Genomic DNA, 57,671 nt, shown 5'->3' on the forward strand with positions numbered 1-57,671 from the left:
CGTTTTTTTTCAACAAAGCGCGGTAAAAAGCGGCATGAATTGCTGATTTCGCTGTTTTTACCACCACTGACATATATCGAATGGCATACTAACAGGTGATAACGAGAAAAAAGGAAGTGAGAAAATGTCTTTAAACGCACAACAACTTGCCGCACAGAAAAACATCTCATGGGTACTGGCAGAGAAACTGGCGCGACAAATCCTGAAAGGCAAATATGCGCCGGGCGTTATTCTGCCCGGTGAGATGGAGCTGGGTGAGCAGTTTGGCGTAAGCCGCACCGCCATCAGGGAAGCGGTAAAGACATTAACAGCAAAAGGAATGGTTCTGCCCCGTCCGCGTATCGGCACCCGCGTCATGCCACGCGGTAACTGGAACTTTCTGGATAAGGAATTATTGTCCTGGTGGATGAGCGAGGAGAACGTTGAAACCGTTATCCAACACTTTCTGGTGATGCGCAGCAGCCTGGAACCTCAGGCGTGCCTGTTGGCGGCAACACTGGGCAGCGCGGAACAAAAAGCACATCTCAATACATTAATGGAAGAGATGGTGATTCTGAAAAAGAACTTTAACCGCGAACACTGGATAGACGTGGATATGGCCTGGCATGAACATATTTACGCCATGAGTGAAAACCCCTTCCTTATATCGTTCTCCTCGCTCTTTCACTCTATTTACCACACCTACTTTACCTCTATAACGCAAAACGAAGTGGTCAAACTCGACCTTCATCAGGCGATTGTAAATGCCATTCAGGAAAGCGACGGTGAAAGCGCATTCCGGGCATGCCAGATATTGCTGACCACGCCTTATGCCCCCACGGCGAAATAACGGGATATTGCATGACAGAGAAGAAAGCACGCAGTATGGCAGGCTTGCCGTGGATTGCGGCAATGGCTTTTTTTATGCAGGCGCTGGATGCCACCATTCTCAACACCGCTTTACCGGCCATCGCGCACAGCCTTGATCGTTCCCCTTTAGCCATGCAGTCCGCCATTATCAGTTACACACTGACCGTGGCGATGCTCATCCCGATGAGCGGCTGGCTGGCGGACCGCTTCGGTACGCGGCGGATATTTATGCTGGCCGTGAGTCTGTTCACGCTTGGCTCTCTGGCCTGCGCGCTCTCCAACTCATTATCCATGCTGGTTATCTTTCGTGTGATTCAGGGCATCGGCGGAGCAATGATGATGCCAGTGGCCCGTCTGGCTCTGTTGCGCGCCTATCCGCGCAGTGAATTATTGCCGGTGCTTAACTTTGTCACGATGCCAGGCCTGGTCGGGCCGATCCTGGGCCCGGTGATGGGTGGCATTCTGGTGACGTGGGCAAGCTGGCATTGGATCTTCCTGATTAATATCCCCATTGGCCTTGCCGGACTGTTTTACGCCCGCAAATATATGCCCAACTTCACCACCCCGCGACGTAGCTTCGACATGGGCGGTTTTTTCCTGTTTGGCTTAAGCCTGGTGCTCTTTTCCAGCGGGATGGAGCTGTTTGGCGAAAAGCTGGTTGCCACCTGGATTGCGCTCGCCATCATCCTGAGCGGTATTTTGTTACTGCTGGCCTACATCCGCCACGCCAAACGCCACCCCACGCCGCTGATTTCACTGAATCTGTTTACGACACGCACTTTTTCCGTCGGCATTGCGGGCAATATTGCATCACGCCTGGGAACCGGCTGCGTTCCTTTTCTCATGCCGTTGATGTTGCAAGTTGGTTTTGGTTATCCGGCGCTGATCGCCGGTTGTATGATGGCACCTACTGCTCTGGGGTCGATTCTGGCGAAATCCATCGTCACGCAAATACTGCGCAGCCTGGGTTATCGCAAAACACTGGTTGGCATCACGCTTTTTATCGGTTTGATGATTGCACAGTTCTCGCTCCAGTCGCCATCAATGGCAGTATGGCTGCTGATTTTGCCGCTGTTCGTGCTGGGAATGGCGATGTCCACGCAGTTCACGGCCATGAACACCATTACGCTGGCGGATTTAACAGATGACAACGCCAGCAGCGGCAATAGTGTGCTAGCGGTAACACAGCAACTGTCGATAAGCCTGGGTGTGGCGGTCAGTGCGGCGGTACTGCGTTTTTATGAAGGATTCGACAGCACCAATACGGTGGAGCAGTTTCACTATACGTTTATAACGATGGGAGCGATTACGCTGGTCTCCGCGTTGGTGTTTATGCTGCTGAAAACGAAAGATGGCCGCAACCTGATAAAAGAGCGCAACAGGAAATCAGGCGGAACCGCGCGTCATTAATATCGGCGTCAGTTGCAACCGTTGCTGTTGCAGATCAGGTTCTGCCATTCGATGGATCAGCACATCAATCGCCAGCTCACCCAGTTCATCTTTTGGCTGATGAATGGTGGTGAGCGGCGGTGTCATATAGCGCGCCAGCTCAATGTCATCATAACCCACGATAGCCATATCCTCCGGGATCTTCAGACCCGCCTGATACAGTGCCTGGTAAGCCCCTACGGCCATCGCATCATTACCGATAAATACCGCCTGCGGACGCGCGTTCATCGCCAGTAACGACTGCATCGCCTCAAACCCGCCGCCGAACTCAAAATCACTTTCAATTTCATCGCCTTCGCGAATGGTCAGCCCGGCGCGAATCATCGCTTCGCGATACCCTTCGAGACGCAAACGCGCCGGTGTTTTATCCAGCGGCCCGGTAATGCAGGCAATACGCGTATAGCCTTTATCAATCAGATACTGCGTCGCCATATCGCCGCCAAACAAAGAGTTATCCTGAATCAGATCGCTGTCACCATCAAACGGCGCCCAGTCCATCATAACGGTAGGTATAGAAGGATAACGGTGCATGATCTCTTGTGAAGGCTGATGCGTTTCGGTACACAGCAAAAGTAACCCATCAACGCGCTTTTGCATTAGCGTCTCCAGGTTGCGATTCATCCGCTGTTCATCGCCTTCGGTGTTACACAGCACCAGGCTATAGCCGCGCTCAAAACAGCTACGCTCAACGCCGCGCACCAGTTCTGAATAAAAAGGATTCGTACTGGCGGTAATCAGCATGCCAATCGTACGGGTCTGATTGATCTTCAGGCTGCGCGCAAGGGCGGAGGGCGCGTAGTTCAGCGTTTTAATCGCCGCGTCCACCTTTTCACGAATCGCATCACTGACAAAGCGATCGTTATTGATAACGTGGGAAACCGTAGAGGTGGAAACGCCCGCCAGGCGGGCAACATCCTTCATCGTGGCCACGCGTTACCCCTGCTGATGTAGAAAATCATCAATCTCGTTGCGCCAGGGCACGGACGGTTGCGCACCTTTACGCGTAACGGCAATAGCTGCCGCTGCGTGAGCAAAGCGAATCGCCGCATCCAGCGGTTTATCTTCCAGCAATGCGGTTAACAGCGCGCCATTAAACGTATCGCCCGCGGCAATGGTATCCACGGCTTTCACTTTGAAACCGGGTACGCGCTTGCCTTCGCCCTTCACACTGGCCCACACGCCGCGGCTACCCAGAGTAATAATGACGGTATGAATACCTTTACCGTGCAGTACCTGCGCGGCGCGGGCGGCATCGTCATCGCTGGAGACGTTAATACCGGTGAGTTTTTCCGCTTCGGTTTCATTCGGTGTAATGATGTCCACCAGCGCCAGCAGCTCATCAGAGAGCTCACGCGCCGGCGCCGGGTTCAGTGCGACGAGAGTATCATGCTGATGAGCAATACGGGCCGCAGCCAGCACGCTCTCTACCGGGGATTCCAACTGCATCAGTAACGCGGAAGCACCCGCGATAAGCGCGTGTTGCGCATCGACTCTTTCTACGGAGAGCGCCGCATTCGCTCCCGCATGAATACCGATAACATTCTCACCTTCGCCATTGACGAAAATCAGCGCCACGCCGGTAGACTCATCGGCAACAACGCTCACTGGCGCAACATCAATATTGTCGCTTTCCAGCTGCTTGCGCACCCGCGCGCCGGTGTCGTCATCGCCGGTACAGGCAATAAACGCAATATCCGCACCGCTGCGTCCGGCGGCGACCGCCTGGTTTGCGCCTTTGCCACCGAAAGCGACCTGATAGTGGCTACCGGTTACGGTTTCGCCTGGCGTGGGGAAGGATTCAAGGTTAAGAATGTGATCGGCATTGATACTACCAAGGACGACGAGTTTGCCTGCGGTTTTCATGATGAGCTTGTCCGTAAAGTGCGCCACCGGTGAAGGTGGCGCGTGCCATGCTTTTCTTTTTTTTACGTTGTCCCACAAGCCGCAGCGTGTTGCTGCGGCCAGAACGCCATATTACTGCTTGATGACCAGTTTCAGGTCAACCGGGTTTTTCGCGTAAACTTTTTCGCCTTTCAGAACTTTATCAGCAGTATCAACGCCTTTCGCGCCAATCTGTTCCGGCAACTGGGCGATAGTCGCTGACAGTTTGCCATCATTTACCGCTTTCACACCGTCTGGCGTACCGTCAAAACCCACGACCATAACGTCAGATTTACCGGCTGTTTGCAGCGCACGCAGTGCACCCAGCGCCATTTCATCGTTCTGTGCGAACACTGCCTGCACGTCCGGATGCGCGGTCAGCAGGTTCTGCATGACGTTCAGACCTTTAGTACGATCAAAGTCTGCCGGTTGGCTGGCCAGCACGTTGAATTTATGCGCAGCAACTGCCTGCTGGAAACCTTCGCCACGCTCACGCGCTGCAGAGGTACCTGCAATGCCTGCCAGTTCGATAACTTTTGCACCTTCGCCAGCTTTCTTGGCGATATAGTCACCGGCGATTTTGCCGCCCAGTACGTTATCGGAAGCGATATGGCTGACCACTTCACCGCTGGATGCCACACGGTCAAGGGTGATCACCGGGATTTTCGCCTGGTTAGCCATCTTCACGGCGTTACCCACCGCGTCGGAATCTGTTGGGTTGATCAGCAGCAGTTTGGTGCCACGTACGGTCAAATCCTGAACGTTAGCCAGCTCTTTAGCCGGGTTGTTCTGCGAGTCCAGAACCACCAGGTCATAACCCAGTTTGTCCGCTTCTTTCTGCGCACCCTCCTTCAGCGAAACGAAGAACGGGTTGTTCAGCGTAGAAATAACCAGAGCAATAGAGTCTTTTGCCATCGCATTCGCACTTACGGTGGCGCTCAGTGCAACAGCAGAAACCAGAGTGGCCAGTTTTTTCATGTTCATTTTCATGAGTCCTGTTGTGTAGGTAATTACTGCTTTTTGTTGTCTACCAGCACCGCGAGCAGAATCACCACTGCTTTAACGATCATCTGGTAATAGGAGGAAACACTCAGCAAATTCAATCCATTATTGAGGAAGCCAAGGATCAGTGCGCCGATTAACGTCCCGACGATACGACCCTTACCGCCTGCAAGACTGGTCCCACCCAAAACAACCGCGGCGATAGCATCCAGCTCATAACCTGCTCCCGCAGTAGGTTGCGCCGAGGAAAGACGCGCCACTTCAATAATGCCCGCCAGAGAGGCCAACAGGCCGCACAGCGAGTAAACGATAACTTTGACTTTATCTACGCTGATACCGGACAAGCGCGTAGCGGCTTCGTTACCGCCTAAAGCATAGATATAACGACCCAGACGGGTGTGATGCAACAGATACCATGCGGCAATAAAGACAATCGCCATGAGCCAGACCGGCGTTGGGATGCCGAAAGGACGGCCAATCCCGAACCAGCCAAACACATCGGCATTATCCGTAAAGCCGGTATTGATCGGGCTGCCGTTGGTGTAAACCAGCGTCACGCCGCGCAGCAGCAGCATCATCACCAGCGTGGCGATAAAAGCCTGAACACGACCTTTGGCGACAATGGTGCCGGTTAGCGCGCCTACGGCAGCGCCAAGTGCCAGCGCACCAGCAACAGCCACCAGCGCATTGACTTCCATGCCCACCAGCGAAGCCGCGACAGCGCCGGTTAGCGCCAACAGAGAACCCACGGACAGGTCGATCCCCGATGTCAGGATCACCAGCGTCATCCCCACAGCCATAATGGCGTTAACCGACGTCTGCTGCAGGATATTCAATAGGTTATTGACGGTAAAAAAGTTCGGGCTCATGGTCGAAACGATCGCAATCAGCACCAGCAGGGCAATTAACGATTTTTGTTCCATCAGCCATGCTTTGGTGAAATAACGGCGACCAGAAACAGCCTGGGTAGTCATCTTTTTTACTCCTGATTCACACGATTAAGCTTGCCCACAGCGGCAGCCATCAATACTTCCTGAGTGGCCTGCTCGCGCGTGAATTCACCGCCGAGACGCCCTTCATGCATCACCATAATGCGATCGCTCATTCCCAGAACTTCCGGCATCTCCGAAGAGACAAGAATGATGCTCAGGCCATCGGCCTTAAACTGGTTAATTAACTGATAAATCTCTTTCTTCGCCCCGACGTCCACACCACGGGTCGGTTCGTCGAGGATCAGCACTTTCGGGCGGGTCATCAGACCGCGGGCAATCGCCACTTTTTGCTGATTCCCCCCGGAGAGCAGCCCAATGGCTTGCTCCATTGAGGGCGTTTTCACATTAAACAGACGAATAAAATCACTCACCGCCTGCTGTTCATCTTTATGCTTCAGCGTACCGCCTGTGCGGCTGAAGTAGCGCAACGCGGTCAGCGACATGTTCTCTTTAACCGACATGCCAAGCACCAGCCCGTCACGCTTACGATCTTCAGAGATATACACAATGCCGTTTGCCAGCCCATCCTGCGGGCTGCGGGTGATCACTTCGTGACCATCGAGTGTCACATAGCCGCTGGTGCGCGGCAGTGCGCCATACAGCACTTTCATCAGCTCGGTGCGACCGGCCCCCATCAGCCCGGCCACCCCAAGAATTTCGCCTTTACGCAGGGTGAAGCTGACGTTTTCCACACCCGAGCCACACAAATTATCGACGGTGAGACGCACTTCACCCGGCGCTTTATCCAGACGCGGGTACTGATCTTCCAGCTTACGGCCGACCATCATTTCGATCAGCGTATCTTCGGTCAGCGTCGCAACTTCGCGCTCGGCAATAAATTGCCCGTCGCGGAAAACCGTCACGTCATCGCAAATCTCGAAGATCTCTTTCATTCGGTGGGAGATATAAACAATGCCGCGCCCTTGCGCTTTCAGTTCGCGGATCACGCGAAACAGCGATTCGGTTTCGGTGTCGGTCAGGGCATCGGTCGGTTCATCCATAATGATGACCTGCGATTCGTAGCTCATCACTTTGGCGATTTCGACCATTTGCTGATCGCCGATGGATAACTCGCCAACCAGGCGGTCGCTTTTAAAACGCAGATTCAGCTTCGCCAGCAGTTTGTCGGCGTCGGCAAACATCTTTTTCCAGTCGATTTTGCCAAAGCGGTTCACAAACTCACGGCCAAGGAAGATGTTCTCGGCAATGGTCAACTGCGGAATCAGGTTCAGTTCCTGGTGAATGATGCCAATGCCCGCTTCCTGGGATGATTTAGGACCAGTGAACGTGGTCTCTTTCCCCAGCCAAAGCAACGAACCCGCATCTCGCGTGTAGATACCGGTCAGCACTTTCATCATTGTGGATTTACCGGCGCCGTTTTCCCCGACCAGTGCCATCACGCGGCCGGGGTAAACATTCAGCGCCGCGCCGGAGAGGGCTTTTACGCCGGGGAATGCTTTATCGATTCCCTTGAGTTGCAATAACGCGTCCATGAGGGCCTCAGAATGTGACGCCAGCACAGAGAATGATATTCGCAAACGGGGAACACTCCCCGCTGCGAATAACCGCATGACTGTCCGCGGTGTGTTTTTTGAACTGCTCGTGCGTAACGTACTGCACGGCTATGGTATTTCCCTGGTGTTGTTGCAGTTGCTCAATATGGTTGAGCAACGTTTCGTGGAGCTGCGGATTATGTTGTTTAATTTCCGACGCTAAGATAGCGGCCTCAACCTGCATTTCCGTTGTCACCACTTCCAGCACTTGCATAAAGGAAGGAACGCCCTGTGTTAACGCCATATCCACACGTTGTGTGCTACGCGGCACCGGCAACCCGGCATCACACACCACCAGCGTATCAGTATGACCAAGACGAGAGATGACCGACGAAATGTCAGCGTTCAGTACACGACCTTTTTTCATATTTTATGCTCCACTAGCGAAACGTTTCGCTGAACGCAGTTTAGTACTAAGAATGCTCAGAAAACCATCCCGGCATTACAGAAGTGTGATCGATATCGAAACGTTTCGCTTGTGGGAATGATGAAAAAAACAGCTTTTCTTGCTTAAGCAAAATTTACAGCAATTAATAACAAAAACCCCTCATTGCGAGGGGCTTAATAAGAACTAAATTTCGACCTGGGTTCCCAGTTCTATCACCCTGTTAGGCGGGATCTCAAACTGATCGGGAGCGCGCAGCGCATTTCGCTGCAACACCAGGTAAAGTTTGCCGCGTAACCGCAGATACCACGGACGTTTGCCGACGATCAGCGATTCATGCGACATAAAGAAGGAGGTTTCCATCATGCGGCAATTCAGGCCTTCAAGCCCGCAACGGTGGAACACTTCCTCCACGTTCGGCGTTTCGCGCCAGCCATAGCTGGCCACAACACGCCAGAAGGTCGGCGAGAGCTGCTCTATCTGCACGCGACGAACGTTATGCACATAAGGCGCATCTTCAGTACGCAGCGTCAGCAGGATGACACGCTCATGCAGCACCTTGTTATGCTTCAGGTTATGCAGCATAGCGAACGGAATAACATTCAGCGCACGGGACATATACACCGCGGTGCCAGGCACGCGAACCGGCGGCGATTTTTCCAGCGATGCAATCATCGCTTCCAGAGAGTTGCCGTGTTCATGCATACGACGCAGCAAACGGAAACGTTCGCTCTTCCAGGTGGTCATCACCAGGAACATCACCAGACCCAGGCTTAACGGCAACCAACCGCCGGAAACAATCTTATCGAGGTTCGCCGAGAACAGCGGCACATCAATACACAGGAACAAGGTCAGGATCAGCGCAACAAATAGCTTATTCCAGTGCCAGTTATTACGCGCCACCGTGGTGGAAAGGATCGATGTCAGCACCATAGTCCCGGTTACGGCAATACCATACGCCGCCGCCAGGTTGCTGGAGTGCTCAAAGCTGACGATCACCAGCACCACCGCAAAGTAGAGCAGCCAGTTAATGAACGGGATATAGATCTGCCCGGACTCCATTTCCGAGGTATGGATAATGCGCATCGGGGCCAGATAGCCCAAACGCACGGCCTGACGGGTCAGCGAGAAAACACCTGAAATCACGGCTTGCGAGGCAATGACCGTCGCCAGGGTGGCGATGATCAGCATGGGAATAAGCGCCCATTCCGGTGCCAGTAAAAAGAACGGGTTTTTGATCGCTTCCGGCGTTTTCAGCAGCAATGCGCCCTGGCCAAAGTAGTTCAGCACCAGAGAGGGCAGCACCACAATAAACCATGCCACGCGAATCGGCAGTTTGCCAAAGTGCCCCATATCCGCATACAGCGCTTCAACCCCGGTAATGGAAAGCACCACCGCACCCAGCGCAACAAACGAGATCGCTTTGTACTGAACGAAGAAATTGACCGCCCATATGGGGTTCAGCGCCTGCAACACTTCCGGATTAGACAAAATCCCACGCGCGCCCAGCACCGCCAGAATCAAAAACCACGCCAGCATGATAGGTGCAAACAGCTTCCCCACAAGCCCGGTGCCGTGTTTTTGGATAGCAAACAGTAAGGTTAAGACGACGATAGAGAGCGGAACAATCCATGTGTCGAGCGATGGCGCGACAATTTCCAGCCCTTCAATAGCCGACATAACAGAGATAGCGGGGGTGATGACCACTTCACCATAGAAAAAGCTGCCGCCAATGAGCCCCATAATCACCAGCACGGAGGTCATTCTGGCGGACGTATTGCGCCCCGCGAGCGACATCAGCGTCAGGATCCCGCCCTCACCGGCGTTATCCGCCCGCATGACGAACGTCAGATATTTAATGGAGACGACAAAAACCAGTAGCCAGAAAATCAGCGACAAAAAACCAAAGACTGCATCACGCTCAACGCCGAAACCGAACTGACCAGACAAACATTCACGAAGCGTATAAAGCGGGCTGGTGCCAATATCACCGTAGACAACCCCAATAGCCGCGAGTGTTACCGCGGGTAACGATTGCTTATTATCAGTGCTCATAGACTAATCTTTTGTTGAAATGACAAATGTGTGCTTAGTCCCTTGGCCCACAAAAAGCGCACAGTATGCACGATTATTTGCGAAATCGTACCCCTAAATGCGGCCACGTTAATCTGGAGCAAAGAAAATAAAGCCGTTCTTCAGTCTATTACAAGCCCCTATAGGAACGTCTATACTCGCTTTTGGAAGCCGGATAACACGGCGAAAGGACGCAAATCTATTATGGCTCACTCGCATTTATTAGCTGAAAGAATTTCCCGCTTAAGCAGCGCGCTGGAAAAAGGTCTCTTTGAGCGTAGCCACGCCATTCGGCTATGCCTGCTGGCAGCTCTGAGCGGAGAGAGCGTGTTTCTGCTGGGCCCGCCAGGCATCGCCAAGAGTCTGATCGCCCGTCGTCTGAAATTCGCCTTTAAACATGCCCGCGCCTTCGAATATCTGATGACCCGCTTCTCTACGCCAGAGGAAGTGTTTGGCCCGCTCTCAATCCAGGCACTAAAAGATGAAGGGCGCTATGAGCGCTTAACCAGCGGCTATCTGCCAGAAGCTGAAATTGTTTTTCTGGATGAGATATGGAAAGCGGGTCCGGCCATTCTCAACACCCTGCTGACCGCCATTAATGAACGGCGTTTTCGCAACGGCGCCAGCGAAGAGAAAATCCCTATGCGCCTGCTGGTGGCGGCCTCTAACGAACTGCCGGAAGCAGACAGCAGCCTCGAAGCGCTGTATGACCGAATGCTGATTCGCCTGTGGCTGGACAAGGTTCAGGAAAAGGGTAACTTCCGCTCGATGCTGGTCAGTCAGCAAGATGAAAATGACAATCCGGTGGCGAAAGAGCTACAGATAACCGATGAAGAGTACCTCAGCTGGCAGCACGAGATCGGTCAGGTCAAACTGCCGGACAATGTCTTTGAGCTGATTTATACGCTGCGCCAGCAGCTTGATGCTTTACCAAACGCACCTTATGTTTCCGATCGTCGCTGGAAAAAGGCCATCCGCCTGTTGCAATCCAGCGCCTTTTTCAGCGGTCGCGACGCCGTTGCCCCGATAGATTTGATCCTGCTGAAAGACTGCCTGTGGCACGATGCGCAGAGTATGAATCTGCTGCAACAACAGTTAGATGTTTTGATGACCGGCCACGCATGGCAGCAGCAATCGATGCTGGCGCAACTGAGCAGCATTGCTCAGCAGAATATGCGGCTTCAGCAACAGCAAAGCGATAAAACAGCGCTCAAAGTCAGCCGTCAGGGCGGCATGTTCAGCCGCCGACCGCATTATGACTTGCCGGAAGATCTGGACGACCCGGTACTGACCTTGTTACTGCAAAAACCGCTGAAACTGCACGATATGCAGGTTATTCATGTCACCATTGAACGCAATGCGCTGGCGCAATGGCTGACAAAAGGCGGTGAGATCCGCGGTAAGCTCAATGGCATTGGTTTTGCGCAACCGCTGGATCTGGAAGTGGACTCCAGTCTGCATCTGCAGATCCGCGACGTCAGCCTGCAGGGATCGCGCCTCGCGCTGCCGGGCGCCACGCCGGAAAACGTTCCGGAAGAGATCAAACAACAGCTTGAAGTGCTGGATAACGCCTGGCACCAGCAACACACCCGTTTTAGCGAACAGCAGAAATGCCTGTTTATCGCCGGCGACTGGTTAGGTCGCATTGAAGCCAGCTTGCAGGATGTCAGAGCGCAGATCCAACAGGCGCGTCAATGCTAACGCTGGATACACTCAATGTCATGATGACCGTCAGCGAGGAGGCGATGATTGAAGAACTCATCGTCGCCCTGCTGGCTTCTCCGCAACTGGCGTTGTTTTTTGAAAAGTTTCCCCGACTGAAACAGGCCATTACTGACGATGTTCCCCGCTGGCGCGAAGCGCTGAGAAAACACCTTAAAGAGACTGAGGTTCCGGCAGAGCTGGCGGAAGAGGTACTGAGTTACCAACAAAACCAGCTCCTGTCGACACCGCAGTTCATTGTTCAGTTGCCGCAAATCCTCACGTTACTGGATAAGCTTCATTCGCCGTATGCCGCCCAGGCCAGGCAGATAGTAGCGGATAACGCCATCTTTACACCCGCGCTGCATACGCTGTTTTTACAGCGCTGGCGCCTGAGTCTTGTGGTGCAGACCACCACCTTTAATCAGCAACTGCTGGATGAGGAGCGCGATCGGCTGCTCAGTGAAGTCCAGGAACGCATGACCCTGAGCGGTCAGTTGGAGCCTGTGCTGATTGAAAACGAAAATGCGGCAGGCCGGTTATGGGATATGAGTGCAGGGCAGCTTAAACGCGGCGATTATCAGTTAATCATTAAATATGGTGAGTTTCTCAATCAGCAGCCGGAACTTCAGCATCTGGCCGAACAGCTTGGTCGCTCGCGTGAGGCAAAATCCGTCCCCCGTAAAGATGCGCCAATGGAGACATTCCGTACGCTGGTGCGTGAACCGGCAACGGTACCGGAGCAAGTCGACGGGTTGCATCAGAGCGATGATATTTTGCGGCTGTTGCCGCCCGAACTGGCCACGCTGGGGATCACTGAGCTGGAATATGAGTTTTATCGTCGGCTGGTGGAAAAACAGTTACTCACCTACCGGCTGCACGGCGATGCATGGCGGGAAAAAGTGACCGAACGGCCGGTTATTCATCAGGAATTCGATGAACAACCGCGCGGACCCTTTATCGTCTGTGTCGATACCTCAGGGTCAATGGGCGGGTTTAACGAACAGTGTGCAAAGGCATTTTGCCTGGCGTTAATGCGTGTCGCGCTGGCGGATAAGCGCCGCTGCTACATTATGCTTTTCTCTAGTGAAGTGGTGCGCTACGAACTGACGAGCGCGGAAGGCCTGGAGCAGGCGATCCGTTTTCTCAGTCAGCGTTTTCGCGGCGGAACCGATCTGGCGAGCTGTTTTCGCGCCATCGTTGAACGCATGCAGGGCGGCGAATGGTATGACGCCGATGCAGTGGTGATTTCTGACTTTATCGCCCAGCGTTTGCCGGACGATGTAGTGAATAAAGTGAAGGAACTGCAACACGTTCATCAGCATCGCTTTCATGCGGTGGCGATGTCCGTGCATGGCAAACCCGGCATCATGCGCATCTTCGATCATATCTGGCGCTTTGATACCGGGATGCGTAGCCGCCTGCTACGGCGCTGGCGGCGTTAAAGCAGACCGGAAACCTGCTCGCGGACTTGTGCGGGCCACACACCGCACTGAACCTGGCCAATGTGCGGCAACTGCAGCAACAGCATGGTCAGGCGCGATTGACCAATGCCGCCGCCAATGGTTTGCGGCATCTCTCCGCGCAACAGCGCCTGGTGCCACTCCAGCTGTAGCCGGTCTTCATCACCCGTCAGTTTCAGCTGACGTGTTAACGCAGCCGCATCAACGCGAATCCCCATTGACGAGAGCTCCAGCGCATCTTCCAGTACCGGGTTCCAGACCAGAATATCGCCGTTCAGGCCACTGAAACCCTCGTCTGCCGCGGTACTCCAGTCATCATAATCCGGCGCGCGAACGTCGTGGCGTTTACCGTCGCTCAGCTTACCGCCGATGCCCATCAGGAATACCGCGCCCAGCTCTTTGGCGATGGCTCTTTCACGACCTTTGGCGTCCAGATCCGGGAAGCGGCTGAGCAGTGTTTCACTGTGCACAAAATGGATCTGTTCAGGCAGGAATGGCACCAGACCAAATCGTTTGCTTACTTCTGCTTCCGTGGCTTTGATCCCGGCCCAGATCGCCCCGACAGTCTCTTTTAAGGTCGCGGTATGACGCTCACCGTCGCCCAGCACGCGCTCCCAGTCCCACTGATCCACATAAACAGAGTGGATTGGAGAAAGGCGGTCTTCATCCGGACGCAGGGCTTTCATATGCGTGTATAGCCCCTCTCCGGCGCTGAAGTCGTGCTGGCCCAGCGTCTGGCGTTTCCATTTCGCCAGAGAGTGCACCACTTCAAAGCGGGCCTCCGGCAATGTCTTCACATTGACCTGCACCGCTTTCTCGCTACCGGACAGATTATCCTGGGTGCCATCCCCAACGCGGCTGAGGATCGGCGCCTGTACTTCAATCAGGCCCAGTTTTTCTTCAAGCTGGCGGGAAAAAAAGGATTTCACGAAGGCGATCTGGCGTTGTTTAGCGATGTAAGCGGTTTTCATTATTTAACTCCTGTGTCCTGTTGCTTTTAATTAAGCAACAAAACGACATCGCAACTCAATAATCATCAATTAAAAAGCCACCAGTGCTTTTGAATCGATAAAATCACAGGTTAAAATGGAAAGAATCACTATTCTTCATAAGAAAATCCTATGGAAAATTATCAGATCGACAATCTGGACCGCGGCATCCTCGACGCCTTAATGGCAAATGCGCGTACTGCTTACGCCGAACTGGCTAAACAATTTGGCGTCAGCCCCGGCACCATTCATGTTCGCGTAGAGAAGATGAAGCAGGCCGGGATCATCACCGGTGCGCGCATTGACGTTAGCCCGAAGCAACTGGGTTACGATGTGTGCTGCTTTATTGGCATCATTCTGAAGAGCGCAAAAGATTACCCTTCCGCACTGGCGAAACTCGAAAGCCTGGAAGAAGTGACCGAGGCGTATTACACCACCGGTCACTACAGTATCTTTATTAAGGTAATGTGCCGATCCATCGATGCCCTCCAGCAAGTACTTATCAACAAGATCCAAACAATCGATGAAATTCAGTCCACTGAAACGTTGATTTCCCTGCAAAACCCGATCATGCGTACCATCCGCCCTTAACCGGGCGTTTTCATCCCTGAGTAATACCCGTATTGTCCACAGGTAGATCCCAGCCCGTTCACAGCGTACAATGCACCTCTATTTGTCGCCGGATGGCGAATAAAACGGAGCGGGGCTTCATGGCAGACATCACGCTTATTAGCGGCAGCACGCTTGGCGGTGCGGAATACGTTGCGGAACATCTGGCGGAAAAGCTGGAAGACGCAGGTTTTAGCACTGAGACGTTACATGGCCCGCTATTAGAGGATCTTGCGCCGCAGGGTATCTGGCTGGTGGTCAGTTCAACCCACGGTGCGGGCGATCTTCCTGAAAACCTGCAGCCGTTTTTGGATGATTTGAACGAACAGAAACCGGATCTCTCCGGGGTTCGCTTTGGCGCGATCGGTATTGGCAGCCGTGAATATGACACCTTCTGTCAGGCGATCGAAAAACTGGAAGCATCTTTAAAGGCAAACGGCGCCAGACAGATCGGCGAAACGCTGAAGATCAACATTCTTGATCACGATATTCCGGAAGATCCCGCAGAAGAATGGCTGGGATCCTGGAAAAATTTACTCAATAACGATTAAAGATCGTGCGATCAGATGTGGATAACTCTGCTTAAAAGGTCTTATTAACCGGTAGTTATCCAAAGAATAACGTGAGTTCACTTTTTGAGTTGTGTATAACATCGCATTCTGATCCCAGCTTATACGGTCCAGGATCACCGATCATTCACAGCTAATGATCCAGCCTAATGAATTGATCTTAAAGTGATGATCCGGCTTATCCACAAGCGACCGCGATCCTAATAAGAGATCACAATAGAACAGATCTCTCTACATAAAAGATCTTCTTTTTAATACCCGGGATCCGGATCTTTCTCACTGGACTAAAGTTGAGTAGAATCCACGACCCGGGCTTCAATCCAATTTCTAACCGCTCAGGCGAGGCATACCACCATGTTTTATCCGGATCCTTTTGACGTCATTATCATTGGCGGGGGTCATGCAGGCACTGAGGCCGCAATGGCAGCAGCGCGTATGGGTCAACAGACCCTGCTTTTGACACACAATATCGACACGCTGGGGCAGATGAGCTGCAATCCGGCGATCGGCGGTATTGGGAAAGGACACCTGGTTAAAGAAGTGGATGCCCTGGGCGGACTGATGGCGAAAGCGATCGATCAGGCAGGTATCCAGTTTAGGATACTAAACGCCAGCAAAGGCCCGGCTGTCCGCGCAACCCGCGCACAAGCGGATCGCGTGCTTTACCGCCAGGCTGTGCGTACCGCGTTAGAAAACCAGCCGAACCTGATGATCTTCCAGCAGGCGGTCGAGGATCTGATCGTTGAAAACGATCGTGTAGTGGGCGCCGTCACCCAGATGGGGCTGAAATTCCGCGCCAAAGCAGTTGTGCTGACCGTAGGGACATTCCTTGACGGTAAGATCCATATTGGTCTGGATAACTACAGCGGTGGCCGTGCAGGCGATCCGCCGTCCATTCCTCTGTCACGCCGTTTGCGTGAACTGCCGTTACGCGTAAGCCGCCTGAAAACCGGTACGCCGCCGCGTATCGATGCGCGCACTATCGATTTCAGCGTACTGGCGCAGCAGCATGGCGATAACCCGATGCCGGTCTTCTCGTTTATGGGGAATGCTGCTCAGCATCCGCGTCAGGTGCCGTGTTACGTTACGCACACCAATGAAAAAACCCACGACGTGATCCGCAATAACCTCGATCGCAGCCCCATGTATGCCGGCGTGATCGAAGGGATCGGTCCTCGTTACTGCCCGTCGATCGAAGACAAAGTGATGCGCTTTGCCGATCGCAACCAGCATCAGATCTTCCTTGAACCGGAAGGACTGACATCTAACGAAATTTATCCGAACGGCATCTCCACCAGCTTGCCGTTCGATGTGCAAATGCAGATTGTCCGTTCAATGCAAGGGATGGAAAACGCCAAAATCGTCCGTCCTGGCTACGCCATTGAGTACGATTTCTTCGATCCGCGCGACCTGAAACCGACCCTGGAAAGCAAATTCATTCACGGTCTGTTCTTTGCTGGCCAAATCAACGGCACGACCGGTTACGAAGAAGCCGCGGCGCAGGGGCTGTTGGCAGGTCTGAACGCCGCGCGTGCCTCTGCTGACAAAGAGGGCTGGGCGCCACGCCGCGATCAGGCTTATCTCGGCGTACTGGTGGATGATCTCTGCACGCTGGGTACCAAAGAGCCGTACCGTATGTTTACCTCTCGTGCGGAATACCGCCTGATGCTGCGTGAAGACAACGCGGATTTACGTTTGACGGAAGCCGGTCGTGAACTTGGCCTGGTGGACGATGAGCGTTGGGCGCGCTTCAATGAGAAACTGGAAAGCATTGAACGTGAGCGTCAACGCCTGAAATCACAATGGGTATCGCCAGCTTCTGAACATGCGCCGGCGGTCAATACGCTGCTGACTGCGCCATTGTCTCGCGAAGCCAGCGGTGAAGATCTGCTGCGTCGCCCTGAAATGACCTACCAGCAACTGGTGCAACTGACGCCATTTGCGCCGGGTCTGGACGATCCGCAAGCCGCTGAGCAGGTGGAAATCCAGGTGAAATACGAGGGATACATCGCGCGTCAGCAGGATGAAATCGAGAAACAGCAGCGCAATGAGAACACCTTACTGCCTGCCTCGCTGGATTATCGTCAGGTAAACGGGCTGTCTAACGAAGTGATCGCCAAACTCAACGATCATAAACCGTCTTCCATCGGTCAGGCGTCACGCATCTCCGGGATCACCCCCGCAGCCATCTCCATTCTGCTGGTATGGCTGAAAAAACAAGGTATGCTGCGCCGCAGCGCATAATCTTAGTCGTATGCCCGGTTTACCGGGCATAGCAATCCCAGGGTATCAACCGTGCTTAACAAACTCTCTCGTCTGCTGGATGAAGCGGGCATTTCGTTGTCCGATCACCAGCAGCAACAACTGGTGGGTTACGTCAACCTGCTGCACAAATGGAACAAAGCCTACAACCTGACGTCGGTGCGCGATCCGAATGAGATGCTGATCCGCCATATCCTCGACAGTATCGTGGTGGCGCCTTATCTGCAGGGCACGCGTTTTATCGATGTTGGCACCGGCCCTGGTTTACCCGGTATTCCTCTCTCCATCGTCCGTCCTGAATCGCATTTCACCCTGCTTGATAGCCTGGGCAAGCGCGTGCGCTTTTTGCGTCAGGTCCAGCATGAACTGCATCTTGAGAATATCGCGCCGGTACAGAGTCGTGTGGAAGACTTCCCGGCGGAACCGCCGTTTGATGGGGTGATCAGCCGGGCTTTTGCTTCGCTGAATGACATGGTGAGCTGGTGTCGGCATTTGCCCGGCGAGCAGGGTCGTTTTTACGCGCTGAAAGGCCTGGTGCCAGAAGACGAGATTACTCTGTTGCCTGCTGAATTTACGGTGGAAAGTATTGAGAAACTGCATGTTCCGCACCTTGAAGGCGAACGCCATCTGGTGGTTGTTAAGGCAAATAAAGTTTAATTTTTATCAAAAAATGTAGAATTCGTGCTGTTCTGTGGATGTTAAAAATCGGCATAAAAAGCGGAGATACGTTCAGTTACATTTAACCTGGCATTTACCAGGATTTATCCGACTTTTAACGTCAGTTTTATTATTCACAGGGATAATAGTCAACTGCGAAAATATCAGCGCGCTAAAAGTCGGCGCAGATAATCAAAAACAGATGTTAAATAATTATTATAAATGTCAATGAAACGTTTTTGTTATATTTGCGGCTGTTTTAAAAAGAGTTGTGATAATTCATCTTAAATATCAGAAAGATGAAAAGTGGCAATTTACCGGCATGATTAATATGGCAGGCGCATAAATGTTTGTTTTGTGACCGAGTGCACGCTTTGGTAGCAGGTTTTTCGCGTTATTTGCAGTTTTGCCCGAAGGTTCACAGTTTCGCCAAAAGTTGAAAAATAGCCGTCGGGAAAATTATTTAAACATTTATTCACCTTTTCGCTACTTATTGTTTGAAATCACGAGGCCGAACCGTATAATTTGACCGCTTTTTGCTGCTTGACTCCGGGCCTTAAAGAACGTTTTATACGACACGCGGCATACCTCAAAGGGAGCAGGAGTGAAGAAACGTGATGTCTGTGTCGCTCTTTAGTCAAAACATTGCACGCAAGCTTCTGCTTATTCAGTTTCTGGCAGTAATGGCAAGTGGATTGCTGTTTAGCCTCAAAGACCCCTTCTGGGGCATTTCCGCCGTGTGCGGAGGTATGGCAGTCTTATTGCCAAATATGTTGTTTATGATTTTTGCCTGGCGTCATCAGGCGCTTACACCTGCTAAAGGCCGAGTGGCCTGGACCTTCGCCCTCGGCGAAGCAATCAAGGTGTTGGTGACATTCGTGTTGCTGGTGGTGGCGCTGGCGGTATTCAGGGTGGCGTTTTTGCCGCTGATAGTCACGTGGGTTTCGGTGCTAGTAGTTCAGATACTGGCACCCGCTGTAATTAACAACAAAGGGTAAGAGGCATCATGTCTGCAGGAGAAATCTCAACACCGCAGGAGTACATAGGTCACCATCTGAATAACCTTCAGATCGATCTGCGTACGTTCTCGCTGGTGGATCCGCATAACCCCCCGGCCACCTTCTGGACGCTCAATATCGACTCCATGTTTTTCTCGGTGGTACTGGGTCTGTTGTTCCTGATGATGTTCCGTAGCGTAGCGAAAAAAGCCACCAGCGGCGTCCCGGGAAAATTCCAGACTGCAATTGAGCTGGTGATTGGTTTTGTCCATGGTAGCGTCAAAGACATGTACCACGGCAAAAGCAAACTTATCGCTCCGTTGGCCCTGACGATTTTCGTCTGGGTATTCCTGATGAACCTGATGGATTTGCTGCCTATCGATTTTCTCCCGCTTATCGGTGAGAAAGTTCTGGGGCTGCCTGCGCTGCGTGTGGTGCCGTCTGCAGACGTCAACATCACGCTGTCTATGGCGCTGGGCGTATTTATCCTGATTCTGTTCTACAGCATCAAAATGAAGGGTATTGGCGGTTTCGCTAAAGAGCTGACTCTCCAGCCGTTCAACCATCCGGTATTTATTCCGGTAAACCTTATCCTTGAGGGCGTGAGCCTGCTGTCCAAACCGGTTTCTCTCGGTCTGCGACTGTTCGGCAACATGTACGCGGGTGAGTTGATTTTCATTCTGATCGCGGGTCTTCTGCCGTGGTGGTCACAGTGGATTCTGAATGTGCCGTGGGCCATTTTCCACATCCTGATCATTACGCTGCAAGCCTTTATTTTCATGGTTCTGACGATTGTCTATCTGTCGATGGCATCTGAAGAGCATTGATTTTTAACAACACTACTACGTTTTAACTGAAACAAACTGGAGACTGTCATGGAAAACCTGAATATGGATCTGCTGTACATGGCTGCCGCTGTGATGATGGGTCTGGCGGCAATCGGTGCTGCGATCGGTATCGGCATCCTCGGGGGCAAATTCCTGGAAGGCGCAGCGCGTCAACCTGATCTGATTCCTCTGCTGCGTACTCAGTTCTTTATCGTTATGGGTCTGGTGGATGCTATCCCAATGATCGCTGTGGGTCTGGGTCTGTACGTGATGTTTGCTGTCGCGTAGTAAGAGTTGCTTTCCAAGCAATTGTTTAGAACGTTAACCAGATAAGAGGCATTGTGCTGTGAATCTAAACGCAACAATCCTCGGCCAGGCCATCGCGTTTGTCCTGTTCGTTCTGTTCTGCATGAAGTATGTATGGCCGCCGTTAATGGCTGCCATCGAAAAACGTCAGAAAGAAATTGCTGACGGTCTCGCTTCCGCAGAACGAGCTAAAAAGGACCTTGACCTTGCACAGGCCAATGCGACCGACCAGCTGAAAAAAGCGAAAGCAGAAGCTCAGGTAATCATCGAACAGGCGAACAAACGCCGTTCTCAGATCCTGGACGAAGCGAAAGCAGAAGCCGAGCAGGAACGTACCAAAATCGTGGCGCAGGCGCAGGCGGAAATTGACGCCGAGCGTAAACGTGCTCGCGAAGAGCTGCGTAAACAAGTGGCTCTGCTGGCTGTTGCCGGCGCCGAGAAAATCATTGAGCGTTCCGTGGATGAAGCTGCTAACAGCGACATCGTGAATAAACTGGTCGCTGAACTGTAAGGAGGAGGGGCTGATGTCTGAATTTGTAACGGTAGCTCGCCCCTACGCCAAAGCAGCTTTTGACTTTGCCGTTGAAAACCAGAGTGTTGATCGCTGGCAGGATATGCTGGCGTTTGCCGCCGAGGTAACTAAAAACGAGCAAATGGCCGAGCTCCTCTCCGGTGCGTTAGCACCGGAAACGCTCGCTGAGTCGTTTATCGCCATCTGTGGGGAGCAACTGGACGCCAAAGGTCAGAACCTGATTCGGGTAATGGCTGAAAATGGACGTCTGAAAGTGCTCCCTGATGTTCTTGAGCAGTTTGTTCATTTGCGTGCAGCCAGCGAGGCTACAGCAGACGTTGAAGTCACGTCCGCAACCGCATTGAGCGAAGAGCAGCTCACGAAAATCAGCGCAGCGATGGAAAAACGACTGTCACGTAAAGTGAAGCTGAATTGCAAAATCGATAAGTCTGTTATGGCAGGCGTTATCATCCGAGCGGGTGATACTGTGATTGATGGCAGCGTTCGCGGCCGTCTTGAACGCCTTGCAGACGTCTTGCAGTCTTAAGGGGACTGGAGCATGCAACTGAATTCCACCGAAATCAGCGAACTGATCAAGCAGCGCATTGCTCAGTTCAGTGTTGTGAGTGAAGCTCACAACGAAGGTACTATTGTTTCTGTAAGCGACGGTGTTATCCGCATTCACGGCCTTGCCGATTGTATGCAGGGCGAGATGATTTCTCTGCCGGGTAACCGTTACGCTATCGCACTGAACCTGGAGCGCGACTCCGTGGGTGCAGTGGTGATGGGTCCGTACGCTGACCTTGCCGAAGGCATGAAGGTTAAATGTACTGGCCGTATCCTCGAAGTTCCGGTTGGCCGTGGCCTGTTGGGCCGTGTGGTGAACACCCTGGGTGCGCCAATCGACGGTAAAGGTCCGGTTGATAACGATGGCTTCTCGCCAATCGAAGTTATCGCACCGGGCGTTATCGATCGTCAGTCCGTCGATCAGCCGGTTCAAACGGGTTATAAATCCGTTGATGCCATGATCCCAATCGGTCGTGGTCAGCGTGAATTGATCATCGGTGACCGTCAGACCGGTAAAACCGCGATGGCAATCGATGCGATCATCAACCAGCGCGATTCTGGCATCAAATGCGTATACGTTGCTATCGGCCAGAAAGCGTCCACCATTTCCAACGTGGTGCGTAAACTGGAAGAGCACGGCGCGCTGTCCAACACCATCGTTGTGGTTGCAACCGCTTCTGAATCTGCCGCACTGCAATACCTGGCACCGTATGCCGGTTGCGCAATGGGCGAATACTTCCGTGACCGCGGTGAAGATGCGCTGATCGTTTACGATGACCTGTCTAAACAGGCAGTCGCTTATCGTCAGGTGTCCCTGCTGCTCCGTCGTCCGCCAGGACGTGAAGCATTCCCGGGCGACGTATTCTATCTCCACTCTCGTCTGCTGGAGCGCGCATCCCGCGTTAACGCTGAATACGTTGAAGCCTTCACCAAAGGTGAAGTGAAAGGTAAAACCGGTTCCCTGACCGCGCTGCCGATCATTGAAACCCAGGCGGGTGACGTTTCTGCGTTCGTTCCGACCAACGTAATTTCTATTACCGATGGTCAGATCTTCCTGGAAACCAACCTGTTTAACTCCGGTATTCGTCCGGCGGTTAACCCGGGTATTTCTGTATCTCGTGTGGGCGGTGCTGCTCAGACCAAGATCATCAAGAAACTGTCTGGTGGTATCCGTACCGCGCTGGCGCAGTATCGTGAACTGGCAGCGTTCTCTCAGTTCGCTTCCGATCTGGATGAAGCAACCCGTAAACAACTGAGCCACGGTCAGAAAGTGACCGAGCTGCTGAAGCAAAAACAGTACGCTCCAATGTCTGTTGCTCAGCAGGGTCTGGTGCTGTTCGCGGCTGAACGCGGTTACCTCGAAGATGTGGAACTGGCGAAAATCGGTAGCTTCGAAGCCGCTCTGCTGGCTTACGCTGACCGTGATCACGCTCCGCTGATGCAAGAGATCAACCAGTCCGGTGGCTATAACGACGAAATCGAAGGCAAGCTGAAAGGCATCCTCGATTCCTTCAAAGCAACCCAGTCCTGGTAACGTCTGGCGGCTTGTCTTAGGGCAGGCCGCAAGGCATTGAGGAGAAGCTCATGGCCGGCGCAAAAGAGATACGTAGTAAGATCGCAAGCGTCCAGAACACGCAAAAGATCACTAAAGCGATGGAGATGGTCGCCGCTTCCAAAATGCGTAAATCGCAGGATCGCATGGCGTCCAGCCGTCCTTATGCAGATACCATGCGCAAAGTGATTGGTCACCTTGCGAACGGTAATCTGGAATATAAGCACCCTTACCTGGAAGAACGCGACGTTAAACGCGTGGGCTACCTGGTGGTGTCGACCGACCGTGGTCTGTGCGGTGGTTTGAACATTAACCTGTTCAAAAAACTGCTGGCGGATATGAAAGCATGGTCCGATAAAGGCGTTCAAAGTGAACTCGCGATGATCGGCTCTAAAGGCGTGTCTTTCTTTAATTCCGTAGGTGGCAACGTTGTCGCTCAGGTAACCGGCATGGGAGATAACCCTTCCCTGTCCGAACTGATCGGCCCGGTAAAAGTCATGTTGCAAGCCTACGACGAAGGTCGTCTCGACAAGCTTTATATTGTTAGCAACAAATTTATCAACACCATGTCTCAGGCTCCGACCATCACTCAGCTGCTGCCGTTACCGGCTGCAGAAGATGAAGAGTTGAAGCGTAAATCCTGGGATTATCTGTACGAACCCGATCCGAAAGCGCTGCTGGATACGCTCCTGCGTCGTTACGTTGAATCTCAGGTTTATCAGGGTGTTGTGGAAAACCTGGCCAGCGAGCAGGCCGCACGTATGGTGGCGATGAAAGCCGCGACCGACAATGGCGGCAGCCTGATTAAAGAGCTGCAGTTGGTATACAACAAAGCTCGTCAGGCCAGCATTACTCAGGAACTCACCGAAATCGTCGGTGGTGCATCCGCGGTATAACCAGGTTAATTCGTAGAGGATTCAAGATGGCTACTGGAAAAATTGTCCAGGTAATCGGCGCCGTAGTTGACGTCGAATTCCCTCAGGATGCCGTACCGCGCGTGTACGATGCTCTTGAGGTTAAGAATGGTAACGAGACGCTGGTGCTGGAAGTTCAGCAGCAGCTGGGCGGCGGTATCGTACGTACCATCGCCATGGGTTCTTCTGACGGTCTGCGTCGCGGTCTGGAAGTTACCGACCTTGCGCACCCGATCGAAGTCCCGGTAGGTAAAGCTACACTGGGTCGTATCATGAACGTGCTCGGTCAGCCGATCGACATGAAAGGCGACATCGGTGAAGAAGAGCGTTGGGCTATCCACCGCGCAGCGCCGTCCTATGAAGAGCTGTCCAGCTCTCAGGAACTGCTGGAAACCGGCATCAAAGTTATCGACCTGATGTGTCCGTTCGCGAAGGGCGGTAAAGTCGGTCTGTTCGGTGGTGCGGGCGTGGGTAAAACCGTAAACATGATGGAGCTGATTCGTAACATCGCGATTGAGCACTCCGGTTACTCTGTGTTTGCGGGCGTGGGTGAACGTACTCGTGAGGGTAACGACTTCTACCACGAAATGACGGACTCCAACGTTCTGGATAAAGTATCCCTGGTTTACGGACAGATGAACGAGCCGCCGGGAAACCGTCTGCGCGTTGCGCTGACCGGCCTGACCATGGCTGAGAAGTTCCGTGACGAAGGTCGTGACGTTCTGCTGTTCGTCGACAACATCTACCGTTATACCCTCGCCGGTACTGAAGTATCCGCACTGCTGGGCCGTATGCCTTCAGCGGTAGGTTACCAGCCGACGCTGGCGGAAGAGATGGGTGTTCTGCAGGAACGTATCACTTCCACCAAAACCGGTTCTATCACCTCCGTGCAGGCGGTATACGTACCTGCGGATGACCTGACTGACCCGTCGCCAGCCACCACCTTTGCGCACCTTGACGCAACCGTGGTACTGAGCCGTCAGATCGCGTCTCTGGGTATCTACCCGGCCGTTGACCCGCTGGACTCCACCAGCCGTCAGTTGGATCCGCTGGTTGTGGGTCAGGAACACTACGACACCGCGCGTGGCGTACAGTCTCTGCTGCAACGTTATCAGGAACTGAAAGACATCATCGCCATCCTCGGTATGGATGAGCTGTCTGAAGAAGACAAACTGGTGGTAGCACGCGCACGTAAGATCCAGCGCTTCCTGTCCCAGCCGTTCTTCGTAGCGGAAGTGTTCACCGGTTCTCCGGGTAAATACGTTTCCCTGAAAGACACCATCCGTGGCTTTAAAGGCATTATGGAAGGCGAATACGATCACCTGCCGGAGCAGGCGTTCTACATGGTTGGTTCCATCGAAGAAGCAGTGGAAAAAGCCAAAAAACTTTAACGCCTTAATCGGAGGGTGATATGGCAATGACTTACCACCTGGACGTCGTCAGCGCAGAGAAACAGATGTTCTCTGGTCTGGTCGAGAAAATCCAGGTAACGGGCAGTGAAGGTGAACTGGGGATTTTCCCGGGGCACGCACCGCTGCTCACCGCCATTAAGCCTGGTATGATCCGCATCGTTAAACAGTTCGGTCATGAAGAGTTTATCTATCTGTCCGGCGGCATTCTTGAAGTGCAACCGAGCAGCGTGACCGTTCTGGCTGATACCGCTATTCGTGGCCAGGATCTCGACGAAGCGCGAGCCCTGGAATCGAAGCGTAAAGCAGAAGAGCACATTAAGAGCTCTCACGGTGACGTGGATTACGCTCAGGCGTCTGCGGAGCTGGCGAAAGCCATCGCGAAACTGCGTGTTATCGAGTTGACTAAAAAAGCGATGTAACACCGGCTTGAACGTTAAAAAGCCAGTCTGGTTTCCAGGCTGGCTTTTTTTATGGTTACGTTTCAGAAAAAATGGAACTGAAAACGCGTTTTATTATTTTGTGACATATATCACAAAAATGTTGATCGGTTAAAAAATGAGGCGTAGACTTCTTTTCTGTGAGGTTCATCACAAAAATCAACTCTGACAAAATCAGGAAGCCATCATGAAACTGATCAACAAAATCATCGCTCTCTTCAGCAACATGAACATCTCTTTCGGGACGTTCAACCACTAATCTGCTGACCTGCTGAGTGGCGCCGCGCTTACCGTAGTGTGATAAGCGAGCGCCATCTGGCTACATCTTCAGTTCCGCCAGTACCGCTTTACTGTCCACTTCTTGCTGTAATGTATTCACGCTTTTGCCGTTGACGATAAAGTAGTTCGTCGCGTCAATATTCCCCACCACCGCATCATCATACTGCCCGACGTTACTGCGTACGGAAATGTTGCCCTTAAACACGCCTTGCGTGGAGGCATCACCGTAAGGACTGGGGCGGAAGATAAAGTTAAAGCGTTGGTTATCCGCAGCAATATTGTTTTCCACCACCAGCTTGCCAGGGTTAAAGTTATCGGTGAAACCGTCCAGATGGTTGCCGGTTGCTTTGCTGTTGCGAACCTGATGAGCGACGGGCTGCCCTTCTCCTCCCAGTTTAAAACCGTTGCTGGTGTTATTGCTGGCAATTGAATTCTCGATCACCACAACACCGTTGCCGCCATCTTCAATCTTGTTGAACAGATCAAAACCGTCGTCAATGTTGTCGTGGGAGTAGCATCTTTCCAGTTTATTCCCCTCACCTACGCGCATTTTTACGGCAAAACCGTCGGCGTTTATTTTCCCCGGATCTTCATTACCCCAGGACTCGGAATCGATCACGCGGTTGTTGCTCGCCCATAATGGACGACCAATATTTTCCGGCGAAGAAATTTGGATACCGGTATCGTCATTACGCCAGGCGACCACCTTTTCGATCAGGTTGTGACTGCCCTGCACGCGCAGGCTCTTGTCTGTGATTTCAATTCCCTTGATATGCCAGTAGCTGGCATCCAGCAGTAACCCATGAATAACCACTTTACCGTCGGCTTGCAGCGTCTTCAGTTTCCCCTGCAATCCGCTGGCGGTAAGCGGGATTTCTGTTCGCGCATAATCCCCCGCTTTCAGTGCCAGGGTGCCGCCTGGCGGCAGCAAATTGATGGCGGTGGCTAAATCCAGCGGTGAGGCAGCCGTACCTTCACCATCCGTTTTTCCGTCGGCTGCGACATGGATTGTTGCAGCGGTTGTTGCGGTTGCTCTCTCTACGTTTATTGTCTGTGTAACCGGGGTTTTGTCATCGCCGCTGGTGGGGGTAAAGGTCAACACAAACGCTGATGTGTCACCTGAAAGCGTGGTGGGGAGCGTGTACATTTCACCCGCTTTTACGGGTTTATCATTACCGATCACCACTTCGTTTTGCCGCACAGTAAACAGACCATCATAGTTGGCGCGTGCCTGAACGGTGTATTTTTCGCTGATACTTTGCGCAGGCGAGGCTATCTGCACAACAACAGGTAATGGTTTGGCCTGCCAGGGTTTGGATGCCACGGTCCGGGCTTTGCTGGTGGTCAGAGAGGCGTCGGAGACAGTGATTTTGGCGTTACGTGAGGCAAAGAAACCAACGTAATACTGCTCGCTGTTCTGTACCGAAATCAAATCGGCATGAGGGATTGTCTGGCTTACCCACTTATCGCTTCCCTGGGGCGCCCATGCGCTAATAAACCCGTCATTGGTACGCTCGAGTTTTAAGCGGAAGGTGGGCGTCTGGCGAAGATCCACCTCTTCCTGGTAACTTTTTTTAGTGATTGCTGCACCCGCGTCACCCCATGGGTGGCTGATCCCTTCGCGGGCGATCGCCTGCATTTTCACGCGGAAATGATCTTTCTTATCCTGCGTCATGATGGCGTTCATCACCATATTGGATGCCGCCGGGAACTCCTCATATCCCTCTTTCAGCGGCTGTTGGCGCGGGTTGCCGATAACATCGCGAACCAGTAAGCCAGCCCCTTCTTGCGCCGCCGGTTTGGCGCCATTTTCCGGGCCGAATTGGTCTACGGTGACGGTGGCCTGTAAGACAAAATTTTCGCTGGTGGGTAGGGTGGTGTAAAAGTAGGTCAGGCCATCGTGAGAGTTCGCAATTTTACCGCCACGGCTTTCGAGTGTGACGGGTTTGGAAAGATCGGCCTGGTCCGCAACGGAAAGTGTCTTGCCATCGATAGTCACATCATTAACGCCTACCTTTTCCGGCAGAACGTTAGAAGAAAAATTCACATCTGTAGATTGCCCGAAAGCAATGGCCCGCCATACAGGAGCCGGTGCGGCCAGTACAGAAGCGGCGATAAGTGAGCTGCAAACGGTTAAGGCGAGAGGTATTTTATAATTCATTTTATGCTCCTGATTGATCATTGCCCGCCATTATTACCAGGATGAAACGCTGTTTCTTTTTTGTGCGTCACACTCTTTAATGATCAAAACGGCGTTTTGTTTTTGCGTAATCTTTATTCAGGATAAAAAAAAACAGCTAACCCTTTGTATAAATTAGTGACAGAGAGGAACGTCGCTAATTTTCAGTGACAAACGCATTTACTCTGCCGTTAAAATAGCCTCCAAATGCGCAGTAACGGTGGATGTTGAGCGTTTCAGCAACACTCCATTTCATGCTGCAAAATATGTAGTATTTTCAACGCTAAAGAGTTTAACTTCTCACTCAAATGACAGTCAGGACGCGTATGTTGAACACAAAAATGAGTGTGGTGATCCTTGCCGCGGGCAAAGGCACACGCATGTATTCCGATCTCCCGAAAGTGCTGCATACCCTTGCAGGGAAGTCGATGGTCCAGCATGTCATTGATGCTGCTACAAATCTTGGCGCAAATAACGTTCATCTGGTTTATGGTCATGGCGGCGATCTGCTGAAAGACACGCTACGCGACGATAAACTCAACTGGGTGCTGCAAGCCGAGCAACTGGGTACCGGCCATGCGATGCAGCAGGCCGCTCCGTTCTTCGCCGATGACGAAGACATTTTGATGCTCTATGGCGATGTCCCGCTGATTTCCGTTGATACGCTGCAACGCCTGCGTGAGGCCAAACCGCAGGGCGGTATTGGGTTGTTGACGGTGAAACTCGACGATCCTACCGGTTATGGCCGGATTACGCGTGAAAATGGCGTGATTACCGGAATTATCGAGCAGAAAGACGCCAGCGAAGCTCAGCGTCAAATCCAGGAAATCAACACAGGCATTCTGGTCGCCAACGGCGGCGATCTGAAGCGCTGGCTCAGTCAACTCACCAACAACAATGCTCAGGGTGAATTCTACATCACCGACATCATCGGTTTTGCCCACCAGGAAGGGCGTGAAATTACCGCCGTTCATCCGCAACGCCTGAGCGAAGTGGAAGGGGTGAACAACCGTCTGCAGTTGTCGCGTCTGGAGCGTGCTTATCAGGCTGAACAGGCTGAGCGGCTGCTGCTGGCGGGCGTTATGCTGCGCGATCCGGCGCGCTTCGACCTGCGCGGCGCGCTGGAGCACGGGCGGGATGTGGAGATCGATGCTAACGTCATTATTGAAGGGCGCGTCAAACTCGGCCATCGCGTGAAGATTGGCGCAGGCTGCGTGATTAAAAACAGCGAAATTGGCGATGATTGCGAAATCAGTCCTTACAGCGTCGTGGAAGATGCCCGGCTGGAAGCTGCGTGCACTATCGGTCCCTTCGCGCGTTTACGCCCGGGCGCCGAACTGCTGGCCGGCGCGCATGTTGGCAACTTCGTTGAAATGAAAAAGGCGCGTCTGGGCAAAGGTTCTAAAGCGGGTCATCTGACCTACCTGGGCGACGCGGACATTGGCGATAACGTGAATATCGGCGCCGGGACAATCACCTGCAACTACGACGGTGCGAATAAGCACAAAACCGTGATTGGCGATGATGTGTTCGTCGGTTCTGACACACAGTTAGTGGCGCCGGTTACGGTGGCCAAAGGCGCTACCATTGCGGCAGGCACGACGGTCACGCGCAACGTGGGCGAAAATGAACTGGTGTTAAGCCGCGTGCCGCAGGTGCAGAAACCGGGCTGGCGTCGCCCGGTGAAGAAGAAATAACCCGTATTTCCAGACCGGATGAGCGTAGCGCCATCCGGCAAGCATTCAGGGATGAGGGGAAAGATAATTCCTCCGCCCGCAAAGCAGTACCTATAAAAATAACCCCACTCTCTACAAGGCTCGGGGCGTCCGGAAACGGGCATACAGGTTGACCGACAACAAAAGGCGTCATGCCAAAATCGGAATCTAAAAATATGTGTGGAATTGTTGGCGCAGTCGCGCAGCGTGATGTTGCAGAAATCCTTCTCGAAGGTTTACGTCGTCTGGAATACCGTGGATATGACTCTGCCGGTCTGGCAGTGGTCGATGCAGAAGGTCACATGACCCGCCTGCGTCGTCTCGGTAAAGTGCAGATGCTCTCTCAGGCAGCGGAAGAACACCCGTTGCACGGTGGGACAGGTATTGCTCACACGCGCTGGGCGACCCACGGTGAACCTTCTGAAGGCAACGCGCATCCGCATGTTTCAGACCATATTGTCGTGGTGCATAACGGCATCATCGAGAACCATGAACCGCTGCGCGAAGTGTTAAAAGCGCGCGGGTATGTGTTTGTGTCTGAAACTGACACCGAAGTGATCGCACACCTGGTGCACTGGGAACTGGAACAGGGCGGCACTCTGCGCGAGGCTGTACTGCGCGCTATTCCGCAGCTGCGCGGTGCATACGGTACGGTGATCATGGATACCCGCGATCCCAGTACGCTGCTGGCCGCACGCTCCGGTAGCCCGCTGGTTATCGGCCTCGGTATGGGGGAAAACTTTATCGCCTCCGACCAGCTGGCGCTCCTGCCGGTGACCCGTCGCTTTATCTTCCTGGAAGAGGGAGATATCGCAGAAGTAACCCGTCGTACGGTTGTTGTTTTCGATAAATCAGGCGCGCAGGTGAAACGCCCGGATATTGAATCCAGTCTGCAATACGATGCGGGCGATAAAGGCATTTATCGTCACTACATGCAGAAAGAGATCTTTGAACAGCCGAATGCCATTAAAAATACCCTGACCGGTCGTATCAGCCACGGCGAAGTGGATCTGAGCGAACTGGGGGCGAATGCCAACGAACTTCTGTCGAAAGTTGAACATATCCAGATCGTTGCCTGCGGAACCTCCTATAACTCCGGTATGGTCTCCCGTTACTGGTTTGAAGCGCTGGCCGGTGTGCCGTGCGATGTGGAAATCGCTTCTGAATTCCGCTACCGCAAATCGGCGGTGCGTCGCAACAGCCTGATGATCACCCTTTCCCAGTCCGGCGAAACGGCGGATACGCTGGCTGCGCTGCGCCTGTCGAAAGAGCTGGGCTACCTTGGTTCGCTGGCGATTTGTAACGTTCCGGGTTCATCACTGGTGCGTGAATCCAACCTGGCGATGATGACCAATGCCGGCACTGAAATTGGCGTAGCATCCACCAAGGCTTTCACCACACAGCTCACGGTTCTGCTGCTGCTGGTGGCGAAACTGAGCCGCCTGAAAGGGCTGGATGCGTCTATCGAGCACGACATCGTTCATGGTCTGCAGGCGCTGCCGAGCCGTATTGAGCAGATGCTGTCGCAGGATAAACGCATTGAAGCGCTGGCGGAGGATTTCTCCGACAAACACCATGCGCTGTTCCTGGGGCGTGGCGATCAGTATCCGATTGCGCTGGAAGGCGCGCTGAAACTGAAAGAGATCTCCTATATCCACGCAGAAGCGTACGCGGCAGGCGAACTGAAACATGGCCCTCTGGCGCTGATTGATGCCGATATGCCGGTGATTGTGGTTGCGCCGAACAACGAATTGCTGGAAAAACTGAAGTCCAATATCGAAGAGGTTCGCGCGCGCGGTGGCGTGCTGTATGTCTTTGCCGATCAGGATGCTGGTTTCACCAGCAGCGACAACCTGCATATCATTGAGATGCCGCATGTTGAAGAGATGATCGCGCCGATTTTCTACACCGTGCCGCTGCAATTGCTGGCGTACCACGTTGCGTTGATCAAAGGCACTGACGTTGACCAGCCGCGTAACCTGGCGAAATCCGTCACAGTAGAATAATCCGATAATGCGGCGCTGACGCCGTTACGGTCTGCGGTTTAACCGTACTGTAAACAAATCCGGTCATGCTTTTTAAAAAGCATACCGGATTTTTTTTATGGTCAGCCCGAGAGACGCATTACCGGAATCAGACATTGCGCGGAATGTTCCGCGGCTGGCTATCTCTGCTGGAGCACTTGCCGCTCCTTTGTTTCGCCTACCGTTGAACCTGCCCGGAGATGAGCAATGTCTTCCCGCATAACCGTCAAACTTACCGCCGCGCCGGACCTGCTTTTCTGGAAAATGGCTGGCAGTGAATCCCTCTCTGAACCCTTTGAATATCAGCTCACTGTACTCGGGGAAGATGCCCGAACAGACAGAAGCCAGATACTGGGGCAATCTGTCAGCGTTGAAATACCGGGCCAAGGCGCGCTTGCAACGCGTTATCTCAACGGAAAAGCCACCAGCGTGGCGGTCGCTTCCGTAGAGCTTTCCGGGCAGCGTTACGCGGCTTATCAGCTCACCGTTGAGTCGGATCTCTGGCCGATGCGGCTGGAGCGAAACATGCGTATTTTTCAGGCGCAGACGGTTCCGCAAATCGTTCAGACCCTGCTGACGGAACATGGGGTGAAGCTGGATAATCAGCTCACAGCCAGTTATCGAATCTGGGAGTACTGCGTGCAGTATCAGGAAAGCAGCCTGGATTTCATCCGACGCTTGATGGAGCTGGAAGGCATCTCCTGGTATTTTCGCCACACGACAGATAGCCATACGCTGGTGCTCATCGACGCCGGTTCTGCGTTTCCTGCGGCAGATGGTTATGACGTCATCCCCTATATACAGACCCCGGTTGGCGGCGTGGCGGATGTTGAAGGCATTAGTCAGTGGTTGATGGAAGATCGCGTCACGCCGGGTATTTTCAGTACCGAGGACTACGACTTCCGTAAACCGAATGCCTGGCTTTTCCAGGCACGCCAGAACCCCGCGTCGCCGTCGCCTGGCCGTATTGATGTGTATGAATGGCCGGGGCGTTTTGTTGAGCAAAACGACGGGGAATATTATGCCCGCATCAAACAGGAACGCTGGCAGGTCGATCACCAGCAGACCACGGGAACAGCCACTGCGATCGGCATTGCGGCCGGGCATACCTTTCAGCTCATTAACGCCCCTTTTACGCAGGATAATGGCCGCTATCTGGTGACAAAAACCTGGTTGCAGTTGGAAGAAAACCGCTATGCCAGCGGTGATGAGGGCGACAGTTCCCGGTTGATTAGCTTTAGCGTGATCCCGGCTTCTCTGACCTGGCGACCGGAGCAAAAAACCGCCTGGCCGCGAACATATGGCCCGCAAACCGCTCGCGTAGTCGGCCCGGAGGGGGAACCTATCTGGACCGATAAATACGGGCGGGTAAAAGTGAAATTCCACTGGGACAGGCTGGGGAAAAGTGATGAAACCAGCTCATGCTGGGTGCGTGTATCCAGTGCGTGGGCCGGTCAGGGATTTGGTGGTGTTCAGATCCCGCGCGTTGGCGATGAAGTGGTGATTGATTTTATCAACGGCGATCCCGACCGTCCGATGGTGACCGGGCGCGTATATAACGAGGCGAATATGCCGCCCTGGGCACTGCCCGCTGCCGCAACGGTAATGGGGTTTATGACGCGATCGAAAACCGGGAATTGCGACAACGCCAGCTATCTGCTGTTTGAAGATAAACTCGGATCTGAGCGGGTGGATTTGCACGCGGAAAAGGACATGAATGTTTCGGTCGAAAATAATCAGGTAATTACGGTCGACGGTAACCGTAGCCTGACCGTACTGGGTGAGCTTGATGATGAGGTGACGAAACGCGCAGGCTTCAAATACCATGCGACGCGCACCACGGAAGTGACGGATAAAGAGACCCGAACGGTGGGCAATGGAGAGGAAACCACCATTACGAATGGCCGCGTGATGCGGGTAACCAGCGGTGGTGAAACGGTGACGGTAAAAGGCAACCGCACGGAGGATATTGACGGGACCTCATCGCAACATATTACCGGTCTGGTGAGCTATACCTTTGATAACGGCGTCTCGTCATTTATTACCGGCTCCCGACAAGAGACGATTTCGCAAAACCTGAGCCAAACGATCACCGGCAATAACATCACAACCATCGAAGGGGCGTGGACCCAGAAAATAGCGCAGGGCGCGACAATCTCTTCCCCTAAACTGATCACCATTGCGAGTGATGAAAAGGTGCACATTAAAACGCCACAAGCGCTTGAATATAAAGACCATAAAGAGACGGTTTCCCTGTTTTCTTTTGATTTTACCGCCCTGAAGGTGGTCACCGAGGGCGCGTCGTTTACGGCTACTGCGATCAGCAAGGTAGGATTAACCAATCTGAAGTTCGACAAGTCGGCTTTTGATTTAGCCTCCAGCGAGGGCCGGGTGGCGTTTACCCATGCGATGATGCAATACGGTCAGGTGATGGCCTCGGTTCATGGCTTAACGATGTTTATGTAAGGGATTGATTAAATGAAGTTTGTTATCATTTTTTCGGTAGTATTTATCGTCGGTATGGTCGCTTATATCGTCTATCTGTTTAACCGTGACCATAAGATCCAGACGCAGGGTCGTGAATTGCAGGCCACCGTCGAAGAGGTCAGCTACATCAGCTCAAATGACAATGGCACCATTAACATCAAGTATCGGCTCGCGTTGCCGGAAGGGGCGGCCACCCGTTCCGTGGAGGGGAAAGAGACCATTTCTGCCTTTAACGCATCAAAAATACAGAAAGGCAATAAAGTGGATATTAAGTATCTGGACGATCAACACATTCTGTTTATGTTTGATAAACAGCAAGCGCCTGGCAGCTAGCCGCAGCGTAAAAAAAAGAGGTTGCCCGATGGCAACCTCTTCTGACTTATTTAACCTTACGGCTCAGATCATCAAGCTTGTTTTCCAGCGAACTGATGCTGCGTTGCATGTCATCAACTTTACGGCTTAATTCATCATTGCGTCTTTGCAGGTTTTCCCTGTCCCGCCCCATTTCCGATAGCGTTTTTTTCATATCAGAGATGTCTTCTTTTTGTTTTGGCATATATTCCTGAATGTCTCTGAGTTTACTTACGCTCAGGTAATCCGAGGGGACGATAGTTGCATTACCCGTGTCATGTTCTGTGCCCTGCAAAACCATTACCGAATCAGACTGATAACCCGAGGATCCAAGAGACACGGGTCTGTCGGCGGCATGCCCGTATGTGGCTGGAAGAAACGAAAGCAATCCGATAGCAACAGCAACTGATTTAATCATCATCATTCCTTAGGGTTTAACGTGTTGCATCAACAAGGGTCCGACGTCGTAGCTATATAAATACGAAACCAGGGGCTTGTCTGCTACCTGTTCCTGGTAGCCCTTGTTCGCCGAAAATCGGTGGCGGATGATTGCTAAATCAATGGGAAAGGGATCGCGGGCTGGGGGCGAGATAATTGCGTTTTTTCTGGAAACGCTTTATGACAAATCCTGATTTTCAGCTACGTTTGGATTGTCATAAAAAGAAAATATGCGTGTAATGAAGATGTGGTAAATGAAGTTTATTTCATTGATTTATAATGATTTTTAATAATTCAGCAATGATATTTCTTCGCTGTCATTAAACAGTAACAATCATTGCATATAACTGTCATCAAAGTGTCCTATTTTGCTCCGAGTAGCAACTCAAACAACGATTTACGAATCTTGCAGGAGACATTATGAACGTTATGCGTACCACTGTCGCAACTGTTGTCGCCGCGACCTTATCTCTGAGCGCTTTTGCCGCCAATGCCGCGGCAAGCCTGACCGGTGCTGGTGCAACTTTCCCTGCGCCGGTGTATGCCAAATGGGCTGATACCTACCAGAAAGAAACGGGTAATAAGATTAACTACCAGGGTATCGGTTCTTCTGGCGGCGTGAAACAAATTACGGCTAAAACGGTTGATTTCGGTGCTTCCGACGCCCCGCTGGCTGATGACAAACTGGCTCAGGAAGGCCTGTTCCAGTTCCCGACCGTAATCGGCGGTATCGTACTGGCTATCAACGTCCCGGGCATTAAATCCGGCGAGCTGGTGCTGGACGGTAAAACGCTGGGCGATATCTACCTGGGCAACATCAAAAAATGGGATGACGCAGCGATTGCGAAACTCAACCCAGGCCTGAAACTGCCGGCGCAGAACATCGCTGTTGTGCGTCGCGCTGATGGTTCCGGCACCTCTTTCGTCTTCACCAGCTACCTGGCGAAAGTCAACGAAGAGTGGAAATCCAAAGTAGGCTCTGGCTCCACTGTTAACTGGCCGACCGGTCTGGGCGGTAAAGGCAACGACGGTATCGCTGCATTCGTACAGCGTCTGCCGGGTTCCATTGGTTATGTTGAATATGCTTACGCTAAGCAGAACAACCTGGCCTACACCAAACTGCTGTCTGCAGATGGTAAAGCGGTTAGCCCGACTGAAACCAGCTTCTCTAACGCGGCGAAAAATATCGACTGGAGCAAATCCTTTGCTCAGGACCTGACTAACCAGAAAGGCGCGGATGTGTGGCCAATCACCTCCACCACCTTCATCCTGGTGCATAAAGAGCAGGCTAAACCGGAGCAAGGCGCTGAAGTCCTGAAATTCTTCGACTGGGCTTACAAAAAAGGCGGCAAACAAGCTAACGAACTCGACTACGCTACGCTTCCGGAAAGCGTTGTGACTCAGGTTCGCGCTGCATGGAAAGCGAATGTGAAAGACAGCAGCGGTAAAGCGCTGTACTAATTGCAGATTATTGAAGAATATGGCGAGTGGCGCTTACACCACTCGCCTTACAGATTCTCTGTAGGCCCGTAAGCACAAGCATGCGCCTGCGGGCAAATTCGTAAGACGTTAAACTGAAGAGTAATTTATGGCTGCAACCAAGCCGGCATTTAACCCTCCGGGAAAAAAAGGCGACATGATTTTCAGCGCACTGGTAAGACTGGCTGCGCTGATTGTGTTATTGCTGCTCAGCGGCATTATTGTCTCTCTGATTTTCTCCGCCTGGCCAAGCATTCAGAAGTTTGGTTTCTCATTCTTGTGGACCAAAGAGTGGGATGCTCCGAATGACATTTACGGTGCGCTGGTACCGATTTACGGCACTATCGTCACCTCAGTTATCGCGCTGCTGATCGCGGTTCCGGTGAGTTTCGGCATCGCGCTGTTTTTGACCGAGCTGGCGCCAAACTGGCTCAAGCGCCCGCTGGGTATTGCGATTGAGCTGCTGGCGGCCATCCCCAGTATCGTCTATGGCATGTGGGGCTTGTTTATCTTCGCTCCGCTGTTCGCCACCTATTTCCAGGAGCCGGTGGGCAATGTGCTCTCCACCATTCCGTTTGTTGGCGCGCTGTTTGAAGGCCCGGCGTTCGGTATCGGCATTCTGGCTGCCGGGGTGATCCTCGCGATTATGATTATTCCTTACATTGCGGCAGTCATGCGCGATGTGTTTGAACAAACGCCGGTGATGATGAAAGAGTCGGCGTACGGCATTGGCTGCACCACCTGGGAAGTGATCTGGCGCATCGTGCTGCCGTTCACGAAAAACGGGGTGATTGGCGGCGTTATGCTGGGTCTGGGCCGCGCACTGGGTGAAACCATGGCGGTAACCTTTATCATCGGTAACACCTACCAGCTCGATAGCGCTTCGCTGTTTATGCCGGGCAACAGTATCACTTCCGCGCTGGCGAACGAATTCGCCGAAGCGGAATCCGGTCTGCATGTTGCCGCGCTGATGGAGCTGGGGCTGATCCTGTTTGTGATCACCTTTATCGTGCTGGCCATTTCTAAAGTGATGATCCTGCGACTGGCGAAAAACGAGGGGGCGCGCTGATGGCAACGCTGGAAATGCAAAGCACGGTGCAGTTAGCCGAATCGCGCCGCAAAATGCAGGCGCGTCGTCGTATGAAAAACCGTATCGCCCTGACACTGTCGATGGCGACCATGGTGTTTGGTCTGTTCTGGCTGGTCTGGATCCTGTTTTCTACCGTGTCACGCGGCTTTGATGGCATGTCTTTGGCGCTGTTCACCGAAATGACGCCGCCGCCGAATACGGCGGGTGGCGGTCTGGCGAACGCCCTGGCGGGCAGCGGTTTGTTGATTCTGTGGGCAACCGTCATCGGTACGCCGCTGGGCATTATGGCGGGGATTTATCTGGCCGAGTATGGCCGTAAGTCGCTGCTCGCCGAAGTGATCCGCTTTATCAACGATATCCTGTTGTCTGCGCCTTCTATTGTGGTGGGGCTGTTTGTTTACACCATTGTGGTCGCGCAAATGCAGCACTTCTCCGGCTGGGCAGGCGTGATCGCGCTGGCGCTGTTGCAGGTGCCAATCGTTATTCGCACCACGGAAAACATGTTGAAACTGGTGCCGGATAGCCTGCGTGAAGCGGCGTATGCGCTTGGAACGCCAAAATGGAAGATGATTGCGGCGATTACCCTGAAAGCCTCCGTCTCCGGGATTATGACCGGTGTGCTGCTGGCGGTTGCGCGTATTGCGGGTGAGACCGCGCCGCTGCTGTTTACTGCGCTCTCTAACCAGTTCTGGAGCACCGACATGATGCAGCCTATCGCTAACCTGCCGGTGACGATTTTCAAATTCGCCATGAGCCCGTTTGCCGAATGGCAAGAACTTGCCTGGGCCGGGGTACTGATTATCACTCTCTGCGTACTGTTGCTGAATATTCTGGCGCGCGTCATTTTCGCGAAGAGCAAACACGGTTAATTTTTTGCGACGCGGCGATAAGCGGCGTCGAGTTGAGGAAAGAGATAAATGAGTATGGTTGATACGACGCCGGGCAAAATTCAGGTTCGCGATTTGAACTTCTATTACGGCAAATTCCATGCACTGAAAAACATCAGCCTGGATATCGCTAAAAATCAGGTGACGGCGTTTATCGGGCCGTCAGGCTGCGGCAAGTCCACGCTGTTGCGTACCTTTAACAAGATGTTTGAACTCTATCCGGAGCAGCGCGCCGAAGGCGAAATCCTGCTGGATGGCGACAACATCCTCACCAATACCCAGGATATCGCGCTGTTGCGTGCAAAAGTGGGCATGGTGTTCCAGAAGCCGACGCCGTTCCCGATGTCGATTTACGACAATATCGCCTTTGGCGTGCGACTGTTTGAAAAGCTCTCCCGCGCCGATATGGACGAACGCGTGCAGTGGGCTTTGACCAAAGCCGCATTATGGAATGAAACCAAGGATAAACTGCACCAGAGCGGGTACTCTCTCTCCGGTGGTCAACAGCAGCGTCTGTGCATTGCGCGCGGTATCGCCATTCGCCCGGAAGTGCTGTTGCTGGATGAGCCGTGTTCAGCCCTTGACCCGATTTCAACGGGGCGCATTGAAGAGCTGATCACTGAGCTTAAAGAGGATTACACCGTCGTGATCGTCACCCACAACATGCAGCAGGCTGCGCGTTGCTCCGATCATACGGCGTTTATGTACCTCGGCGAACTGATTGAATTCAGCAATACGGATGATCTGTTCACCAAGCCGAAGAAGAAACAAACCGAAGACTATATTACCGGGCGCTACGGTTGATATGCCCGAACCGCAAAGGTGTAAAAACCTTGTTTTAACGTGAAATCTGTCGGGCATTTGGAGTTGAACCATGGACAACCTCAACCTTAACAAACATATTTCCGGGCAGTTCAACGCTGAACTGGAAAGTATCCGCACTCAGGTAATGACCATGGGTGGGATGGTGGAGCAGCAGCTTTCTGATGCGATCACCGCGATGCACAACCAGGATAGTGAGCTGGCAAAGCGCGTCGTCGAAGGTGATAAACAGGTCAACATGATGGAAGTGACCATCGATGAGGCCTGCGTGCGTATTATTGCCAAACGCCAGCCTACGGCGAGCGACCTGCGCCTGGTGATGGCAATTATCAAAACCATTGCTGAGCTGGAACGTATTGGCGACGTGGCAGATAAAATCTGCCGTACCGCACTGGAGAAGTTTTCGCAGCAGCATCAGCCTTTGCTGGTGAGTCTGGAGTCGTTGGGCCGCCACACCGTGCAAATGCTGCATGATGTGCTGGATGCCTTCGCCCGCATGGATCTGGATGAAGCCGTGCGTATCTACCGCGAAGATAAAAAAGTGGATCAGGAATATGAAGGCATCGTGCGTCAGTTAATGACGTACATGATGGAAGATTCCCGCACCATCCCGAGCGTACTGACCGCTCTGTTCTGCGCCCGTTCTATCGAGCGTATCGGCGATCGCTGCCAGAATATTTGCGAATACATTTTCTACTTCGTGAAGGGACAAGATTTCCGTCATGTTGGCGGCGATGAGCTGGATAAGCTGCTTGCCGGGAAAGATCCGAAAGAGTAATGCGGCAATATCACCCCCTCGCGACGGAGGGGGTGAGTGTTTCAGGCTGATTTCACCAGCAGTTTTCTCGCCAGATTATCGATATCCTCGTACTGCCACAGTTTATCGCGCCAGCGTTGCGGAATACCGTTCACGCCGTAATATGCGCCCGCTAACTGCCCGACAATCGCGGCCGTGGTATCGGCATCGTCGCCAAGATTAGTGGCCAGCAGAATCGTTTCCTCAAAATCACAGCCCTTTGCAAAACACCAGAGCGCGGCTTCCAGACTCTGTACGCAATAACCGGTACCCAGGATCTCCGCTCGCGTTTTCTGCAAATAGCGGCCTTCTGCAATGTGGCACAGCTTTTCTTGCTGCGGCAGTTGCGGGATATTCGCCAGGATCTCCTGCTTACTCATACCGCTCAGCGCATTGATCAGCATCTGTGCGAACAAGCGGCAACTGGCGACGGCTTCCGGGGCAGCATGAGTGGTGCGCGAGGAGGCTTCGGCATACTCCAGCGCCTGCGGCGCATCCGGAAAATACCACAGCACAACGGGAGCAAGACGCATCAACGAACCGTTTCCGGCCGTGCGCGGATCGCTGGATCCGGCAAAAGGTTCGCCATCGCTGGCGAATTTTTGCAGCGCCCCTGCAACGGTCATACCGATATCAAAACAGTGGCCTGTGGAACTGAAATAGCCCCACTTCCACCAGTTGAGATAACGGTTCATCTGATCTCTGGCATCAAAACCCCGGCAGGTCGTCAGGCTTTCCGCCAGGCACAGGGCCATGGACGTATCATCTGTCCACTGCCCGGCCTGTAAGTGAAACGGGCCGCCGCCCACCATATCCGTTACCGGGGGAAAACTATCTTTCGGGCTAAATTCAACGGTGGTGCCCACGGCATCCCCGGCCGCCAGGCCGAGAAGCGCGCCCTGGTAGCGCGCAAGTAACTCAGGCATCATATGCTCCTCAGGCACTCAGTCAGGAGAAATCCGCCCACAGGCGTAGTTTTCCGCAATGCAGGCAGCGGAAGAGGTAACCCTGGCAGTCACCGCCATCGAGAAGGTATTCAGGCAGTTTCTCGTAGTCCATGCCAAACGCATTGCAGTCGGCTTTCAGGTCGGCAAACTGGTCGAGTTTATCGGCAATTTCTTTCCAGCCGACGTAACCCACAAAAGCGCAGAAGTCGTTGCAGTGCGCCAGCCAGTACTCCTGTTGCCAGCCGCAGTAACCCGGCGTGCGTTCCGTCAGTTCAACGAGACGCTCTTCCGGCCAGGGATTTTTGAAACCGGTGAATTCGCCGTCGTTGTCGTACTCCGCTTCAACGCCATCAACACTGGATTCGTCCTGAAAACTGCCGCCAAACTTTTGTGCGGCTGCGCCATCCGCAATGCACCACGGGCAAAGGTAATCGATCTCTTCGGTGGTGTAGAACGGATTGGTGTAATAAATCCCGGTCGGCTGCTGACAGCAGGCGCAGGTGACCGTTTTGTCATCAGAAAACACCCCGGTGTCCAGGGGATGTGGGTGGTATTTAAAGACCGGATGCGGTCGGGTTGCCTGTGCCATAAAAACGTCCTGTTTAGTGGTTTGGGTTAACGCGTAACATGCCACCCGCGTGCGCGCCACAGCTCTGGCAACTGCGCTAAGTCAGTGAACGTAGTCACTTTCGGGTGATCGATGGGTTGGTTATGCGGATCGGCACAGAAGTAAAATACTTCCATACCCGCCGCAATACCTGATTGTGCTCCGGCAGTGGAGTCGTCCACCAGAATACAGTTTACCGGATTAACATTCAGCGCTTTTGCCGCATGGTACATTAACGCCGGATCGGGCTTCCAGCGCTGGATGTCATAACCGCTGAACAGCGTGTCCGGAAAGTGATGTAGCAGGCCCAGTTTGCCTAACGAGTGCTGCATTTTGCTGACCGGGCCATTGGAGACCACGCACATCGGCACGCTAACCGCATCCAGCAGCGCGCCCGCTCCGGCAATCACTTCCAGTTCGGCGTCAAACAGACGCGCGACCTCATCACGATACACCGGTTCCAGCGCGGTTTTCGCCAGCGCCACGCCATATTCAGCGCTGATGACATCAATAATTTCGTACAGCTTCATGCCTTTAAAGCGCTTAAAGACCTCTTCCAACGCCAGCGTGATGCCAAATTCTTTAAACATATGCACATAAGCGCGCGAGCAAATTACTTCACTGTCGACCAGGGTGCCGTCACAGTCGAAAAATACCGCTTCAATGTGGGACATGCCGTTTCCTGTTTTATTGCAAGTTTAACGTTTACTTAACGCAGATAGCGGGACGCAATCGTTGCCGTATAAGCAAATTCAATGAAAAAAAGTGTGTGATAACCGTCAACATTGTCTCATTTTGGTATAGGATAGCGACGAATTTTCCCTCCTATTCCGGAAATTGATAATGAGCCAACAACACACTACCCAGGCATCGGGCCAGGGGTTGCTTGACCGCGTGTTTAAACTGCGCGAACACGGCACATCGGCACGCACCGAAGTGATCGCCGGTTTCACAACGTTTTTGACGATGGTGTATATCGTCTTTGTTAACCCGCAGATTTTGGGCGTCGCCGGGATGGACACCAGCGCAGTATTCGTTACCACCTGTCTGATTGCTGCATTTGGTAGCATCCTGATGGGGCTGGTTGCCAACCTGCCGGTTGCTCTGGCACCGGCAATGGGCCTGAACGCCTTCTTCGCGTTTGTGGTGGTTGGCGCCATGGGATTGTCCTGGCAAATCGGTATGGGTGCTATTTTCTGGGGTGCGGTTGGTCTGTTGCTGCTGACCATTTTCCGCGTCCGTTACTGGATGATTGCCAATATTCCGGTGAGCCTGCGTGTGGGGATCACCAGCGGCATCGGTTTGTTTATTGGCATGATGGGCCTGAAAAACGCCGGCGTCATCGTCGCGAACAAAGAAACGCTGGTGAGCATCGGCAACCTGACTTCCCACAGCGTTCTGCTGGGTGTCCTCGGTTTCTTCATCATTGCGATTCTGGCATCCCGTAACATTCACGCCGCAGTACTGGTTTCTATTGTGGTGACCACACTGCTGGGCTGGTTGCTGGGTGATGTGCAGTATCACGGTATTGTTTCCGCACCGCCGAGCGTGGCCACCGTAGTCGGTAACGTGGATTTGGCCGGTTCGTTTAATATTGGTCTGGCTGGCGTGATCTTCTCGTTTATGCTGGTGAACCTGTTCGACTCCTCCGGTACGCTGATTGGCGTTACCGACAAAGCCGGGCTGGTGGATGAAAACGGTAAGTTTCCGCGCATGAAACAGGCGCTGTACGTTGACAGTATCTCGTCCGTTACCGGGGCCTTTATCGGAACGTCTTCTGTTACGGCGTATATTGAGTCTTCTTCCGGCGTGTCCGTCGGTGGTCGCACCGGTCTGACGGCCGTTGTGGTGGGCTTGTTGTTCCTGCTGGTTATCTTCCTGTCGCCGCTGGCGGGAATGGTACCTGGCTACGCTGCTGCGGGTGCGCTGATCTACGTAGGTGTGCTGATGACATCCAGCCTTGCGCGTGTGAAGTGGGAAGACCTGACAGAAGCTGTGCCAGCGTTTATCACTGCGGTGATGATGCCGTTCAGCTTCTCCATTACCGAAGGTATCGCGCTGGGCTTTATCTCTTACTGCGTGATGAAAATCGGGACGGGGCGCCTGCGCGATCTCAGCCCGTGCGTCATTGTGGTCGCACTGCTGTTCTTGCTGAAAATCGTCTTTATCGACGCGCATTAATCTGCATTTCCCTCTCCCGGTAAGGGAGAGGGAAAACCGGTTACCGCTTAACGCGCTGGATGTACTCTCCAAAAGCGGTAAGCTGCCCGCTCAGGTGATCACGCGTGCTTTGATCAACCACTTCTCCCGTCTGCTGATCCACTTTGCTCTGAATTACCCCGCCCATAAACTCAGGCTTATTCATCACCATTGCATCGAGAAAGACGAGGATCTGGCGCAGATGATACTGGCAGCGTGCGCCGCCGATTGCGCCCATTGAACTGGTTTGAATCAATACAGGTTTCCCGGCGAGCGGCTGTTCCGGCAAGCGGGACAACCAGTCGATGGCGTTCTTCAGGCCACCCGGCACCGAGTAGTTGTATTCCGGGGTCACGATGACCACGCCGTCCGCTGCGCGGATTTGTGCGGCAATGGCTTCCAGGCTCTGCGGAAACCCCTCTTCCTGTTGTATATCGGCGTCATACAGCGGGATATCAGCAATCGAGGGCAGCGGCGTGATGGTCATTCCCGCAGGCGCAAGGCTGGGCAACGTACGTGCAACCATGGCGTTAAACGAGCCTTTACGCAGACTCCCAAGTAGTGTCACAACATTGAGTTCAGCAGACATGATGACTCCTTGCTAACGGATCAGTTAAGGATCAGGGCTTTTTCGGCAGGTAAGCTGGTGAATCGCATCAGGCGGGAGGCGGGATCGTTGGCGCGCGTTTGCACATCGGCAAGATAACGCCACCCTTTTTGACTATCAAATTCCCAGATTTTAAGACTTTCTATAGCGGGTGCGACGGCCACTGACCAAATCAACACGTCTTCAGCATCACACATCACTTCCACTTGCGCCAGTTGCGCCACGCGAAGTCGACCGGATCCTGGTAAAAGCTGTAACTGCCCGGGATCATCCTGCATCTGATGGATCAGCTTCATCACGCTTTGGCGCAGTGTCAAAAGTTGGGTTTGCGCTTCGTTCGGGTCGTTTTGATTATTGATCCACAACTGTTCATTGCCGGTGAATGGGGGTTGCTTTTGTCCGTGCGGGTTATGGAAACCCCGTGTCGCACGTTGAAGCTCCATATCCAGACCGCATTCACCCTCTGTTGTCAGCGCAACACCCACCATGTTTCCGGCATAGGCCAGCGAGAACTGCGGCAGGCTGCTGTCTTCAAACGCGGGTTTTCCGCTGGCTTCAATAACGATCCCGGGCAACTCGCTGATACCGTAGAGCATAAACATCATTTCGGCGAGTAAGGCTCTGGACGCGAGGAAACGCGAACGTCGGTGTTCGGGGAGCTGACGCGCGCTGTCGTGACAGGTTACAGGGAGTCGGGTAGAGACGAGATGTCCTTCTGAAAGAATCCCTCTTGCAAAGTGCGTAGCCATTTTTCGCTCCGTGATAATGGTCTGGATGAATCGAATCGATAATCAATATTATCGCCCATACTGGATAGGTTTTAATGCGGAAATTCGCATCTGAAAAGTCCTAAGCGACCATATTTACATTTTCTTTAGCCAATCCTGCGTACTTTACGAAATTTGGCTGCCAGGAAAGCAAACGGCCGCTAAAGCGGCCGTTCGGTGAGCAGTGGGAAGGGGTTATTTACCGATACAGAAACTGGAGAAAATACGGCCGAGTAAATCATCGGAGGTAAACTCGCCGGTGATCTCACTTAAGCTCTGCTGCGCCAGGCGCAGCTCTTCTGCCAGTAGCTCACCTGCCCATGCGCCAAGCAGTTGCGCTTTACCCTGTTGCAGATGCTCTGCCGCTGTTTCCAGCGCTTGCAGGTGGCGACGGCGCGCCAGGAACCCGCCTTCCATGTTGGTGTCGAACCCCATGCTTTGTTTGAGATGAAGACGCAGCGTGTTGACGCCTTCGCCGGTATGCGCAGAGAGTCGTATAAGTGAGTGATTATTCACTTCACTCATGCCAGGCTGCTCGCCGGTGACATCAGTTTTGTTACGCACCACCGTAATCGGTAATTTCGCCGGTAAACGGGCAATAAAATCTGGCCAGATTTCCGCCGGGTCAACCGCGTCGGTGGTGGTGCCATCCACCATAAACAGTACCCGGTCCGCTTGCTCAATCTCCTGCCATGCGCGTTCGATGCCGATACGCTCGACTTCGTCACTGGCTTCACGCAGACCCGCTGTGTCGATAATGTGCAGCGGCATACCATCGATATGAATATGCTCGCGCAGCACGTCGCGGGTGGTGCCGGCGATATCGGTAACGATAGCGGCTTCTCGTCCGGCCAGCGCATTCAGCAGGCTTGATTTTCCGGCATTTGGGCGACCGGCAATCACCACTTTCATCCCTTCGCGCAACAGGCTTCCCTGGCGTGCTTCAGCGCGCACGGCATCCAGATCGGCGATCACGTTGTGCAACTGTGCTTCAATTTTTCCATCCGAGAGAAAATCGATTTCTTCATCCGGGAAATCGATCGCGGCTTCGACATAGATGCGCAGGTGAGTAAGTGCTTCCACCAGGTGATTCACGCGGGTGGAAAACGCCCCCTGCAACGAGTTCAGCGCTGATCGGGCTGCCTGCTCGGAGCTGGCGTCAATCAAATCGGCGATGGCTTCCGCCTGCGCCAGGTCAAGCTTATCGTTGAGAAATGCACGCTCAGAAAACTCCCCGGGTCTGGCGATACGCAGCCCTGGCAGCGTCAGAATGCGTTTTAACAGCAGATCGAGGATCACCGGGCCGCCGTGGCCTTGCAGTTCCAGCACATCTTCACCGGTAAATGAGTTTGGCCCGGGGAACCACAGCGCAATGCCCTGGTCCAGCGCTGCGCCATCAGCGTCCAGGAACGGCAGATAGTCGGCATAACGCGGTTTTGGCAGTTTGCCTAATACCGCCTGCGCAACGTCGCGCGCCTGGCGGCCGGAAATACGCAGGATGCCCACACCACCGCGTCCCGGTGGGGTTGCCTGGGCGACAATCGTGTCGTTATGGCTCATGGTTTGTTTTCCGAAACCTCAAAATAAAAAAGGCGGTCAGTTGACCGCCTTGTCTGAATCTTAACGCGTATCAGGAGCTTTTCTTCTCGCGGCTATGCAAACCACGTTTCTCCAGACCACGGTAAATCAGCTGCTGCTGAATAATGGTCACCAGGTTGCTGACGATATAGTACAGCACCAGACCTGACGGGAACCACAGGAAGAACACCGTGAAGATGACCGGCATGAAGGTCATGATCTTCTGCTGCATCGGGTCGGTCACGGTGGTCGGCGACATCTTCTGAATGAAGAACATCGTTACGCCCATCAGGATCGGCAGGATGTAGTACGGGTCTTGTGCAGACAGGTCATGGATCCACAGTGCGAATGGCGCATGGCGCAGCTCAACGGAGCCCATCAGCATATAGTACAGCGCCAGGAAGATTGGCATCTGGATCAGCAGCGGGAAACAGCCACCCAACGGGTTCACTTTTTCCGCTTTGTACATCGCCATCATCTCCTGGCTCATACGCTGCTTGTCTTCACCCAAACGCTCACGCATGGCCTGAATTTTCGGCTGCAGCATACGCATTTTCGCCATGGAGGTGTACTGCGCTTTGGTCAGCGGGTACATGATGCCACGCACGATAAAGGTGATCGCGATGATGGAGAAGCCCCAGTTACCCAGGAAGCTGTGGATCCATTTCAGCAGTTTGAACAGCGGCTGAGAGATGAACCACAGCCAACCGTAATCCACTGTCAGATCCAGGTGCGGCGCAGCGGCTGCCATTTTGTCCTGAATTTCCGGACCCACCCACAGGGTGCTGTTCAGCGTAGCGGTCTGGCCCGGCGCGATGCTGACCGGCTGCGATTTGTAGCCGATGGCGGCAACGCCATTGCCCAGGTTGCTGGTATAGAAGTTGTTCGCACCGTCGTTGCGCGGAATCCACGCGGTGGCGAAATACTGTTGCAGCATTGCAACCCAACCGCTGTTTGCGCTGACGTTCAGGTTTTCGTTATCGGCAATGGTGTCGAACTTGTATTTCTCATACTTCGCGTCAGGCGTGGAGTAGGCGGCGCCGCGGAAGGTATGCAGCGCAAAGTTGCTGCTGCCTGTATCGCGGTGTGACGGCAGATTGATGGATTGCTTCAACTGACCGAAGGCAGCCACTTCCAGCGCTTTATCGCTGGCGTTCTGCACGTTATAGCCTACGTTCACCGCGTATTCGCCGCGTTTCAGCGTGAATGTTTTGGTGAATGTGTTGCCAGCAGTGTCGGTATAGGTCAGCGGGATCGCCAGTTCGTTCTGGCCGTCGGCCAGTACAAACGCATCTTTTTCCACGTTATACAGCGGACGCGGGCCATTCGCCGGGTTGTCCGGACCGTTAGCACCCGTCAGGCCGCTCTGCGCCTGATAGATAAACTGCGGTGTGGTTTCCAGTAACTGGAACGGCTCGCTGGCACCCAGTTCTTTCGGATAAGCCGGAAGCAGTGCCTGCTCAACATCACCACCACGGGTGTTGATGGTCAGCTCAAGCACATCGGTTTTAACCGTTATCAGTTTCCCCTGGCCACTGGCCGGTACGCCCTGGTCGGCTGCGCTACCCGCTGCGGTGGTCGTAGTCTGCGTGGTCTGCTGTTGCGCCGGAGGAGGATTTTTATCCTTCTCCCACGTTTGCCAGATCATGAAAGACACGAACAACAAAGCGATGATAAAAAGATTGCGTTGCGAATCCATCGTTAGTGTTCTCTGGTTTTAGAAGGTCCTGGCGGGACGGGATCGTCTCCACCCGGGTGTAAAGGGTGGCATTTTAATACGCGTTTCACTGTCAACCAACTGCCTTTTATCACTCCAAACCTGCGCAATGCCTCAATTCCATAGTGAGAGCAGGTTGGCGTGAAACGGCAGTGCGGCCCGAGTAGCGGACTAATCAGGCGTTGATAGACCCGAATCAGGCCGATCAGGACCCTTGAGCCAGGCGACAATGGCGGCGCCATAATTTTTCCAACGCTTCCGAGAGAGCACGGTTATCGAGGTCGGCAACCCCTTTCTTCGCCACCACCACAAAATCCATTGCCGGCAGTTCATGCTGGCGCAAACGAAAACTTTCACGCGTCAGACGTTTAATCCGATTGCGTTCATGCGCGCGTTTGACGTTTTTCTTGGCGACGGTAAGACCGATACGGGGATGCCCCAGCGAATTCAGGCGGCCGAGGATGGTGATTTGCGGCGTGCCAGCCCGTTGTGGCTGCTGGAAGACGAAAGTGAAATGAGTGGGAGTTAACAAACGTAACTCCCTGGGAAAAGCGAGCTTAACCACTCAGGGGTTAGCTTTATTACTTGGAAACGGTCAGACGTGCGCGGCCTTTAGCGCGACGACGAGCCAGAACCTGGCGACCATTTTTAGTAGCCATACGAGCACGGAAGCCGTGAGAACGGTTGCGCTTCAGTACAGACGGTTGAAAAGTGCGTTTCATGGCGGTTTCTACCTAAACTTGAATAAATTCACTGACTTTTGCGTATGCCTGAACGGAAATCGAACGACTGGCGCGCAAGCCATGGGTAATTAAAGAGGCCGGATTGTAATAATTGTACACTCCGGAGTCAATTCTCTTTCCTTATAGCGCACGTATTTTCGCACATAATCGCGCGAAAAATAAGCAGCATTCGACGACTGCATAAGAGCATGACGCGCCGGGGGCAGGATTATACGGGGACGGCAGTAAAGCGCAAGGATCCTCCAGGATCTTCGTTAGATCGTTTAAGCAATAAATCGTCGTTACTCATTAAATTTTCCAATATGCGGCCTAAATCGTCCCGTTCCTCTCTCTGGATCGTTTACACTGACCCGGTTCAACATCGCCCTGTGGATAAATCGTGAAGAATCTGTGAGAAACAGAAGATCTCTGCCGCGGTTTACGCTATGATCCGCGGTCCCGATCGCGATCCAGGATCGTGAGCAGGGCAAAAACCGTAAATAGCGGTTCGCATGTCACCCGGTTGGGTCTTATCGATGTGTGTCAAAAAACATTAATGTTTCTGTCTTTACTATTTATCGATTTTCGTTCGAGTGGAGTCCGCCGTGTCACTTTCGCTTTGGCAGCAGTGTCTTGCCCGATTGCAGGATGAGTTACCAGCCACAGAATTCAGTATGTGGATACGCCCTTTGCAGGCGGAATTGAGCGATAACACGCTGGCTTTGTATGCGCCAAACCGTTTTGTCCTCGATTGGGTTAGAGACAAGTATCTCAACAATATCAATGGACTGCTGAATGACTTCTGCGGTACGGACGCCCCACAACTGCATTTTGAAGTCGGCACCCGCCCGGTCAGCCAGACGCTGAGGGAACCGGCCAGCGTTGCCGCGCCAGCGCAAGCGGCGCAGGTGGTTGTACAGCGAACCGCGCCTGCTGCGCGCCCAGGCTGGGACAATGTGCCTGCTCCGGCGGAACCGACTTACCGCTCCAACGTTAACGTCAAACATACCTTTGATAACTTTGTTGAAGGTAAATCAAACCAGCTCGCCCGTGCGGCAGCCCGCCAGGTTGCAGACAACCCCGGCGGCGCGTATAACCCGCTGTTTTTATACGGCGGAACCGGCCTCGGTAAGACTCACCTGCTGCATGCGGTGGGCAACGGCATTGTGGCGCGCAAGCCCAATGCGAAAGTGGTGTATATGCACTCCGAGCGTTTTGTCCAGGACATGGTAAAAGCCCTGCAAAACAATGCGATCGAAGAGTTTAAACGCTACTACCGTTCCGTAGATGCGCTGCTGATTGACGATATCCAATTCTTTGCTAATAAAGAACGATCCCAGGAAGAGTTTTTCCACACGTTTAACGCGCTGCTGGAAGGCAATCAGCAGATCATTCTCACGTCGGATCGTTATCCGAAAGAGATCAACGGTGTTGAGGATCGTTTGAAATCGCGTTTTGGCTGGGGCCTGACCGTTGCGATCGAACCGCCGGAGCTGGAAACCCGCGTGGCGATCCTGATGAAAAAAGCGGACGAGAACGACATTCGTTTGCCGGGCGAAGTGGCTTTCTTTATTGCGAAACGCCTGCGTTCTAACGTGCGTGAGCTGGAAGGGGCGCTGAACCGCGTAATTGCCAACGCCAACTTCACCGGGCGCGCGATCACCATCGATTTCGTGCGCGAAGCGCTGCGGGATCTGTTGGCGCTGCAGGAAAAACTGGTCACCATCGACAATATTCAAAAGACGGTGGCGGAGTATTACAAGATCAAGGTCGCGGATCTGCTGTCCAAGCGGCGATCCCGTTCGGTAGCCCGCCCGCGCCAGATGGCGATGGCGCTGGCAAAGGAGTTGACCAACCACAGTCTGCCGGAAATTGGCGACGCGTTTGGCGGCCGCGATCATACTACCGTGCTGCATGCCTGCCGTAAGATTGAGCAGTTGCGTGAAGAAAGCCATGATATCAAAGAAGATTTTTCCAATTTAATCCGAACACTATCTTCGTGACGCTATGAAATTTACCGTTGAACGTGAACATTTATTAAAGCCGCTGCAACAGGTAAGCGGCCCACTGGGCGGACGCCCTACGTTGCCGATCCTCGGAAATCTGTTGCTTCAGGTGACCGAAGGCGCGCTGTCGTTGACCGGGACCGATCTCGAAATGGAGATGGTGGCCCGCCTTGCGTTGATCCAGCCACATGAACAAGGTGCGACAACGGTTCCGGCGCGTAAGTTTTTCGACATCTGCCGCGGTTTGCCGGAAGGTGCGGAAATTGCCGTGCAGCTGGAAGGCGAGCGTATGCTGATCCGTTCCGGGCGCAGCCGTTTCTCCCTTTCCACGTTGCCCGCCGCCGACTTCCCGAATCTGGACGACTGGCAAAGCGAAGTGGAGTTCACGCTGCCACAGGCGACAATGAAGCGCCTGATCGAAGCGACGCAGTTCTCCATGGCGCACCAGGACGTGCGTTACTACTTAAACGGCATGCTGTTCGAAACTGAAGGCGAAGAGCTGCGTACCGTTGCAACGGATGGTCACCGTCTGGCTGTCTGCTCTATGCCGATTGGCGAATCACTGCCAAACCATTCGGTGATCGTGCCGCGTAAAGGCGTGATTGAACTGATGCGCATGCTCGACGGCGGCGACACTCCGCTGCGCGTGCAGATTGGCAGCAACAATATTCGCGCACACGTTGGCGATTTTATCTTTACTTCCAAGCTGGTTGATGGCCGTTTCCCGGATTATCGCCGCGTATTGCCGAAGAATCCGGACAAAACGCTGGAAGCAGGCTGTGATCTGCTGAAGCAGGCCTTTGCCCGTGCCGCTATTCTCTCGAACGAGAAATTCCGCGGCGTGCGTCTGTACGTTAGCGAGAATCAGATCAAAATCACCGCCAACAACCCGGAACAGGAAGAAGCAGAAGAGTTTCTCGATGTCACCTATGCCGGCAGCGAGATGGAAATCGGCTTTAACGTCAGCTACGTGCTGGATGTGCTGAATGCGCTGAAGTGCGAAAATGTCCGTATTCTGCTGACCGACTCCGTTTCCAGCGTACAGATTGAAGATGCGGCGAGCCAAAGCGCGGCTTATGTTGTTATGCCAATGCGCTTGTAGAATCTGTAAAGGGGCTGGTTTATTTGCCATTTCGTCTTCCGGCAGTGCTCGAAATGCTCACGTACTTCGTGTACGCTCCGCTTTCTGTGCGCTGGCGGTAAACGAACTGGCTGCGACACTCACGCCCCTGGACTGATGCTCTGAACTATGTCACTGACCCGCCTTCTGATTAAAGACTTCCGTAATATCGAGAACGCAGATCTCGCGTTATCTCCTGGCTTTAATTTCCTGGTCGGCGCCAACGGCAGCGGTAAAACCAGCGTTCTCGAAGCTATCTATACGCTCGGACATGGTCGGGCGTTTCGCAGTTTGCAAATCGGCCGTGTGATCCGCCATGAACAGGAGGCGTTTGTTCTGCATGGTCGTTTGCAGGGCGAAGAGCGCGAAACGGCGATTGGTCTGACGAAAGATAAGCTCGGCGACAGCAAAGTGCGTATTGATGGCACCGACGGCCACAAAGTGGCGGAACTGGCGCTGTTAATGCCGATGCAACTGATTACGCCCGAGGGGTTTACCCTACTCAACGGCGGCCCCAAATACCGAAGAGCGTTCCTCGACTGGGGATGCTTTCATAACGAAGCCGGTTTTTTTACCGCCTGGAGCAATCTCAAACGCTTGCTGAAACAGCGCAATGCCGCATTGCGCCAGGTGACGCATTACGCGCAGTTACGCCCGTGGGACAAAGAACTGATCCCGCTGGCTGAGCAGATCAGCCGCTGGCGCGCCGAATACAGCGCAGCCATTGCCGAAGATATGGCCGATACCTGCCAACAATTTTTACCTGAATTTTCCCTGACGTTTGGTTTTCAGCGTGGGTGGGAAAAAGAGACCGATTACGGCGAAGTGCTGGAGCGCAATTTTGAGCGCGACCGCATGCTGACCTACACCGCTCACGGCCCGCATAAAGCGGATTTCCGCATTCGTGCGGACGGCGCGCCGGTGGAAGATACGCTGTCGCGCGGGCAGCTGAAACTCCTGATGTGCGCGCTGCGTCTGGCGCAGGGGGAGTTTTTAACCCGCGAGAGCGGACGACGCTGTTTATACCTGATAGATGATTTTGCCTCAGAACTTGATGACGCGAAGCGTGGGCTATTAGCCAGTCGCCTGAAAGCGACGCAGTCGCAGGTTTTTGTCAGCGCGATCAGCGCCGAACACGTGATGGACATGTCGGACAAAAATTCGAAGATGTTCACCGTGGAAAAGGGTAAAATAACGGATTAACCCAAGACTAAATGAGCGAGAAACGTTGATGTCGAATTCTTATGACTCCTCCAGTATCAAAGTCCTGAAAGGGCTGGATGCGGTGCGTAAGCGCCCGGGTATGTATATCGGCGATACAGATGACGGCACCGGTCTGCACCATATGGTATTCGAGGTGGTAGATAACGCTATCGACGAAGCGCTCGCAGGGTACTGTAAAGACATCGTTGTCACCATCCATAGCGATAACTCCGTCTCCGTACAGGATGATGGTCGCGGTATTCCGACCGGTATTCACCCGGAAGAGGGCGTGTCCGCAGCGGAAGTGATCATGACCGTACTGCATGCAGGCGGTAAATTTGATGATAACTCCTATAAAGTCTCCGGCGGTCTGCACGGCGTAGGCGTTTCCGTGGTAAACGCCCTGTCGCAGAAACTGGAACTGGTTATCCAGCGCGATAACAAAGTCCACCGTCAGATTTATGAACACGGCGTGCCGCAGGCTCCGCTGGCTGTAACGGGCGATACCGAAAAAACCGGTACCATGGTACGTTTCTGGCCGAGCTATGAGACCTTCACCAACGTTACCGAGTTCGAATATGAAATTCTGGCGAAACGTCTGCGCGAGCTGTCATTCCTGAACTCCGGCGTTTCTATTCGCCTGCGCGATAAGCGCGACGGCAAAGAAGATCACTTCCACTACGAAGGCGGCATCAAGGCGTTTGTTGAGTATCTCAACAAGAACAAAACGCCGATCCACCCGAATATCTTCTACTTCTCCACCGAAAAAGACGGTATCGGCGTGGAAGTCGCGCTGCAGTGGAACGATGGTTTCCAGGAAAATATCTACTGCTTTACCAACAACATTCCGCAGCGTGATGGCGGTACTCACCTGGCCGGTTTCCGCGCCGCGATGACCCGTACGCTGAATGCGTACATGGATAAAGAAGGCTACAGCAAAAAAGCCAAAGTCAGCGCGACCGGTGACGATGCCCGTGAAGGCCTGATTGCAGTGGTTTCGGTAAAAGTGCCGGATCCGAAATTCTCCTCGCAGACTAAAGATAAACTGGTCTCCTCCGAGGTGAAAACGGCGGTAGAGCAGCAGATGAACGAACTGTTGAGCGAATATCTGCTGGAAAACCCGTCCGACGCAAAAATCGTTGTGGGTAAGATTATCGATGCGGCGCGTGCGCGCGAAGCGGCGCGTAAAGCCCGTGAAATGACCCGTCGTAAAGGTGCGCTGGATCTGGCGGGCCTGCCGGGCAAACTGGCGGATTGCCAGGAGCGCGACCCGGCGCTGTCCGAACTCTACCTGGTGGAAGGGGACTCCGCGGGCGGTTCTGCGAAGCAGGGGCGTAACCGTAAAAACCAGGCGATTCTGCCGCTGAAAGGTAAAATCCTTAACGTTGAGAAAGCGCGCTTCGACAAGATGCTCTCTTCGCAGGAAGTGGCGACGCTGATCACCGCGCTGGGCTGCGGCATCGGTCGCGATGAGTACAACCCGGACAAACTGCGCTATCACAGCATCATTATCATGACCGATGCGGATGTCGATGGTTCGCACATCCGTACGCTGCTGCTGACCTTCTTCTACCGCCAGATGCCGGAAATCGTTGAGCGTGGCCATGTCTACATTGCCCAGCCGCCGCTGTACAAAGTGAAGAAAGGCAAGCAGGAACAGTACATCAAAGATGACGATGCGATGGATCAGTATCAGATTTCCATCGCGCTGGATGGCGCAACGCTGCACACCACCGAAGGCGCTCCGGCGTTGTCGGGTGAAGCGCTGGAAAAAATGGTTTCTGAATACAACGCCACGCAGAAGATGATTGGCCGCATGGAGCGTCGTTTCCCGCGTACGCTGTTGAAAGCGCTGATTTATCAATCGACGCTGACGGAAGCCGATCTTGCCGATGAACAGAAGGTCACGCGTTGGGTAAATGCGCTGGTCAGCGACCTGAACGAGAATGAGCAGCACGGCAGCCAGTGGAAGTTCGATGTGCGCAAAAACAACGAGCTGAACCATTTCGAGCCGATCATTCGCGTGCGTACTCACGGCGTGGATACCGATTATCTGCTGGATAACGAATTCGTTACCGGTGGCGAATACCGCCGTATCTGCACCCTCGGCGAGAAGCTGCGCGGTTTGATGGAAGAAGACGCCTTTATCGAACGTGGCGAGCGCCGTCAGCCGGTTGCCAGCTTTGAGCAGGCGCTGGACTGGCTGGTGAAAGAGTCGCGTCGCGGTCTTGCTATTCAGCGTTATAAAGGCCTGGGTGAAATGAACCCGGAACAGCTGTGGGAAACCACCATGGATCCGGACAGCCGCCGCATGTTGCGCGTCACGGTAAAAGATGCGATTGCTGCCGATCAGCTGTTCACGACCCTGATGGGCGATGCCGTCGAACCGCGTCGCGCCTTTATTGAAGAGAACGCACTGAAAGCCGCGAACATCGATATTTAACCGCCCTTCTGGTCGATAATAGCGCCGGATACGGCATAAGCCGCCATCCGGCATGAAAAAGGGGAATCCAGGTTCCCCTTTTTGGCCCCTTTTTCCTCCCGTCGCGCTGCTGTTTTTTGAGCGGAATCGCGTTAGCATGAGTCCGGAAATATCTCACCTGGGGACCTCATGGCTATCAAACTTATTGCAATCGATATGGATGGCACGCTGTTGCTGCCCGATCACACCATCTCTCCCGCTGTTAAAAATGCCATTGCCGCTGCACGCGAACGCGGCGTCAATGTTGTGCTCACCACAGGTCGGCCGTATGCAGGCGTTCACAGTTATATGAAAGAGCTGCATATGGAGAGGGAAGGCGATTATTGCATCACCTATAACGGCGCGCTGGTGCAGAACGCCAGCGACGGCAGCACCGTCGCGCAAACGGCGCTGAGCTATGACGATTACCGCTATCTTGAAAAATTGTCACGCGAAGTGGGTTCTCACTTTCACGCGTTGGATCGCAACACCCTTTACACCGCCAACCGCGATATCAGCTACTACACGGTGCATGAATCCTACGTTGCTACCATTCCGCTGGTGTTCTGCGAAGCAGAAAAAATGGATCCGGCGACCCAGTTCCTCAAAGTGATGATGATTGACGACCCAGTTATCCTGGATCAGGCCATTGCCCGCATCCCGCAGGAAGTGAAAGAGAAATACACGGTGCTGAAAAGCGCGCCGTACTTCCTCGAAATCCTCGATAAACGCGTCAACAAAGGCACCGGTGTGAAATCCCTTGCGGAGGTGTTGAACATCAAACCGGACGAGATCATGGCGATTGGCGATCAGGAAAACGACATCGCTATGATTGAATACGCAGGGGTTGGTGTGGCGATGGACAACGCAATCCCATCGGTGAAAGAGGTGGCGAACTTTATCACCAAATCCAACCTGGAAGACGGCGTGGCTTACGCGATTGAGAAGTTTGCGCTGAACTGAGTTCAGCCAACACGCGCGTGAATAACCATTAAGTGAGATGTAGGCTAACGCCGCGCATTGCTATACCCTGAAGCGATATTTTGGCTTCAGGGTACTTTCATGAAACAACTCACCTTTGCCCCCCGCAATCATCAACTGACCAATACCCAAACCTGGACACCGGACAGCCAGTGGCTGGTGTTTGACGTCCGTCCTTCCGGCGCGTCGTTTACCGGTAAAACCATCGAGCGGGTCAATGTGCATACCGGGGCAGTGGAGGTACTGTACAC

The 57,671-nt window shown here is 53.3% G+C and carries 54 protein-coding genes (1 of these 54 running past the window's edge); 33 read left to right on the top strand and 21 right to left on the bottom strand.

Annotation, left to right across the window (positions count from 1 at the left end):
• Positions 1 to 124: 124 nt before the first annotated feature.
• Positions 125 to 829, top strand: a complete 705-nt coding sequence (locus tag ACQ3G7_RS20425) for a FadR/GntR family transcriptional regulator (RefSeq protein WP_430891659.1) — start codon at positions 125 to 127, stop codon at positions 827 to 829.
• A gap of 11 nt (positions 830 to 840) precedes the next feature.
• Positions 841 to 2,259: a multidrug transporter subunit MdtD gene (gene mdtD, locus ACQ3G7_RS20430; protein WP_430891661.1), complete on the top strand. Its 1,419-nt coding sequence runs from the start codon at positions 841 to 843 to the stop codon at positions 2,257 to 2,259.
• Here the strand turns inward: mdtD and rbsR are convergent.
• The 7 genes from rbsR to kup all read right to left on the bottom strand — a co-directional run bounded on the left by rbsR (position 2,236) and on the right by kup (position 10,166).
• Entirely contained in the window at positions 2,236 to 3,219 is a 984-nt protein-coding gene (rbsR, locus tag ACQ3G7_RS20435) for a ribose operon transcriptional repressor RbsR (RefSeq protein WP_430891922.1), read from the bottom strand. The genes mdtD and rbsR overlap by 24 nt on opposite strands.
• Positions 3,220 to 3,231: 12 nt before the next feature.
• Entirely contained in the window at positions 3,232 to 4,161 is a 930-nt protein-coding gene (rbsK, locus tag ACQ3G7_RS20440; protein WP_430891663.1) for a ribokinase, read from the bottom strand.
• 111 nt (positions 4,162 to 4,272) lie between these two features.
• Positions 4,273 to 5,163, bottom strand: coding sequence for a ribose ABC transporter substrate-binding protein RbsB (rbsB, locus tag ACQ3G7_RS20445; RefSeq protein ID WP_263098649.1), 891 nt, complete (start codon positions 5,161 to 5,163; stop codon positions 4,273 to 4,275).
• A gap of 26 nt (positions 5,164 to 5,189) precedes the next feature.
• Complete coding sequence (rbsC, locus tag ACQ3G7_RS20450; protein ID WP_430891665.1) at positions 5,190 to 6,155, bottom strand: ribose ABC transporter permease; 966 nt, start codon at positions 6,153 to 6,155, stop codon at positions 5,190 to 5,192.
• A gap of 5 nt (positions 6,156 to 6,160) precedes the next feature.
• Complete coding sequence (gene rbsA, locus ACQ3G7_RS20455) at positions 6,161 to 7,666, bottom strand: ribose ABC transporter ATP-binding protein RbsA (RefSeq protein ID WP_263098651.1); 1,506 nt, start codon at positions 7,664 to 7,666, stop codon at positions 6,161 to 6,163.
• Between the two features lie 7 nt (positions 7,667 to 7,673).
• Positions 7,674 to 8,093 (bottom strand): D-ribose pyranase, encoded by a 420-nt coding sequence (rbsD, locus tag ACQ3G7_RS20460; RefSeq protein WP_263098652.1) that lies wholly within the window; start codon positions 8,091 to 8,093, stop codon positions 7,674 to 7,676.
• A 204-nt stretch (positions 8,094 to 8,297) separates the two neighbouring features.
• Positions 8,298 to 10,166 (bottom strand): low affinity potassium transporter Kup, encoded by a 1,869-nt coding sequence (kup, locus tag ACQ3G7_RS20465; protein ID WP_430891668.1) that lies wholly within the window; start codon positions 10,164 to 10,166, stop codon positions 8,298 to 8,300.
• 222 nt (positions 10,167 to 10,388) lie between these two features.
• Between kup and ravA the strand changes: the two genes are divergently transcribed.
• On the top strand, positions 10,389 to 11,885 hold the full coding sequence (gene ravA, locus ACQ3G7_RS20470; protein WP_430891670.1) for an ATPase RavA: 1,497 nt from the start codon (positions 10,389 to 10,391) through the stop codon (positions 11,883 to 11,885).
• On the top strand, positions 11,879 to 13,330 hold the full coding sequence (viaA, locus tag ACQ3G7_RS20475) for an ATPase RavA stimulator ViaA (protein WP_430891672.1): 1,452 nt from the start codon (positions 11,879 to 11,881) through the stop codon (positions 13,328 to 13,330). The genes ravA and viaA overlap by 7 nt, the downstream gene beginning before the upstream one ends.
• Here viaA and asnA read toward each other — a convergent pair.
• Complete coding sequence (gene asnA / locus ACQ3G7_RS20480) at positions 13,327 to 14,319, bottom strand: aspartate--ammonia ligase (RefSeq protein ID WP_430891674.1); 993 nt, start codon at positions 14,317 to 14,319, stop codon at positions 13,327 to 13,329. The two genes, viaA and asnA, sit on opposite strands and share 4 nt — an antisense overlap.
• Before the next feature lie 150 nt (positions 14,320 to 14,469).
• On the opposite strand from asnA, the gene asnC reads away from it, so the two are divergent.
• The 13 genes from asnC (at position 14,470) to ACQ3G7_RS20545 (ending at position 25,940) form a co-directional block, all read left to right on the top strand.
• Positions 14,470 to 14,928, top strand: coding sequence for a transcriptional regulator AsnC (asnC, locus tag ACQ3G7_RS20485; RefSeq protein WP_007369362.1), 459 nt, complete (start codon positions 14,470 to 14,472; stop codon positions 14,926 to 14,928).
• A 119-nt stretch (positions 14,929 to 15,047) separates the two neighbouring features.
• Complete coding sequence (gene mioC / locus ACQ3G7_RS20490; RefSeq protein WP_263098658.1) at positions 15,048 to 15,497, top strand: FMN-binding protein MioC; 450 nt, start codon at positions 15,048 to 15,050, stop codon at positions 15,495 to 15,497.
• A 372-nt stretch (positions 15,498 to 15,869) separates the two neighbouring features.
• Entirely contained in the window at positions 15,870 to 17,759 is a 1,890-nt protein-coding gene (gene mnmG / locus ACQ3G7_RS20495) for a tRNA uridine-5-carboxymethylaminomethyl(34) synthesis enzyme MnmG (protein ID WP_263098659.1), read from the top strand.
• Between the two features lie 51 nt (positions 17,760 to 17,810).
• Positions 17,811 to 18,434 (top strand): 16S rRNA (guanine(527)-N(7))-methyltransferase RsmG, encoded by a 624-nt coding sequence (rsmG, locus tag ACQ3G7_RS20500; protein WP_430891681.1) that lies wholly within the window; start codon positions 17,811 to 17,813, stop codon positions 18,432 to 18,434.
• A gap of 617 nt (positions 18,435 to 19,051) precedes the next feature.
• Positions 19,052 to 19,432: a F0F1 ATP synthase subunit I gene (gene atpI, locus ACQ3G7_RS20505; RefSeq protein WP_263098661.1), complete on the top strand. Its 381-nt coding sequence runs from the start codon at positions 19,052 to 19,054 to the stop codon at positions 19,430 to 19,432.
• 8 nt (positions 19,433 to 19,440) lie between these two features.
• Positions 19,441 to 20,259, top strand: a complete 819-nt coding sequence (gene atpB, locus ACQ3G7_RS20510; RefSeq protein WP_263098662.1) for a F0F1 ATP synthase subunit A — start codon at positions 19,441 to 19,443, stop codon at positions 20,257 to 20,259.
• 48 nt (positions 20,260 to 20,307) lie between these two features.
• Positions 20,308 to 20,547, top strand: a complete 240-nt coding sequence (atpE, locus tag ACQ3G7_RS20515) for a F0F1 ATP synthase subunit C (RefSeq protein WP_000429386.1) — start codon at positions 20,308 to 20,310, stop codon at positions 20,545 to 20,547.
• Positions 20,548 to 20,605: 58 nt separating this feature from the next.
• Positions 20,606 to 21,076 carry a F0F1 ATP synthase subunit B gene (atpF, locus tag ACQ3G7_RS20520; protein WP_017458044.1) on the top strand — a complete coding sequence of 157 codons (471 nt, stop codon included), beginning with the start codon at positions 20,606 to 20,608 and terminating at the stop codon, positions 21,074 to 21,076.
• A gap of 13 nt (positions 21,077 to 21,089) precedes the next feature.
• Complete coding sequence (atpH, locus tag ACQ3G7_RS20525; protein ID WP_061499591.1) at positions 21,090 to 21,623, top strand: F0F1 ATP synthase subunit delta; 534 nt, start codon at positions 21,090 to 21,092, stop codon at positions 21,621 to 21,623.
• 12 nt (positions 21,624 to 21,635) lie between these two features.
• Entirely contained in the window at positions 21,636 to 23,177 is a 1,542-nt protein-coding gene (gene atpA / locus ACQ3G7_RS20530; protein WP_263098663.1) for a F0F1 ATP synthase subunit alpha, read from the top strand.
• Positions 23,178 to 23,227: 50 nt separating this feature from the next.
• Positions 23,228 to 24,091 carry a F0F1 ATP synthase subunit gamma gene (atpG, locus tag ACQ3G7_RS20535; RefSeq protein WP_263098664.1) on the top strand — a complete coding sequence of 288 codons (864 nt, stop codon included), beginning with the start codon at positions 23,228 to 23,230 and terminating at the stop codon, positions 24,089 to 24,091.
• Between the two features lie 26 nt (positions 24,092 to 24,117).
• Positions 24,118 to 25,500: a F0F1 ATP synthase subunit beta gene (gene atpD, locus ACQ3G7_RS20540; RefSeq protein ID WP_263098665.1), complete on the top strand. Its 1,383-nt coding sequence runs from the start codon at positions 24,118 to 24,120 to the stop codon at positions 25,498 to 25,500.
• Positions 25,501 to 25,520: 20 nt separating this feature from the next.
• Complete coding sequence (locus ACQ3G7_RS20545) at positions 25,521 to 25,940, top strand: F0F1 ATP synthase subunit epsilon (RefSeq protein WP_061499604.1); 420 nt, start codon at positions 25,521 to 25,523, stop codon at positions 25,938 to 25,940.
• A 337-nt stretch (positions 25,941 to 26,277) separates the two neighbouring features.
• Here the strand turns inward: ACQ3G7_RS20545 and ACQ3G7_RS20550 are convergent, their stop codons facing one another.
• The gene (locus ACQ3G7_RS20550; protein ID WP_430891711.1) at positions 26,278 to 28,398 is read right to left on the bottom strand and encodes a right-handed parallel beta-helix repeat-containing protein; all 2,121 of its coding nucleotides are present in this window, start codon (positions 28,396 to 28,398) and stop codon (positions 26,278 to 26,280) included.
• A gap of 344 nt (positions 28,399 to 28,742) precedes the next feature.
• Between ACQ3G7_RS20550 and glmU the strand changes: the two genes are divergently transcribed.
• The 4 genes from glmU (at position 28,743) to ACQ3G7_RS20570 (ending at position 34,975) form a co-directional block, all read left to right on the top strand.
• The gene (gene glmU, locus ACQ3G7_RS20555) at positions 28,743 to 30,113 is read left to right on the top strand and encodes a bifunctional UDP-N-acetylglucosamine diphosphorylase/glucosamine-1-phosphate N-acetyltransferase GlmU (RefSeq protein ID WP_430891713.1); all 1,371 of its coding nucleotides are present in this window, start codon (positions 28,743 to 28,745) and stop codon (positions 30,111 to 30,113) included.
• 194 nt (positions 30,114 to 30,307) lie between these two features.
• Positions 30,308 to 32,137, top strand: a complete 1,830-nt coding sequence (gene glmS, locus ACQ3G7_RS20560; RefSeq protein ID WP_263101001.1) for a glutamine--fructose-6-phosphate transaminase (isomerizing) — start codon at positions 30,308 to 30,310, stop codon at positions 32,135 to 32,137.
• A 225-nt stretch (positions 32,138 to 32,362) separates the two neighbouring features.
• Positions 32,363 to 34,621, top strand: coding sequence for a type VI secretion system Vgr family protein (locus ACQ3G7_RS20565; RefSeq protein WP_430891715.1), 2,259 nt, complete (start codon positions 32,363 to 32,365; stop codon positions 34,619 to 34,621).
• Positions 34,622 to 34,633: 12 nt separating this feature from the next.
• On the top strand, positions 34,634 to 34,975 hold the full coding sequence (locus ACQ3G7_RS20570; RefSeq protein ID WP_430891717.1) for a hypothetical protein: 342 nt from the start codon (positions 34,634 to 34,636) through the stop codon (positions 34,973 to 34,975).
• Between the two features lie 46 nt (positions 34,976 to 35,021).
• On the opposite strand, the gene ACQ3G7_RS20575 is transcribed toward ACQ3G7_RS20570, so the two are convergent.
• Positions 35,022 to 35,411, bottom strand: coding sequence for a hypothetical protein (locus tag ACQ3G7_RS20575; protein WP_430891719.1), 390 nt, complete (start codon positions 35,409 to 35,411; stop codon positions 35,022 to 35,024).
• A gap of 440 nt (positions 35,412 to 35,851) precedes the next feature.
• On the opposite strand from ACQ3G7_RS20575, the gene pstS reads away from it, so the two are divergent.
• From pstS to phoU, 5 genes are all read left to right on the top strand, one after another.
• Positions 35,852 to 36,892, top strand: coding sequence for a phosphate ABC transporter substrate-binding protein PstS (gene pstS, locus ACQ3G7_RS20580; protein ID WP_263098671.1), 1,041 nt, complete (start codon positions 35,852 to 35,854; stop codon positions 36,890 to 36,892).
• A gap of 127 nt (positions 36,893 to 37,019) precedes the next feature.
• Positions 37,020 to 37,979 carry a phosphate ABC transporter permease PstC gene (pstC, locus tag ACQ3G7_RS20585; protein ID WP_430891721.1) on the top strand — a complete coding sequence of 320 codons (960 nt, stop codon included), beginning with the start codon at positions 37,020 to 37,022 and terminating at the stop codon, positions 37,977 to 37,979.
• Positions 37,979 to 38,869 (top strand): phosphate ABC transporter permease PstA, encoded by an 891-nt coding sequence (gene pstA, locus ACQ3G7_RS20590; RefSeq protein WP_263098673.1) that lies wholly within the window; start codon positions 37,979 to 37,981, stop codon positions 38,867 to 38,869. Before pstC ends, pstA begins: the two co-directional genes overlap by 1 nt.
• Before the next feature lie 48 nt (positions 38,870 to 38,917).
• Positions 38,918 to 39,691 (top strand): phosphate ABC transporter ATP-binding protein PstB, encoded by a 774-nt coding sequence (gene pstB / locus ACQ3G7_RS20595; protein WP_061499637.1) that lies wholly within the window; start codon positions 38,918 to 38,920, stop codon positions 39,689 to 39,691.
• Between the two features lie 70 nt (positions 39,692 to 39,761).
• Entirely contained in the window at positions 39,762 to 40,487 is a 726-nt protein-coding gene (phoU, locus tag ACQ3G7_RS20600) for a phosphate signaling complex protein PhoU (RefSeq protein WP_088236958.1), read from the top strand.
• Between the two features lie 41 nt (positions 40,488 to 40,528).
• On the opposite strand, the gene ACQ3G7_RS20605 is transcribed toward phoU, so the two are convergent.
• The 3 genes from ACQ3G7_RS20605 to yieH are packed head-to-tail and all read right to left on the bottom strand — an operon-like array spanning position 40,529 to position 42,733.
• Entirely contained in the window at positions 40,529 to 41,431 is a 903-nt protein-coding gene (locus ACQ3G7_RS20605; RefSeq protein WP_430891724.1) for an ADP-ribosylglycohydrolase family protein, read from the bottom strand.
• A gap of 22 nt (positions 41,432 to 41,453) precedes the next feature.
• Entirely contained in the window at positions 41,454 to 42,041 is a 588-nt protein-coding gene (cbrC, locus tag ACQ3G7_RS20610) for a PF03691 family colicin E2 tolerance protein CbrC (protein ID WP_430891726.1), read from the bottom strand.
• Positions 42,042 to 42,067: 26 nt separating this feature from the next.
• Positions 42,068 to 42,733 carry a 6-phosphogluconate phosphatase gene (yieH, locus tag ACQ3G7_RS20615; protein ID WP_430891728.1) on the bottom strand — a complete coding sequence of 222 codons (666 nt, stop codon included), beginning with the start codon at positions 42,731 to 42,733 and terminating at the stop codon, positions 42,068 to 42,070.
• A gap of 169 nt (positions 42,734 to 42,902) precedes the next feature.
• On the opposite strand from yieH, the gene ACQ3G7_RS20620 reads away from it, so the two are divergent.
• The gene (locus ACQ3G7_RS20620) at positions 42,903 to 44,240 is read left to right on the top strand and encodes an NCS2 family permease (RefSeq protein WP_263098677.1); all 1,338 of its coding nucleotides are present in this window, start codon (positions 42,903 to 42,905) and stop codon (positions 44,238 to 44,240) included.
• A 40-nt stretch (positions 44,241 to 44,280) separates the two neighbouring features.
• On the opposite strand, the gene ACQ3G7_RS20625 is transcribed toward ACQ3G7_RS20620, so the two are convergent.
• The 8 genes from ACQ3G7_RS20625 to ACQ3G7_RS20660 form a co-directional block, all read right to left on the bottom strand.
• Positions 44,281 to 44,847 carry an NADPH-dependent FMN reductase gene (locus ACQ3G7_RS20625; protein WP_263098678.1) on the bottom strand — a complete coding sequence of 189 codons (567 nt, stop codon included), beginning with the start codon at positions 44,845 to 44,847 and terminating at the stop codon, positions 44,281 to 44,283.
• Between the two features lie 20 nt (positions 44,848 to 44,867).
• Positions 44,868 to 45,614 carry a 4'-phosphopantetheinyl transferase family protein gene (locus ACQ3G7_RS20630; protein ID WP_430891730.1) on the bottom strand — a complete coding sequence of 249 codons (747 nt, stop codon included), beginning with the start codon at positions 45,612 to 45,614 and terminating at the stop codon, positions 44,868 to 44,870.
• Positions 45,615 to 45,827: 213 nt separating this feature from the next.
• A complete protein-coding gene (gene mnmE / locus ACQ3G7_RS20635; protein ID WP_430891732.1) occupies positions 45,828 to 47,192 on the bottom strand; it encodes a tRNA uridine-5-carboxymethylaminomethyl(34) synthesis GTPase MnmE in 1,365 nt (454 codons plus the stop codon).
• 70 nt (positions 47,193 to 47,262) lie between these two features.
• Positions 47,263 to 48,909 (bottom strand): membrane protein insertase YidC, encoded by a 1,647-nt coding sequence (yidC, locus tag ACQ3G7_RS20640; protein ID WP_430891734.1) that lies wholly within the window; start codon positions 48,907 to 48,909, stop codon positions 47,263 to 47,265.
• Between the two features lie 2 nt (positions 48,910 to 48,911).
• A complete protein-coding gene (yidD, locus tag ACQ3G7_RS20645; RefSeq protein WP_071890658.1) occupies positions 48,912 to 49,169 on the bottom strand; it encodes a membrane protein insertion efficiency factor YidD in 258 nt (85 codons plus the stop codon).
• Positions 49,133 to 49,492: a ribonuclease P protein component gene (rnpA, locus tag ACQ3G7_RS20650; RefSeq protein WP_017458071.1), complete on the bottom strand. Its 360-nt coding sequence runs from the start codon at positions 49,490 to 49,492 to the stop codon at positions 49,133 to 49,135. The genes yidD and rnpA overlap by 37 nt, the downstream gene beginning before the upstream one ends.
• A 16-nt stretch (positions 49,493 to 49,508) precedes the next feature.
• Positions 49,509 to 49,649 (bottom strand): 50S ribosomal protein L34, encoded by a 141-nt coding sequence (gene rpmH, locus ACQ3G7_RS20655; RefSeq protein ID WP_000831330.1) that lies wholly within the window; start codon positions 49,647 to 49,649, stop codon positions 49,509 to 49,511.
• A gap of 229 nt (positions 49,650 to 49,878) precedes the next feature.
• Positions 49,879 to 49,959: a hypothetical protein gene (locus tag ACQ3G7_RS20660; protein WP_420843408.1), complete on the bottom strand. Its 81-nt coding sequence runs from the start codon at positions 49,957 to 49,959 to the stop codon at positions 49,879 to 49,881.
• Between the two features lie 295 nt (positions 49,960 to 50,254).
• Between ACQ3G7_RS20660 and dnaA the strand changes: the two genes are divergently transcribed.
• From dnaA to ACQ3G7_RS20690, 6 genes are all read left to right on the top strand, one after another.
• On the top strand, positions 50,255 to 51,652 hold the full coding sequence (gene dnaA, locus ACQ3G7_RS20665) for a chromosomal replication initiator protein DnaA (RefSeq protein ID WP_263098682.1): 1,398 nt from the start codon (positions 50,255 to 50,257) through the stop codon (positions 51,650 to 51,652).
• A 4-nt stretch (positions 51,653 to 51,656) separates the two neighbouring features.
• Positions 51,657 to 52,757: a DNA polymerase III subunit beta gene (dnaN, locus tag ACQ3G7_RS20670; protein WP_061492400.1), complete on the top strand. Its 1,101-nt coding sequence runs from the start codon at positions 51,657 to 51,659 to the stop codon at positions 52,755 to 52,757.
• Positions 52,758 to 52,904: 147 nt separating this feature from the next.
• Positions 52,905 to 53,978 (top strand): DNA replication/repair protein RecF, encoded by a 1,074-nt coding sequence (gene recF / locus ACQ3G7_RS20675; protein ID WP_061492401.1) that lies wholly within the window; start codon positions 52,905 to 52,907, stop codon positions 53,976 to 53,978.
• 28 nt (positions 53,979 to 54,006) lie between these two features.
• Positions 54,007 to 56,421 carry a DNA topoisomerase (ATP-hydrolyzing) subunit B gene (gene gyrB / locus ACQ3G7_RS20680; protein WP_430891752.1) on the top strand — a complete coding sequence of 805 codons (2,415 nt, stop codon included), beginning with the start codon at positions 54,007 to 54,009 and terminating at the stop codon, positions 56,419 to 56,421.
• Positions 56,422 to 56,589: 168 nt separating this feature from the next.
• The gene (yidA, locus tag ACQ3G7_RS20685; protein WP_430891754.1) at positions 56,590 to 57,402 is read left to right on the top strand and encodes a sugar-phosphatase; all 813 of its coding nucleotides are present in this window, start codon (positions 56,590 to 56,592) and stop codon (positions 57,400 to 57,402) included.
• 99 nt (positions 57,403 to 57,501) lie between these two features.
• Positions 57,502 to 57,671, top strand: partial view of a YidR family protein gene (locus ACQ3G7_RS20690; protein ID WP_430891756.1) — the 5' portion only. Its footprint extends 1,057 nt past the window's final position; the window shows 170 of its 1,227 coding nt (coding positions 1–170); the start codon lies at positions 57,502 to 57,504; its stop codon lies off the right edge, out of view.

Source organism: Kosakonia sp. N21 (assembly GCF_050587465.1).
GTDB lineage: Bacteria > Pseudomonadota > Gammaproteobacteria > Enterobacterales > Enterobacteriaceae.

Bases quoted from the DNA above. Each gene is read 5' to 3' on its own strand.
- ACQ3G7_RS20425 (WP_430891659.1), top strand. From the start codon at position 125: ATGTCTTTAAACGCACAACAACTTGCCGCACAGAAAAACATCTCATGG.
- mdtD (WP_430891661.1), top strand. From the start codon at position 841: ATGACAGAGAAGAAAGCACGCAGTATGGCAGGCTTGCCGTGGATTGCG.
- rbsR (WP_430891922.1), bottom strand. From the start codon at position 3,219: ATGAAGGATGTTGCCCGCCTGGCGGGCGTTTCCACCTCTACGGTTTCC.
- rbsK (WP_430891663.1), bottom strand. From the start codon at position 4,161: ATGAAAACCGCAGGCAAACTCGTCGTCCTTGGTAGTATCAATGCCGAT.
- rbsB (WP_263098649.1), bottom strand. From the start codon at position 5,163: ATGAACATGAAAAAACTGGCCACTCTGGTTTCTGCTGTTGCACTGAGC.
- rbsC (WP_430891665.1), bottom strand. From the start codon at position 6,155: ATGACTACCCAGGCTGTTTCTGGTCGCCGTTATTTCACCAAAGCATGG.
- rbsA (WP_263098651.1), bottom strand. From the start codon at position 7,666: ATGGACGCGTTATTGCAACTCAAGGGAATCGATAAAGCATTCCCCGGC.
- rbsD (WP_263098652.1), bottom strand. From the start codon at position 8,093: ATGAAAAAAGGTCGTGTACTGAACGCTGACATTTCGTCGGTCATCTCT.
- kup (WP_430891668.1), bottom strand. From the start codon at position 10,166: ATGAGCACTGATAATAAGCAATCGTTACCCGCGGTAACACTCGCGGCT.
- ravA (WP_430891670.1), top strand. From the start codon at position 10,389: ATGGCTCACTCGCATTTATTAGCTGAAAGAATTTCCCGCTTAAGCAGC.
- viaA (WP_430891672.1), top strand. From the start codon at position 11,879: ATGCTAACGCTGGATACACTCAATGTCATGATGACCGTCAGCGAGGAG.
- asnA (WP_430891674.1), bottom strand. From the start codon at position 14,319: ATGAAAACCGCTTACATCGCTAAACAACGCCAGATCGCCTTCGTGAAA.
- asnC (WP_007369362.1), top strand. From the start codon at position 14,470: ATGGAAAATTATCAGATCGACAATCTGGACCGCGGCATCCTCGACGCC.
- mioC (WP_263098658.1), top strand. From the start codon at position 15,048: ATGGCAGACATCACGCTTATTAGCGGCAGCACGCTTGGCGGTGCGGAA.
- mnmG (WP_263098659.1), top strand. From the start codon at position 15,870: ATGTTTTATCCGGATCCTTTTGACGTCATTATCATTGGCGGGGGTCAT.
- atpI (WP_263098661.1), top strand. From the start codon at position 19,052: ATGTCTGTGTCGCTCTTTAGTCAAAACATTGCACGCAAGCTTCTGCTT.
- atpB (WP_263098662.1), top strand. From the start codon at position 19,441: ATGTCTGCAGGAGAAATCTCAACACCGCAGGAGTACATAGGTCACCAT.
- atpE (WP_000429386.1), top strand. From the start codon at position 20,308: ATGGAAAACCTGAATATGGATCTGCTGTACATGGCTGCCGCTGTGATG.
- atpH (WP_061499591.1), top strand. From the start codon at position 21,090: ATGTCTGAATTTGTAACGGTAGCTCGCCCCTACGCCAAAGCAGCTTTT.
- atpA (WP_263098663.1), top strand. From the start codon at position 21,636: ATGCAACTGAATTCCACCGAAATCAGCGAACTGATCAAGCAGCGCATT.
- atpG (WP_263098664.1), top strand. From the start codon at position 23,228: ATGGCCGGCGCAAAAGAGATACGTAGTAAGATCGCAAGCGTCCAGAAC.
- atpD (WP_263098665.1), top strand. From the start codon at position 24,118: ATGGCTACTGGAAAAATTGTCCAGGTAATCGGCGCCGTAGTTGACGTC.
- ACQ3G7_RS20545 (WP_061499604.1), top strand. From the start codon at position 25,521: ATGGCAATGACTTACCACCTGGACGTCGTCAGCGCAGAGAAACAGATG.
- ACQ3G7_RS20550 (WP_430891711.1), bottom strand. From the start codon at position 28,398: ATGAATTATAAAATACCTCTCGCCTTAACCGTTTGCAGCTCACTTATC.
- glmU (WP_430891713.1), top strand. From the start codon at position 28,743: ATGTTGAACACAAAAATGAGTGTGGTGATCCTTGCCGCGGGCAAAGGC.
- glmS (WP_263101001.1), top strand. From the start codon at position 30,308: ATGTGTGGAATTGTTGGCGCAGTCGCGCAGCGTGATGTTGCAGAAATC.
- ACQ3G7_RS20565 (WP_430891715.1), top strand. From the start codon at position 32,363: ATGTCTTCCCGCATAACCGTCAAACTTACCGCCGCGCCGGACCTGCTT.
- ACQ3G7_RS20570 (WP_430891717.1), top strand. From the start codon at position 34,634: ATGAAGTTTGTTATCATTTTTTCGGTAGTATTTATCGTCGGTATGGTC.
- ACQ3G7_RS20575 (WP_430891719.1), bottom strand. From the start codon at position 35,411: ATGATTAAATCAGTTGCTGTTGCTATCGGATTGCTTTCGTTTCTTCCA.
- pstS (WP_263098671.1), top strand. From the start codon at position 35,852: ATGAACGTTATGCGTACCACTGTCGCAACTGTTGTCGCCGCGACCTTA.
- pstC (WP_430891721.1), top strand. From the start codon at position 37,020: ATGGCTGCAACCAAGCCGGCATTTAACCCTCCGGGAAAAAAAGGCGAC.
- pstA (WP_263098673.1), top strand. From the start codon at position 37,979: ATGGCAACGCTGGAAATGCAAAGCACGGTGCAGTTAGCCGAATCGCGC.
- pstB (WP_061499637.1), top strand. From the start codon at position 38,918: ATGAGTATGGTTGATACGACGCCGGGCAAAATTCAGGTTCGCGATTTG.
- phoU (WP_088236958.1), top strand. From the start codon at position 39,762: ATGGACAACCTCAACCTTAACAAACATATTTCCGGGCAGTTCAACGCT.
- ACQ3G7_RS20605 (WP_430891724.1), bottom strand. From the start codon at position 41,431: ATGCCTGAGTTACTTGCGCGCTACCAGGGCGCGCTTCTCGGCCTGGCG.
- cbrC (WP_430891726.1), bottom strand. From the start codon at position 42,041: ATGGCACAGGCAACCCGACCGCATCCGGTCTTTAAATACCACCCACAT.
- yieH (WP_430891728.1), bottom strand. From the start codon at position 42,733: ATGTCCCACATTGAAGCGGTATTTTTCGACTGTGACGGCACCCTGGTC.
- ACQ3G7_RS20620 (WP_263098677.1), top strand. From the start codon at position 42,903: ATGAGCCAACAACACACTACCCAGGCATCGGGCCAGGGGTTGCTTGAC.
- ACQ3G7_RS20625 (WP_263098678.1), bottom strand. From the start codon at position 44,847: ATGTCTGCTGAACTCAATGTTGTGACACTACTTGGGAGTCTGCGTAAA.
- ACQ3G7_RS20630 (WP_430891730.1), bottom strand. From the start codon at position 45,614: ATGGCTACGCACTTTGCAAGAGGGATTCTTTCAGAAGGACATCTCGTC.
- mnmE (WP_430891732.1), bottom strand. From the start codon at position 47,192: ATGAGCCATAACGACACGATTGTCGCCCAGGCAACCCCACCGGGACGC.
- yidC (WP_430891734.1), bottom strand. From the start codon at position 48,909: ATGGATTCGCAACGCAATCTTTTTATCATCGCTTTGTTGTTCGTGTCT.
- yidD (WP_071890658.1), bottom strand. From the start codon at position 49,169: ATGGCGCCGCCATTGTCGCCTGGCTCAAGGGTCCTGATCGGCCTGATT.
- rpmH (WP_000831330.1), bottom strand. From the start codon at position 49,649: ATGAAACGCACTTTTCAACCGTCTGTACTGAAGCGCAACCGTTCTCAC.
- ACQ3G7_RS20660 (WP_420843408.1), bottom strand. From the start codon at position 49,959: ATGAGTAACGACGATTTATTGCTTAAACGATCTAACGAAGATCCTGGA.
- dnaN (WP_061492400.1), top strand. From the start codon at position 51,657: ATGAAATTTACCGTTGAACGTGAACATTTATTAAAGCCGCTGCAACAG.
- recF (WP_061492401.1), top strand. From the start codon at position 52,905: ATGTCACTGACCCGCCTTCTGATTAAAGACTTCCGTAATATCGAGAAC.
- gyrB (WP_430891752.1), top strand. From the start codon at position 54,007: ATGTCGAATTCTTATGACTCCTCCAGTATCAAAGTCCTGAAAGGGCTG.
- yidA (WP_430891754.1), top strand. From the start codon at position 56,590: ATGGCTATCAAACTTATTGCAATCGATATGGATGGCACGCTGTTGCTG.